Genomic DNA, 57,671 nt, shown 5'->3' with positions numbered 1-57,671 from the left:
CGACAGTATTTTCTGGACCATTTAGATTGGATCCGCAAAGGGCTGATGTTTGAGCCACGTGGACATGATATGATGTCGGGCTCGATGCTTTTTCCACCCCATGATCCTGCCAATGATGTCGCGGTTTTATTTATCGAAACAAGTGGTTGCCTGCCCATGTGCGGTCACGGCACCATCGGAACTGTTACCATTGCGATCGAAGAAGGATTGATTATACCAAAAATTCCCGGCCAACTGAGAATCGAAGCACCTGCCGGATTGGTAAGGGTGAGCTATGTGAAAGAAGGCAAAAAAGTCAAATCCGTCAAGCTGACCAACATCGCTTCCTACCTTGCCGCCACAGACATTGAGGTAGATTGTGATGACTTGGGTACACTCAAGGTAGATGTGGCTTATGGGGGAAATTTCTATGCCATCGTCGATCCACAGGAAAATTTCTCAGGAATCCAAAATTACCGTGCCGAGCAACTCATCATGTGGAGCCGGGAAATCCGCAAAAAAATCAACGCTTCCCACCAATTTGTCCATCCCGAGCATCCTTCTATCCGGGGACTTTCGCATTTGCTTTGGACAGGCGAACCTATAGATCCCACTTCTACCGCCAGAAATGCGGTTTTCTACGGAGACAAAGCCATCGACCGCTCACCCTGCGGAACAGGCACTTCGGCTAGGATGGCACAGTGGCATGCCAAAGGTTTGTTGAAAAAAGGGGATGAATTTATCCATGAGAGCTTTATCGGATCCAAGTTTACAGGCAGGATAGAAGAGGAGACCACCGTCGGGGGATTCTCGGCCATCGTTCCAAGTATCGAAGGTTGGGCAGTGGTGACAGGCTACAATACCATATTCCTCGACGACGAAGATCCTTACGTGCATGGATTTCAGGTAATTTGAAAGAAGCGAGAGGCGAGAAATGAGATGCGAGAAACGAGAAGCGAGAAACGAGAGGCGAGAAATAAGTATTAAACATTGTACAAAGTACCAAGTATCAGAAACAGAAAAGCCCATCTTTACAATTTTGAAATTTTCCATCCCGATAGCCATTAGGATTTCAATTCTCTCCTAACCTTACCCGAATCCAGTCTCATGTCTCAAGTCTCCCATCTCACATCTAAAAAATGAAACCAACCATCATCATCGGCGGCGGGATCGTCGGATTGTTTACTGGGTATTTCCTTCAAAAATCAGGAACTGAAGTCATCATCATCGACAAAGGTGACATGCAGGTCAACTGCTCCACCGGCAATGCCGGGATGATCGTGCCGAGTCACATCATTCCCTTAGCCGCTCCGGGCATGATCAGCAAGGGGATTTCCTGGATGTTTTCTTCTAAAAGCCCGTTTTATGTACACCCCAGATTTGACCGTAAACTGTTACAATGGTCTTGGCTTTTTTACAAATCTGCCAACAAATCCCATGTCGAGAAGAGTATCCCCTACCTGAAAAACCTCAGCTTGATGAGCAAGGCTTTGTATCAGCAGTTTAATGCTGAGCATTTGGATTCGAACTTGGGTTTGGTAGAAAAGGGTTTGATGATGATCTACCAAACTGCTGAGGTAGAAAAAGAAGAGATTGAATATGCACATTTGGCGCAGAAACATGGTTTGGCGGCAGAAATCCTCAGTAGGGATGATATCCGGAATATCGAGCCCAACCTTGAGGTAAAAGCCCGTGGTGCGGTTTTGTTTCCAGGAGATGCCCACCTTTCTCCTGCTGCTTTGTATGGCTTTTTGAAAAAACATTTGGAAGAAAATGGTGTGCAGTTCAAAAACCAAGTGACAGTCACCGGATTTGAAACAAAATCCGATAAAGTCATCGGCGTATTGACTTCGGAGGAAAAAATCGAAGGGGATAATTTTGTGCTTTGTGGAGGCGCTTGGTCTTCCGAATTGGCTAAGATGTTGGATTTTTCACTTCCCATGATGGGCGGAAAAGGATACAGTTTTATTCAGGAAAACAAGCCTGAGATCAAGCAGGCAAGTATTTTGACAGAAATGAAAGTTGCCGTCAGTCCTTATGGAAATCAGATCCGATTTGGTGGCACGATGGAAATCGCCGGTACGGACGAGTCCATCAACATCAACCGCGTCAAAGGAATCTTCGAATCCATCAACCGGTATTATCCGGATTTCCAATCCAAATTTCCCGAAACCGATCAGATATGGAAGGGCTTGAGACCCTGTTCACCCGATGGTTTGCCTTATATAGGTTTTGCGCCGAATTGGAAGAATGTCCTTGTCGGCAGCGGCCATTCCATGATGGGAATCAGTTTGGCACCTGCAACGGGAAAGATCCTCGCAGAACTCCATGCCCAAAAATCCCCAAGTATGGAATTGGCAGGGTTTAAGGTGGATAGATTTTGACTCTCGACCTCAGAATGGGGCGAATCTGTTGTACAGGTTAGCCAATTTCATACACACACGAACCCAAAATAAAAGGCTTCTCCGACAAGAATATTTGGAGAATGAAGTAGTTTTACGAGATCACAGGGCTACGCCCCTTGCGTTCATATCCCATATCAATTTGCTACGAAGATTTGAGGGCTACGCCCTAGAATCGGGATAACTGCTCTTCAATCTTCATATTTGATTATTATCCCCATTTATTTCTTATCAAATATTTCAGATAGATAATGGGGGCGTAGCCCTCTGATCTTCGTAATAAGAAACAACAACAACGGACCCAAGAGGGGCGTAGCCCTGAAATATTAAAAACCTGTGGCAAATAAGCATGAATAATAGATCTCAGGGCTACGCCCCTTGCGTTCATACCAATCAAATTGCTACGAAGATTTAAGGGCTACGCCCTTGACAACAATAGAGATTCTGCTCTTCAATCTTCACATTTACTAATTATCCCAATGGATTTCAAATCAAGAACATTTCAGATTGACAATTGGGGCGTAGCCCTCTAATCTTCGTAATAAAAAACATCAACAACAGACCCCAGAGGGGCGTAGCCCTCTGATCTTCGTAATAAACAACATCAACAACGGACCCAAGAGGGGCGTAGCCCTGAAATCTTAAAAACCTATGGCAAAGACGAAATAACGATAGATCTCAGGGCTACGCCCCTTTCGTTTTTGATTCACACATTTTTCTACGAAGATTGCAGGGCTACGCCCCTACTGTATTTCCCTTGATAAATTTTTGCTACGAAGATGGCAGGGCAACGCCCCACCTTAAAGTGCGAAAAAAAAGATAAGAAGCAGATAACCTCATAACCTATTTCTCAAAAACCTGATCTTCCTCATCGATAATAATCCTGATAAACCGGATGATATGGTCTATTTCCTCCCATGAAAAACCAAGATTTCCTTGGGAGTGGGCTAAGGCATCGCGCAACTGACCGATTTCATTCATCATCTTGACAAAGCGGTCTCTGCTATACTCCGGATCAAATTTTTTGAATCGTTGGTTTTTGGAAAAGATAGAACCCAAGTCGCCGAACTGTAAACATTGCACCAAATCAATTTCTTCTTTCCGTCCTTTTTTCCACTCATAAAGTGATCGGGCACTGTTGAGCCGGTTTTCGGAAATGCTTTGTTCCCAATGCGGCAGCTGTTTGCGGATCAGTTCCTTCAGGTGTGTTTCTAAAAGGCTGATCAAGCCAAAAAAACCTAATCTTAGGGGAATCTTGTCCAGGTCGGTTCGGGTGACGATGTGGGCGACCCTTCCATCTTCTTCTATAAAATACCGCCTTTTGCCTATCAGCATTCTGAAGGCAATCAAAAGGGGAGTTTCCGATGGCATGATGTCTTCCTCAGGGATGGGAATAGGAAGTTCGTCACCGATATCGAATTTCATCAAAACCCCATCTACGTCTACCACGGCAGATTGAAAATTCCGTTTTTCCATTTCCTCCCTGTAATTACCTTGGTCAAAAATCATCAGGTTTTCTGCAATGGTCATAACATTGATCTGTTCCTCAAAAAGTAAACGGAGTCTATCGATTGATTTCATAAGATGGGTATATGTGGCTGTGAAATTATAAAAATAGCTTATATATTGACCTGATCATTTGGTAACAAAATTAATATTATTATGTCAGCAATGGAATTGGGAATCGGCAGTCAAGTCAGACATCCAAAGTTTGGGAAGGGTGTAGTCGTGGAGGCAGATGCCTCATTTTACAAGATTTATTTTAACTTTATCGCGGAGGTCAAAACCATCGCAAGGGACTTTCAGCATTTTGAACTGATCGAAAAGAAAGAAGCAGATCCGATTGCGTTCAGCCTTGCGGATATCGAAAGGGCGGTAGAAAACGCCATCAAAAAAATCCCGCCTGCGGAAGCTTTGCCAAAAGTCAGCATGGCACAAAAGTGGCTCAAAGGCAACATGATTCTCAATCCCTATAATCCCGAAATGAGCAACAAGGAAGTACCGATTGCCACATTTTTTCACAAGATCGTCATGGTCAGGGAGCGGCTCCGCGTCCTCGAGCAAAATATCAATAACCACGAGAAACTCGACGATCAGGACAGGATCGCCTTGCAGCAGTACATCACGAGAGCCTATGGTTCACTGACCACTTTCAATGTTCTTTTTGCCGACAAAGACGATTTTTTCAAAGGGTCGGGGAAGGAGGATTGATTTAATTTGAAAGTGTCAAGGTTAAAAAGTTTCAAAGTTAGGGAAAAGGGTAAGAGGTAAGAAGAAGGTACGAAGTTGGAAGTCAGGAAGTCTGAAGTAGCTGTCGGAAGGGGGGCCCTCTTCACTATGTTCCAGGTGACGCCGAGCGAAAACTGTCTTTGAAAGGAAAACAAAAAATCCCTGCAAGATCAAAGTCTCACAGGGATTTATTACTGGAATTGAAAAAAACCTAGTGGTCGCCGCTCTCTGAGGCGAGGGCTACTTTATCAGGAGATCTCCAAAGTGCCGACAGTAGCAATTCCCTCATGAAGAAAAACTCTTTTGGGACTTTATCATAAGCTTTTTCGAACAACTCACTGTGGCCAAGCAATTCGGTTTTCCAAAGCTCAGGTTCAATCATCATGATCTTGTCAAAATCCTCCTTGCTGAAATCATGCATGCCTTCCCAGTCCATGTCTTTGTATCTTGGTCTCCAGCCTATCGGACATTCTACAGCTGAAATCTTTCCTTTGCATCGTCCGATGATCCACTTCAGCACTCGCATATTGTCACCGAATCCCGGCCAACTGAAGTTACCCTCGTCGTCTTTTCTAAACCAATTGACCCCGAAGATCCTTGGAGCGTTTTGCAGGTCTCTGCCAAATTGCAGCCAATGGTTAAAATAATCCCCCATGTGGTAGCCCATAAATGGCAACATAGCAAATGGATCTCTTCTGACTTTTCCTACTTCGCCAAAAGCTGCTGCGGTAGTCTCTGACCCCATAGTAGCGGCCATGTACACACCAAAATTCCAGTTGAAAGCCTGATATACCAAAGGAATTGTGGTACTTCTTCTTCCTCCAAACACAAAGGCAGTGATGGGAACGCCCTCGGCATTGTTCCACTCAGGATCTATCGCAGGGTTTTGGTTTGCCGGAGCTGTAAACCTTGAATTGGGATGGGCAGCAGGTTTTCCACTTGCTTTGTCAAAAGGTTTTCCATGCCAATCGGTTAGTCCTTCAGGCACTTCTTTGGTCATTCCTTCCCACCATACATCTCCGTCTGCAGTTACAGCTACATTGGTAAAGATTGTATTTGCCCGTATGCTTTCCATGGCATTGGGATTGGTCTTGTAGTTGGTGCCGGGGGCTACGCCAAAATATCCCGCCTCGGGATTGATGGCGTGAAGCCTGCCGTTGTCTCCTTTGTGAACCCATGCAATGTCATCTCCGATGGTAGTGATGCGCCAACCTTCCAATTCCTTTGGGGGAATCATCATGGCAAAGTTTGTCTTGCCACAAGCGCTTGGAAATGCCGCGGCGATATAACTTTTTTCCTTTTGTGGGCTTTCCACTCCGAGAATCAGCATGTGCTCGGCAAGCCATCCTTCTTCCCTACCCATGGTGGATGCGATCCGCAGAGCAAAGCATTTTTTACCCAAAAGAGCATTTCCGCCATAGCCGCTTCCGTAGGAGATGATCAATCTTTCTTCAGGGAAATGAGAAATATATTTGACAGCAGGATTACAGGGCCATTTGACATCTTTCTTTCCTGCTTCCAATGGGGCCCCAAGGGTATGGATACATTTTACAAAGTTTTCATCGATGTATTTCAAGATCGGAGCTCCCATCCGTGTCATGATCTTCATATTGACCACTACGTATTCACTGTCAGTTATCTGAATCCCATATCTCGAAAGGTGCGAACCCACAGGACCCATGCAAAAAGGAATCACATACATCGTCCTGCCTTTCATACTGCTGGCAGTGAGACCGTTTAAAATTTCCTTCATTTCTGTCGGATTCATCCAGTTATTGGTCGGTCCGGCATCTTCTTTTCTTCTGCTGCAGATAAAAGTTTTGTCTTCTACCCTAGCCACATCGCTTGGATCAGAAAAACAGGCAAAACTATTGGGTCTCTTCTCAGGATTGAGCTTGATGAAGGTTCCTTTGTCTACCATTTTTTGGCAAAGTGTATCATACTCGTGTTCAGAACCATCGCACCAATGGACGTTTTCAGGCTCAAAGTGGCTTGTCATCGAATCCACCCAGTCCTTTAATTCAGTTTTGATTTGTGTCAGCATAGTTTCTTGATTTTAGCAGATTGTTTTTTTAAGTTAAAATTTGGGGTTAAAAGTTAATTGCAAGTTTTTTTTGCTGTAAAAACCCATGAATTCAATCCAAAAAGCATATTCTTTCTTTGTTCAGAATTTTATATTTTTTGATTAAATTTTACCTGATTTTCACAACCCTAAATTATTCATTTCTGGGCGAAAAATAGCCTAAAGTCCGGTGATTAAAATTCTACCAAAATATGATAGTTATCATTTTCAGGTAATTATGAAAAGTATTCCCGAATTGATTCCATCGGGATTGTTTCGTATTCTTGGAGTTATTGGGGATAGTTGGCTGATTACTGGAGACAGGCCACAGACCTTCATGTGAAATTTGAGACATTGCCCATTCCATTAAAGTCGAATTTAAAACTCATAATCAGTAAAATCATGGGTAAACTTTCATTTGTACTCGCACTGGCATTCTATATTGGACTGCTGTTTCTGAATTATCCCAAGCCCAATTTGGGAGGAGACAGTGCCATGGGTTATGCGCTGGGGTTAGCTTTTCTGGGATTTGGCTTCGCCTTGAGCAGTATTGGTCTGTTTGTTGGATTGGCAAGCGTTGGGGTTTTTGGAAATTTCGTTCAGGATCCTTTTTGGAGAAATCTTTTGGCAGTAATACTCTGCATCGCATTTGGTATTACTGTGTTTTTTTCAGCCGCACTAAAATGGGACAATATCACTGAGGCAGTGAGTTTTTCCCCTTGGCTAGCCAACATGAATTCCCTGATTTGGTTTCCTTTGTTGATTTTCATTCCCTCGTTTCTGGTGCTTTTTTTGGGGAAAGAGCCAAGTTTTGCACCCGTCAGAATCTTTTTCTCCATAGGATTTTTGTTCAGTCTTGTCTTTACGATCGGCATGTTGGTTGATTGGCTTGTCTATCAAAGTAAGCAGCAAAAAGAAATGATTTCCCAAATCCAGACACGGGACAAAGAGCAATATGATACTTTCATGCGGGAAATAGCAGACTTGGATTCTACCCAAAGTATCCTTGGGATTTTGCCGCTCACCGGAAGGTATCACGAGGCGGAGATAAGGGAGGCGGCAGTGGCAAAAATCAAATCAAGACCTGATTGGGAAAGTGAATTGATCGGGATTCTGGTGTCTGAATTCAATTACCAATATGCTTATGATTTTTTGGATGGCAACTCGGTGGACCATCCGGCATTATTTACCGAGCCGGTCCGACTCAGCATCCTGCAGATGGCAGCGGATATCAGGATGGCCATCCCCAATGCGGACAACCTGCAGGATTGGACATTTGATCATTTTGGGATCGAAAGGTTACTCCGTGTGGTTGATGGGCAGCTTGCCGGACAGGGAATGGATTTCTATCCTGCCATCCTCGAAGTCAGAAAAGCCTTGGACACCTCACCTCCGGAGCAATACAAAGGAGTTAAGTATTCTGTGACACCTGTTTTGGATAAATGGTTGAAAGATAATTTGCAGTAAGCAGTTAATGCAGTTTTGAAATAGTGGCTTTGTATTAGAGTGTTCAGTATTCAGTATTCAGTTTGCAGTTTGCAGAATCTGAAATCCATTGCGCTATTATGTGAAAAGCCTTAAAGGCCAATAAAAGTTATGTAAACAAAACAATATCAACCAATTTGGATTTAGCAAATGATCCAAGTAATGTGGTTATTTATAAAATTCTTGGATAAAGCTTGAATTTCCGGCTACATCGGTCTTCGGTCTTCCGTCCCGATAGCGGGATCCGTCCCGACTGAAGAAGAATATTGGGTCACTGGCAAAGAAGCGGATATCCTATAATTTTTAATATTCCCTCCACCCAAAAACCCCCAAATCAAACCCCGCCTTCTTTCCAAGGATTTTAGCTGCAATGCCTTCTCCGAGTCCGGCGGAATGCTTGAACCCATGACCGCTGCAAGCCGATGCCACCAAGACCTCCGGAAAATCAGGTAATTCATCCACCACAAAATACGAATCTGAAGTGACAGTGTAGATACAGACTTTGGATTGGACTACCTTTTTTTCTATGTGGTAAAATCGGTTGGCGATTTTATTTTGGATAAAATCACTTTGTTCTGCCTCTGAAACATCCCTCAAAATCGTGTCGGGATGGTTCCTTTCCAAAAATGATTCCGAGGCGACTTTGATCGTAGCGCCATCCAAAGAAGGGAAACCGTAGATAAAATCCTCCGGACCGGCTCCAAATCCCCACATGAATACCGGAGTTTTTCCCAATTCAAAAGCTTCTCCATTTTTGGGAATCCAATGCAGGATCTGTCTGCAAATTTTGAATTGGGTCTTGACGAAAGAGGGGAGGAAATCCTTCACCCACGGACCTGCGCTGATGACTGCACGGGCAGCTTCGAATGTCCCTTGGTTGGTTTGGATCTGCACCCCGCCACCCGGTAAGGGAGATATACCCAAAACTTTTGTATGGGTTTTGATGACTGCGCCGTTTTGTTCTGCCAGTTGGAGTTGGGTAGATATCGCCAACTCTGGTCTGAGAAATCCTGCGCTTGGCTCGAAATAGACTTTGCCGCTCTCTTCCAAGTTGAATTCCGAAAAGCGATTTTGGAGTTCTACGGCATCAAAAACCTCATAGGGAATGTTTTCTTCTTGGGCGAATGTCACTGTCCTTTCGAAAAAACCTTCCGAGCCATGCTTCGCCCAACTTTGGATTCCGGAATCAAAAAGCAAACCTCCTGTGGTCGTCATGATGGAAGTCCCGGTTTGGGATTCAAGATCTTTCCAAATTTCATGGGACCTTTTTACAATTGGCACAAAATCCATTCCTTCGCCCACTGCAAGTCTGGTAATCCTCGTTTCCCCATGTGAAGAACCCATGGTATGTGGAGGTGAAAACTGGTCAATACCAAGAATCCTTTTACCTGATTTGCTCAATTGCCAAAGGGTCGAGGAGCCCAAAGCTCCCAAGCCGATCACCGCCACATCGTAGGTATTTCTTTCCATTGGGGTTTGGATGGATTTCTATTTGTCAAAAAATGGAGGTCTCTTTTGCTGCCAGTCGGTTTTTTCCTGATAGGCTTTTCCCAGCATGATCAATTTTTCTTCGTCAAAAAGATTGGCGAGAAAAGTAATGGAAGTCGGGCTGCCGTTTTCAGCAAAACCGTTTGGCATACAAAGGGCAGGATGTCCGGTCAGGTTGGTGATCTGAAGTTGATTTCCTGCAAAAGAGGGTGTCACGATCACATCATATTCCTGAAACAAGGCGTGCATCTCTTCGATCAAAATGCTTCGGTACCTGTTGGCCTGAATGTATTCGACTGCAGGGATAAACCTTGCTGCCCGAAAAAGATTTGGCCAAGCATTCCGGTTTTGAGCGACAAGTTGGTCATCGAGATTCAGCCTAGTAAGGTCATCAAAAGCTGCGGCACCTTCCACATATAGCGATATCAGCATGCTGCTCGGATCGACAGAAGTATTGAGTTCGACAGGATGAAGTTCCAATCCCATCGCCCTGAGGTCTTCCAATACTTTTTGGTCTTTGTCAATGTTGGCCCTTGTTCCTTCGAAGAAAGAAGCAAAATACCCGATCTTAAGTTCTTTGATGGACTTTTTGGTATTGTATTGAAAGGCAGCCGCGATGGTACTTTTGTCTTTGGAGTCAAATCCGTTGATGACCGAAAGCACGATACCGTTGTCCAATGCAGACCTAGAGATAGGACCGATTTTGTCCATGCTCCAACTCAGCGCCATGGCTCCGTGACGGCTTACCCTTCCAAAGGTAGGTCTCAATCCCGTCACGCCATTCCTTGTAGAAGGGGAGACGATGCTACCGAGTGTTTCGGTTCCGATCGCAAAAGGCACTAATCCCGCACTTACCGCGGAGGCAGAACCCGCTGATGAACCGCTCGAACCTTTCTTCATGTTCCAGGGATTTTTGGTTACGCCTCCATACCACACATCTCCCATAGCCAAGGCGCCCAAGGTAAATTTACCCACCAAGACAGCGCCTGCTTCATTGAGTTTTTCTACCACCGTGGCAGTTTGATCGATCGTCTGATCCTTGTAGGGCATGGCGCCCCAAGTGGTTTTGGTACCTTTTACTGCCAACAAATCCTTGATGCCATAAGGAATACCATGCAGCGGGCCACGGTAGATTCCTTTTGCAAGCTCGGCATCCATGGCTTTGGCTTTTTGCATGCCTTCAGTTTCCATCAGGGTGATGAGGCACTGAAGCGTATCAGAATAAGTTTTGATCCTATCGAGGTAGATTTTGGTCAATCTTTCCGAGGTCAGTTTTTTGCTTTTGATCAAAGAGGAAAGTTCGGCCACAGACATGTAAGCGATATCGGCTTCCTTATTGGGCAAACTGACATTGGCAGGTATGCCCCAATCACTAATTTCCTGAATTTGGTTTGGTACAAAACCATGGGGAAGGGGATTGAAGCCAATGGCCGGAGCCACGTTATTGGTGATCGGCTGCTTGCGCATGGTCTCGTAACTCGACCTGTAATTGGTGAGGTTGCGGTTCATGCTGTCCCTTTCAGCCGAAGAAAATTCAAGTCCGATCAGAACTTCGGCGTTGGCAATGTTTTCGGGAGTGATGTCCGCCATCATTTTGCCACCGACAAATCCGGCAGACAGGAGAAGTATTCCCCCTACAATTAAACCTATCTGGTTCTTATTTATACTTCTCTTCATGTAGATTTACGTTTTGGAAAAAACCTATCCGAGTGGATAAATGTTATTTTCGAGGAATATAGCCAATTTAGATTATGGACAAAAACAGCATTACACCAAGTTTCCCAATGCCGCTGCGGGGACTGCTATTGCTTACAGGAATGTACACCTTTGCCTGGTCGGCTTTCTTCCGATACTTCGGGGAAGACTTTTTGAAATGGCTGTCCATGAATCCGGACTACCTTGCCGAATCGAATACCAATGTCTTTGGGATCTTTGGGATGATTCTTGGATTTCTGATTTTTATGAGTGCATTTTACCCGATCAGTTGGCAATATTTAATTTTAGGGGGGATCATCGGGCACTTGGCTCTTTTGCTTTGGGTTCTTGTAGCCTTTATCCCTGATTTGGGATGGAATAAAAGGACTGTGTTTCAAATCGGTTTCAATCAAATTATATGGATAGTTCTGCTCACAATTATATTTTTGCGATCCATCAAGGTGAAGAAATATTTGAAAACCATAGATAGTTGACCCAATGTCTTTATTATTTTTTGGTTCATTCAAAAGTTATCAAATGAAAATCCGTAGTACACAAACGGAAACCCAAAATAATGGGAACTACTGAAAAGGAGTTACTTATGAATGCAAAAATGCAATGTGAGTAAAAAAAATCAGGAGCCAAGCAATTTCTCCATTAGAAATTTACCTGACTCCTGATCCCCCAAATTCCCTTCAAAAAAGCTTTGATTACCTCTCAGCTTTGAATCTGAAGTGCTGACTGTTTTAAATAAGAATAATCAAAAGGATGATAATGATAATCAAAGCCCCTGTGGAAATGTAAAGTCCGCTTCCATTGAGGGCTTTGGCTTCTTCTTCGAGGCTTTTCAGTTCCGCTTTGATTTCAGCTTTTTCGGCTTTCTCAAGATTGGATAATTTCATATCCCGGATTTCAAGAACCCGCGCTTCTATTTCCTCAAGTTTTACCTGCTCTTCAGCAGTCAATACTTTGGGTTCTTTTTTGTCTTTGCTTTCAGCAAAAGTAGGGGTGGTGGAAAACAGGAGCAGCGCAGCGGCTGAAGTCATCAAAATATTCGTTTTTTTCATATAGGGGTAAATTGATTTTTTATTTTAAACTGCCGATCATGTCCTCCGGCTTCACCCATTCGTCAAATTGCTCATTGGTCAACAAACCCAAATCCAAAGCCGCTTCTCTCAGGCTAGTGCCTTCTTTATGGGCTTTCTTGGCGATGGCAGCAGCGTTTTCATAACCGATATAAGGATTTAACGCCGTCACCAACATCAGGGAATTCTCTAAATGTCTCTTGATAAATGCTGTGTTTGGCTCAATGCCGATGGCGCAGTTGTCATTGAAGGACACACAGGCATCTCCGATCAACCTGGCGGATTGGAGGAAGTTGGCAATCATCATCGGTTTGAAGACATTCAGTTCAAAATGTCCGTTGGATCCGCCGATGGATATTGCCACGTCATTTCCCATCACCTGTGCCGCGACCATGGTGATTGCTTCCACTTGGGTTGGATTGACTTTGCCCGGCATGATGGATGAACCGGGTTCATTCTCAGGGATCAGGATTTCACCGATTCCTGATCTTGGACCAGATGAAAGCATCCTGATGTCGTTGGCAATTTTCATCAGACTCACAGCCAATTGCTTCAAGGCTCCATGTGTTTCCACGATGCCGTCATGGGCCGCAAGTGCTTCAAATTTATTGGGTGCAGTGACCATCGGCTGACCGGAGAATTGGGCGATTTTTTCAGCTACCAATTCAGAATAACCTGCGGGAGTATTCAATCCGGTTCCTACTGCAGTTCCGCCAAGGGCGAGTTCTGACAAGTGAGGCAAGGTATTTCTCAGAGCTTTCAGTCCGTGTTCAAGTTGGGCGACATAGCCCGAAAACTCCTGACCCAAAGTAAGCGGCGTGGCATCCATAAAGTGTGTCCTGCCGATTTTGACTACACCCATAAATTCCTCGGATTTTGCTTTCAGCGTATTTTTGAGTAGTTCAACTCCGGGAATGGTTGTTTCCATTACCATTTTGTAAGCCGCGATATGCATCGCTGTAGGAAATGTATCGTTGGATGACTGTGATTTGTTCACATCGTCGTTGGGGTGAATTTTCTTTTTGGCATCTTCCAATGAACCTCCCAGAAGCACATGTGCCCTGTAGGCGATTACTTCGTTGGCGTTCATGTTGGACTGTGTGCCTGAACCTGTTTGCCAGATCACCAGTGGAAACTGATCGTCATGTTGTCCTGTCAATATCTCATCGCAGACTTTGGCAATGATGTCAGCTTTGTCCTGTGTCAATACGCCGAGCTCGGCATTGGTAATGGCAGCGGATTTTTTGAGGATCGCAAAGGCCCTGATGATTTCGATCGGCATGCGGTTTCTTTCTCCGCCGATTTTGAAATTGTTGATGGATCTTTGGGTTTGTGCTCCCCAATATTTGTCAGCAGGAACCTCCACAGGCCCCATCGTATCTTTTTCTATCCTGATGCTCATATTATTTTACGTGGTTATTTTTCAGTCTGCTAAAATACTACCTGTGTGGAAGAATACATAAAGAATGGGGGAATTAATCCTTCAAATTAAGGTTAAGAATTTCATGAAAAATACCCTTCGAAATGCTGATTTTTCTTTTGAAATAATTCCAGACAAATAAATAATTGCCCACACAGGCAAGGAAACAGAATGCCGCGTAAGCTGGCTTATGAGAAATAAATCCAAAGAATACTGTCAAAGCTAATGTCACTACGGTCCAAAACCCCAAGAAAAACGTGGAACTAGGGAACAGCTTGTATTGCAGAAAAAGGATGCAGCCTTTTGGAGTACCTTCTATTTTTCCCAAAATCAAAGGTAAAAAACTGTCAGGATTATCTATGGCCAAGGAAAGTCTGAATGCATCCTTGCCCACTTGCCCATTGAACTTAAAACCTTTTTGAAGTCTTTGTTCATAATCCAAAAAGTTGATGTCATGGGTTACTTTTTTCAATCTTACTTCCACTTCCTTTTTGGACAAGGCGGAGACTAGGACTTCGCTATGATTGGGAAATGGATTCATTGCAACCTAACTCAAGTCAATACAAATAGTTAGATGTAACGCTGAGGATTTTATGGATTTAATAATTGAACCGTTGAAAGGGTAGGTTCACTTCTAGCTGCTATGCAGGAAATCTCCACATTTACATTTTTGGGAAGCTTACTGACTTCTACTGTTTCCCTTGCAGGAGGATTTGATTTGAAATATTGGCCGTAAGCTTCATTGATGGTGCCAAACTCACCCATATCTCTGATGAAAATCGTGCATTTGACCACGTCAGCAAAAGTGAAACCTCCTGCTCTCAAAACCGCATCCATGTTTTTCATTACAGCATGAGTCTCTTCGGTAATGTTTTCGTTGATCAATTCGCCGGTCACTGGATCCAAGGCAATCTGACCTGACAGATAGAGTGTATTTCCTATTTTAATGGCTTGGCTATATGGCCCTATTGGCGCAGGGGCATCACTTGAAAAGATTATTTCTTTGGACATGGGTTATCTATTTTTGTGCAAAATACAGATTCAGATACTACCACCGAAATCAAATCGGTTTTTTTCAAAAAGGAAACATGGTATTTTTGAAGATTGTAAGAAACCTATTCCTGAGAACTTGGTTAAACGAACACGACTTTATTTCATTGATTTTCAAAAAATGGATAACACTAACTATAGCTTTTCAGAAGCATTTGCTCGGGAAATGGACGAAAAAGATCCATTGAAAAGCTTCCGTTCCCGATTTTATTTTCCAAAAGTTGGTGGTCGTGAGGCGATTTATTTTTGTGGTAATTCCCTTGGGTTACAACCCAAAACCACCAAAGAATATATCCAAAAAGAATTGGACAATTGGGCTGAAATGGCAGTAGATGGACATTTTCATGGAGAAGATGCCTGGTACCATGTCCGCAAAAAATCCAAACCCGCTTTGGCAGAAATTGTCGGTGCCCATGAACATGAGGTAGTAGCCATGAATAACCTGAGCTCAAACCTTCATTTTTTGATGGTTTCATTTTACCAACCTTCCAAAGATCGCTTCAAAATCATCACCGAAGCAGGTGCTTTTCCATCTGACATGTACATGCTAGAGACGCAGGTCAAGTTTCATTTTCTTGATCCAAAGGATGCAATTATTGAATTAGAACCAAGGGAAGGAGAATATACCCTACGGACAGAAGATATCCTGAAAGTCATCTCTGACCATAAAGACCAATTGGCTTTGGTCATGATGTCGGGATTGCAATATTATACGGGGCAGGTTTTTGACATGGAAGCAATCACTGCTGCAGGTCATGCTGCCGGAGCAAAAGTGGGATTTGACCTGGCCCATGCTGCAGGAAATATCCCACTACATCTTCATGAATGGGGAGTAGATTTTGCCACTTGGTGCAGTTACAAATACATGAATTCAGGGCCTGGGAATATCTCAGGGATTTTTGTCCATGAGCGCCATGCCGAGAGTCCAGATTTGCCGAGGTTTGCAGGCTGGTGGGGACATGATGAAGGAGAGCGGTTTAAGATGGAAAAGGGCTTTAAACCCATGTTCGGTGCTGACGGTTGGCAACTAGCCAATTCCAATGTGCTTGCTTTGGCGGCACATCAGGCATCCTTGGATATTTTTCAGGAAGCAGGCATGGGACAACTCAGGGCAAAAAGTGAACTATTGACAGGGTATTTGGAGTTTTTGATTGGACAGATCAACAGAGATCGTGCTGTAATTGAAATAATTACGCCAAAAAACAAAAATGAAAGGGGCTGTCAATTATCTTTGTTGGTCAAAAAAGGAGGAAAAGCAGTCTTTGATGAGCTGTATCAAAATGCCATCGTCGGAGATTGGAGACATCCAAACGTCATAAGAATCGCACCCACACCATTATATAACAGCTATCTGGATGTTTTTAGGTTTGCAAAAATCTTAGAACAATCCCTTCACAAATTAGCTTAACCAAGCGGATAGTATCTCTCAAACCATGAAAAAAAATGAAATCAGCATCCTTGGTTCCGGTCTTATCGGATCATTGTTGAGTATATATTTAAAGAGAAGGGGTCTTGATGTAAATGTTTACGAGAAAAGACCTGACAACCGAAAAGGGCAATACCAGGAAGAAGGAAGATCCATCAACATGGCCTTGAGCGATAGGGGTTGGAATGCCTTGGAAAAAGCCGGGTTAAAAGAAAAAGTACTTCCTTTGACCATTCCAATGTATGGAAGAAAAATCCATGATGAACATGGCAAGACAAGTTTTATTCCATACGGAAAAGAAGGTCAGGCGATATACTCCATATCCCGTGGCAGATTTACCCATCTGTTGATAGATGAAGCGGAAAAATTAGGGGTAAAGCATAATTTCGGACATAGGATCGAGGAGGTAGATCTTAGGTCCAATGAACTGTTGGTAGCTGATCCTGAAGGGAACAAAGAAAAAATATCCTCCAATGTAATTATAGGATCCGATGGTGCCTATTCAGCTTTGAGAAATGCCATGTTGAAGCAAGTCCGATTTGACTTCAAGCAGGAATATATCACCCACGGGTACAAGGAATTGAGCATCCCGGCAACCGCTGAAGGTGAATTTGCCATGGATCCCAATGCCCTCCATATCTGGCCAAGAGGAAGTTTTATGCTGATAGCACTTCCCAATCCGGATAAATCATTTACCTGCACACTTTTTCTGCCGTTCGAAGGGGAAAGGGTGAGTTTTGAGAATATCAGGGACGAGAAGGATGTAGCAGGTATTTTTGAGACTTACTTTGATGATGCTTACCAAATAATGCCAAAATTGAAGGAGCAATATTTCAATAACCCAACTTCTGCATTGATCAATATTGAATGCTATCCTTGGATGCTCAAAAGTGCCCTACTTATTGGGGATGCCTCCCATGCCATGGTTCCCTTTTATGGACAGGGTATGAATTGCGGTTTTGAGGATTGTTTCATTTTGGATGAATTGATCGAAAAATTTGGAACCAATGCTTGGGAACTGGTTTTTGCCAAATTCCAAAAAAAGAGAAAGAAAGATACAGATGCCATTTGTCAACTCGCCTTGGAGAATTTCGAAGAAATGAAAAATTCGGTGGCAGATCCAAAATTTCAGATTAGAAAAAAAATAGAAGCCAAGTTGCATAGCCTTTATCCCAAAGATTGGGTTCCTCTCTATACGATGGTCACTTTCTCTAACATGCCGTATTCAGAAGCATTCGCTCAGGGAAAATTGCAGGAAAAAATCATGGATAAAGTAATGTCAAGCCCATTGATTTCCCAAAACTGGGACAAATTGGACTATGAAGACATCCTTTACCAAATGGACAAAGCGAAAGCTGTATAAATGTAAAGCCCATGGTAAAAATACCATGGGCTTTTTTTATCCCTATTTTTTAGTCCATTTGATGGAGCATCCAATGGCTTTTGTCGATTCGACAGCCACTTTTTTACCATTTATGACGGCATCCAAGGCATCTTCTACATATTTTTCCGTCACCGCAGAAGCATCCTGGTAATTATTGTCGATAGCACCGATATACTTCACATTGTATGCTCCACCTTCTTTGTGTAAGAGATAGACATGTGGAGTTTTAGTTCCTCCATAAGCTTTGATCACCTCCTGACTTTGGTCATATAGGTATGGAAAAGGAAATTTCTTGTCTTTTGACCTTTCCTGCATTTTTTTGAAGCTATCTCCGGGACTTATTTTTTCATCATTGGAATTAATGGCTATTACCGGATATCCTTTAGACGAATAGTCATTATGCAAGTCTATCATCCTGTCCTGATAGGCCACTACGTAAGGACAGGTATTGCATGAAAATATCACGATTGCACCTTTTGCGCCTTCCAATCCACTGAGTGAAACCATACTGCCATCGACACTTTTAAGGTTGAAATCTGAGGCTTTATCCCCAACCTGATAACCCCCACCATGTGCCTTGATTTCAATGGAAAATACCATCAAAATCAAAAGACCGATTGATAATAAGATTGACTTTTTCATACCGAATTATTTTTGTTGTTTGATGAGTTGTTTCAATTCTTCTTCACTGACTTCACCTTCGTGGAAACTCCTGCTTCCGTCAGGTTTTATAAATAAGGTGGCAGGAATAGCTCCCGACCAATCCCTATCAACTTTTCCTATCCATTTATTAAAATTGACTTCATCTAATAAATAGACCGGAGCCTTGATTTTTCGTTTTGAAATAAAATTGGTGACTCGCTCAGGATTTCTTCCATCATCCATAGATATGAAAAACAATTCCAAATCGGGATCCTGACTTTTGACTGATTCGAAATAAGGCATTTCCTTGATGCAAGGTGCACACCATGTCGCCCAAAAATTAAATATTCTTAATTTTTCAGAGGGGTTGTTGATCGTAGATTCAAACTCATCGAAGTCAATAACTTTAAAATTCTGCACAGCCCTTTGTTCAATATAACTATCAGCCTGAGGGTAGATTAAATAAAGCCAAAAGAAGGTAAGGTAGCACAAGACCATGATTAATTGAATTTTACGTGTTAAAATTGAACTTTATTAAGATTAAAATTTACTAAATTTGTTATAAAATTTCCTAATAAGAAAATAGTATTTCATATGTCTTTTTTGCGTTTGTAATTTTGCTGATCTAAAGAAGGCATTTAAAAGTATACCTACATCAAAAAATTAACGAGCAGACAGATTTTTGGTTTGCCCGTTTATCAAAATCTTCGAAATCAGCGCTTAAGGACATATCGAATAAAGCAAGTCTTTTTTATCCACAATTTTCAATACTTTTCCACACAGCCTAAAAAAAGACGTATAACCTATTGATATTCAGTATTTTAAACCTATTCACTTTTATATGATTTTGTGGATAATTCTCTGTAAATGAGAAAATTACAAAAATGAGTTGTTTTTTGAAGTGGGTAAATCAATACAATATTATGATAAAAAGGGTCAATCTATTCTTGGTTTTGTCTAATCAATTTCTTCCTGTAGGCATGAAAAATCCTGGCTTTAGAGATAAATCCAAGGTATTTTCCTGATTCGATTACAGGTAGGTTCCAAGCACCTGATTTTTCGAACTTTTTCATAACAATTTGCATATTTTCGTTACTGTTTATCACTTCAGGAGGAGAATGCATCAGTTGCTTGACTTTCAGTGTTTTCTGGCTTTCGGGGTCAAACATGAGCTCTCTGATGTCGTCCAAAGTAACAATCCCATTCAGAATTCCCTCATCATCCACTACAGGGAAAATATTCCTTCTCGAAAGCTTGACCAGATCACAGAGGTCACCAAGGCTCGACTCTGGAGCAACGGGAAGTAGGTCGGTTTCCATTATTTTTCTGATATCCATGAGGTCAAGTACTTCCTCATCTTTGGTGGAGGGAAGAAATGTTCCCTTGGCGATGAGCTGTTTTTTGTAGAGAGAATCTTTGTCAAAATAGGTGGTGGTGACAAAAGAAATCGATGAAACCAGCATCAGGGGAATCAGAAGCTCGTATCCTCCGGTCAGTTCTGCGATCAAAAATATGGCTGAAAGTGGGGCATGCTGCACCCCACTCATGACGGCACACATCCCTACCAATGTAAATGATGCCAAGGGAAGAGTTATTGGCAGGTTAAATAGATTGACAGTATAGGCAAACAAAAATCCAGCTATTCCTCCTACAAAAAGCGAAGGGGCAAATATGCCTCCACTCCCTCCAATACCAATGGTAATGGCAGACGCAATTGGCTTGATCAATAAGATCATGGATAGAAAAAGAATGATAAAATAGGGATTATCTATTTCTGAAAAGAATGGACTTTTGGAAAGGATGTTATTTGGTTCACCCGAGACCAAATGATTGAGCGTATCATATCCCTCACCATATATCGGAGGGAAAATAAACAGTATTATCCCCAAAAAGGCACCGCCATAGAGAAGTTTTAGGAATGGCTCGTCAAATTTATCCAAAAATCCTTCGGTACCCAGAATGGTTCGATTGAAATAAAGAGAAACTATTCCGGTAAAGACCGCCAATCCGAAATAGTAGGGAACATGTGAGGCCACAAATTCTTCTGAAATTGAAAAATCAAACATACTTTCGCTGCCTTGCAAGAGAATGGAGGTCAGCGCTCCGGTGACTGAGGCAATCAGTAATGGGATGAAGCTACCGATGCTGACTTCCATCAAGATTACTTCTATGGCGAAAATCACTGCCCCGATAGGTGCACCAAAGATGGCCGAGATGGCACCAGCAGCACCACACCCGATCAGCAATGTTCTTTTTTTGGCATTGAGGTGCATCAAAACACCAACATTGGAACCAATCGCCGACCCTGTCATCACAATTGGAGCTTCCAATCCTACAGAACCCCCAAATCCTACTGTCAATGCCGAAGTGATCACCCGGCTGTACATTTTTATTTTTGGAATCAAACTGCTTTTCTTGGATATGCTTAGCAGGATATCCGCAATGCCATGCCCTCCTTTGTCTTTGAGCACATAATGTCCAATGAAGTAAGCAAGTGAAATACCTATTATCGGATAGACGATGTAGAAAAAATTGGCGTATTCTTCATAAAAGCTATTCGTCAGGAATTCCTGAATGGCATGAACTGAACCCTTTAAAATCACAGCAGCGAAGCCTGAAAAAATGCCAATAAGACCGCTTACTATCAGGACAAAGTTTTTTGTACTCAGATGGCGAAGCCTCCAAATCAAAAAACGTGTGATTAAATCGGTTTTGGCCAAAGCTACCTTTTGATTATTTTAAATATACCTAAATCAGAATTATGTACGCACCTAGTCTTTGACCAATTCCTGATCAAAAGCGAGGATAATATCCAGAATCAATTCCACCGCACCAACATAAAACAGGGGCTGAATCCGCTCAAATGTATCTGTTTCTTTATGGTAATCTTCGTGATCTTCGACTCCAAAGTAAAGGAATGGGATTCCATTTTTATGAAATTGTGAATGGTCAGAGGCGTAGGTCCAATCACCGGGTTGGTCCGGAACATCATGACCAAATACTAATTTGGGAAAACGACCCGCAGCAACCCTTTCAGCAGTGGGTTTCAATTGAGGATAATGGTACGTTCCTACAGCATAGATTTCGCCGTCAACATTTCGGCTGATCATGTCCATATTGATATTAAGGACTGTCTGTCCAATGGGGAAAGGGAAATCATCCACCAATTTTTTTGCTCCCTGATGGCCCATTTCCTCTGCGTCCAAGGCCACAAAAAGCATGGAATGGTTTGGGCGGTTATTGGAAAAGTATTCAGCCAATGCCAAGACACCACCTGTTCCCGAGGCATTGTCATCAGCGCCGTTGAAAATCATTTCTCCATTCGTGCCGATATGGTCATAATGAGCCATGACTACAATCAATTTTTCGGTTTCCTTCCCACCGATAAAACCAACAATGTTTGCTGCTTTCTCATAAAGTCTGCCCTCTCTTTGGTTATGGAAATCAAAGTATTGGGTAAAATCCGGGTATTGAGTTCTGAGTTTCAATTCCCAATATCTCTCCTGAATGAATTTTCTTGCTTTAATACTTCCTTCCGAAAGGGGTTTTCTTCCCCCAAGTTCATCAGATGAAAGGTATTCAATGTCGTTGAGCAATTTGTTTTGGTCGATTTTTTGTGCTCTCAATCCCAAAGGGGCGATAAGAAAAAATAGCATGAAAAATTTCAATAAATTAATCATATGTCTTTTTAAATTGGTCCGTTATGTATATTCGTAAAAATAGTAAGATATAATCGCTCGAATCTTAACGCTTATGAAATATCTTTTTGCCCTGCTGATGGTTTTGGCTTTTCAAATACCAGGTACGGCACAAAATGCCCTTCCGGAGACTTTTTTGGATGGAAAATCCGTGGTTCTTATTTCAAATTCTCCCCAATCTAGACCCTCTATGACTTGGGAGGGCTTAGCACTGGAAATCCATACCGCTTTGGTTTCTGCTGGTGGTGATCCCGTAGCATATTACGAACTTGAGAATGTGGCTATTTCGGAAGAGGTACAGGCTGGTTTTGCAACGATGTTTGCCAAAAGAATGATTTCCTCAGTTGTAATCCTTACCCGAAAAGCCAACGGAAGTTTGGTTTTGAATATTGGATCCTTTACAAATAATAAGAATATGATCCCTACCAATGGCATGTGGAGTATGGAGGTAAATGGGATTGAATCACTCCAAGTATCACTGATTGCTATGGGACAAAATACCAAATCCAAAAACCTGATGGTATTGGAAGTGCCGGAATTTCCATCGGGAGCCAATGCCACCGCATCTGCTGCTCAAAGATACTTTAACAGAAACCCGCTCAACTTGGATGTATTCAAATTGGGTATCCCACTTTCGGGTTCTGCAGGAGAAAGTGGGTATTTAAATACATTCCGTTATGATCTCTTGGGAAAATCTGAGGAAAGAATTCTAGCGGAGCAAAATGCCGAGAAAAATGGTTTGGAAGCTATTTTTACACAGCTGTATCCACATCAGGTAGAGTTTCTCACAAGCCCAAAGTCTGATGCGGATCTCATAAAGGAACGAGTTCAGTTTGTGCTTATGCGGGTGGAAGCAAGAGAAGCTGACCTGATGAAGAATATGGGATTGGCCACTGATGGTCTAAATGATGGGGATAGAATTGTGGTGAAATATTATATCCGGTTTTTGGTGCGTAATGAGTTGTATATCGGTCCGGTTTGGGACGCAGATCCTGACTGGAAAACATCACTGGAAAATTTCCTGACTAACCTAAAAATAAAATGAGCCCCCAAAAGGGCTCTTAAAAATTATAGTTGACTGTTTCGGTGACCAAACACTTCCTGCTATTATCAATTGTGCCTGACGTTATTTTTCCAAAAGGTTTCAGGTCTTCGTCTTATTCTTTTTTCTTAATATCAATATATAACAACTTCTATTCAAGCCTCCAATTGTATTGGCTTAATTATGAAACACTTAACCAAATTTAAATCCTATGGTTTTTAAAAACAAATTGAAAAAATCTATCAGGCATGTAGATAATTCTAATACAGGTCTTCTTTTAGAAATGGTATCAAAGCCAGGATAACTGCCTGTTGGTAATAATTTTTCCTATTAAGTGCTCCTTTGGTCAAAATACCGACAGCACCGTCTTTTTCTTTGGAATTTTCCTGTTTGAAAAACTCATCGTCAGCTGTACCTAATTCCATGCCTCCATCAACAAGGTCGGCAATAGCTTTTGGCAGGAAAAACAAAGAAGTCTTCGCTTTACCGATTTTACCATTTTTATTCATAATCACTACCCAAGCAAACGCTGCTAGTTCTCCTTGAAATTTTTCAACACCTCCTTCTATACCAACCCAGAAGTCAGCTTCAGGAAATACTATTTTTGAATTTTTGGCACGGTTAAAAGCTCCCTTATAAGTTTGTTCGTCTCCGATCGGCTGTGCATCTACATCCGAGCTGACATTCAGCCCTTCCACAAGGTAGGTTCCTTCAAAGACCTGATGGAATCCTCCATCTGTGCAACTGATTTTTACAGGGTTTCTACTGCCGACTATTACTAAATTTTGTCTTTGTTGGTCTTGGATATTCTTTCTTTTTGGAAAACTCGTTGTTCCGGTCATGGATGATCAGCAGTAAGGATTATAATAATGTGAGAGGGAGGTTTGGGATATTGTTAGGAAACATTGGTAAATACCTGATTGACGTCATCGTCTTCTTCAAGTCTTTCAATCATTTTGTTGATTTCTTCTTCATGTTCTTCGGTAAGGTCCACAGTAGTGGATGGGAACCATTGAAAATCAGCATTGATCACTTCAATATGTCTGTCTTCAAGGGCTTTTTGCATCTTTCCAAAATCTTCAAATTCGGTGTAAGCAAAAATTTCCCCTTCATTTTCGTCTATTTCTTCAAGCCCATGGTCGATCAGTTCTAATTCCAACTCTTCTATGTCCATATCTTTTTGGGCAAAACGGAAAACAGCCTTTTTGGTAAACATAAAGCTAACTGATCCAGAAGTGCCTAAAGCCCCACCGGATTTGGTGAAATAGCTTCGGATATTGGCTACGGTGCGGTTGATATTGTCTGTGGAGGTTTCGATGATGACAGCCACCCCATACGGACCATAGCCTTCATATAAAATCTCCTCATAATTTTTCTCGTCCTTGTTTGAAGCCCTTTTGATAGCAGCTTCGATCGTGTGCTTAGGCATAGAAGCGCCTTTCGCATTTTGGATTATAGTGCGGAGCTTGGTGTTGTTGCTGGGGTCAGGACCACCTGCTTTGACAGCCATGACGATTTCTTTTCCAAGGCGTGTAAAGACCTTGGACATCTGACTCCAACGTTTAAATTTTCTTTCTTTTCGGAATTCAAATGCTCTTCCCATTACTCATCTATTTTAAAAGGTGGGTAAAATTAATAAATCTTTTGAAATGGCCTAAAAACAAAGAAATCCATTGCTAACAAATCTTCTTCGAGCGGTAATCATAATTCAAAATTTAATAGATTTACCAGCATTAAATAGAACTTTTATCATGAACGTTTCAGAAGCCCTTCCGATTCCCAATATTCCTCTTCCAAAACATAAAAGAATCTTAATTGTAGGAGCCGGTTTTGCCGGTTTGAAAATTGCGCAAAAGCTTGCCCATACCGATTATCAAGTGGTTTTGATGGATAAAAACAATTACCACCAATTCCAACCTTTGCTCTATCAGGTGGCGACAGCTGCACTTTCACCTAGTGCTGTTTCGTTTCCTTTAAGAAGGATTTTCCACAAAATCGACAATGTGATTTTTAGGATGGCCGTAGTCAGAGAAATTGACAAGCATAATAAAATCATTCATACCAATCTTGGGACAATTCAATATGACATATTAATCTTGTCCCAAGGTGCCACCACCAATTATTTCGGAAACCAAAACATCCAAAAATTCTGTGCGCCGATGAAGTCCACTTCCGAAGCATTGTATATCCGGAATAAAATCATTTCTAATTACGAGCGAGCTGTCAATATCGCAGATTTTGAGGAGCGCAAACCCATCATGAATGTGGTGATTGTGGGAGGGGGTGCCACCGGTGTGGAGCTGGCAGGATCTATTGCGGAGTTGAGAAACAAAGTACTTCCCAAAGATTATCCACAGCTCAGTTTCCAAAATATGAGGGTAATATTGATCGAGGCAAGCGGTTCGCTGTTGAACGGGCTGTTACCAAAATCCCGTGAAAAAGCCCTTGAGTACGTCCGGGGATTGGGAGTCGAAGTTCTTCTCAATACCATGGTGGAAGATTACGATGGATTTATTGTCAAATTGAAAGGACAGGAATCTATCAAGACTCTGACCTTGCTTTGGGCTGCCGGGATCAAGGCCAACTCACTCATCGGTGTGGAAGATGACCAAAAAGCACCTAACGGGAGGTTATTGGTTGATGAATTCAATAAACTAGTCCGCGAGGAGTCCATTTTTGTTGTCGGTGACCAATGTGTCCAAAGGGATGCAAAATATCCAAACGGGCACCCTCAGGTAGCGCAGGTAGCGATCCAACAAGCGGCTAACCTTTCCAAAAATCTCAAGAATGAATTGAAGCAAAAGCCTTGGCAACCTTTTAGGTACAAAGACCTTGGATCTATGGCGACCATAGGTAAGAAAATGGCTGTAGTGGACCTTCCATTTGTAAGTTTTCATGGCTCCTTTGCCTGGCTCGTATGGCTTTTCGTCCATTTGATGGCCATTTTGGGAGTAAAAAACAAACTCATGGTTTTCCTCACCTGGTCTTGGAAATACCTATCCTTTGACCCAAGTCTGCGGCTTTTGATCCGTCCGAGGTACGTAAAAGATTTCAAAAGACAATGGATGCTCGAGGAGAAAGATTATGAGGATTGATAAATAATTACTGTTTATGTACGCTTCTCTGCGAATAACTCAACTTTCTACAACAATTGGGTAGGAAGACCGAAGTCGGAAGACCGATGTAACGAACATTTCTGAGTCTTGCCTTGAATTATTTTGGATTTCCAATTCACTGATATCATAGCGTACATATAAATAATTATATTCAGTATTCAATATGCCAAACTTTATGAGAAATGCTATTTTACTTACCATAATCCTTATTGCGGTAGTTGTATTCAATCCTGCGTTGGGACAAGCAAACAAAAAAAGAATTCAGCCAGGAAGAATGTATAATGCACAAGACACACTTTTTGCGCCAAGTTATGGCTTTACTTCCTACGTTCCTGCCGGCTGGATCGGAACCTTACCCCGCGAAAGTGAGGTTTTTTTATTGACAACCGGAAGCAACGGATTTGGTGAAATCTTTGTCTTCGGCAGAGCTGCTACGGATTTGAATCAACTTTCTGAACTTTGGAAACAGGGGGTGGATGTGACAGAGACATTGAGGTTAAAAGCAATTGACCCAAAAATTTCAGGCCAAATCTTACAGTCCGAAGTTGTGGCTGATGGGAATTTTGTCGGCAACAAATCAAGGGCTTTTGCCGCTACCAAATGTGGCAATCAAGGAACCTGCATTACTGTTTTGGCCGTAGCTACAGAAGGTTCTTATGAGTCTATTGCAGGTGCTGCTTTGGAATTCTTAGAAAAAGGAACATTTGAGGTGCCCTCATTTCCGTCTCCTTATGAGAATTTTGATTGGCAAAAATTCCTTGCAAATAAACTGATGATCACCTATGATGAAGTATTGGGAGGCGCCAGGCAAACACAAATCAACCTTTGTGAGAATGGTACTTTTTCTGCCAATGTCAAAAAAAAGGGAATCATGCGGAAAACCAATCCTGAATACAAAAACAGGATGTCAGGTAATTGGACAGTAATGGGAGAAGGACCTGAAGCTATTTTAAATTTGACATTCACCAAAAAGGGGTTGAGTCCTCTGACTGTTCCACTGACTCTGCGGGATGAGGGACTCTATGTCGGCGATGAGCGATATTACGCAAGTGAGGCAACCGAATGTAATAGGTGATCAAACGAAATTGGTAAGGTATTTTTGGGAAATTGACATTTTCGGGAAATCATATTTTCCCTACCCTATTAATGATATGAGCGAGATAGGAATCCGGAATTCCGGATTCTTTGCCTCCTTTCAAGATGACTTTCCAATACGCTTCCTTTGGGAATATGCCTTCCCGCGTTTTAGTAGAGATAAAAACCAAAGCGTTGAGTCGACCTTTTTTTGTGAATATTTCTTTTTCCACAAAATCATATCCCGGCTCTGAAGTCAGGAAATAACTCAGGTCTTCTTTTTTAATCTCGAAGACAAGCCCGTACACCGATTCATTTTCCCTAGACACAATGTTAGCCCGAGCGGATCCATCAGGATTGGGAAAATTGAATCGAAAGCCAAAATGAGGGAGTACGCCCACCCCGATAAGGATTGGTTTTGTTTGGAGCCTTCCTTGCAAGGTACTTACATCCAAGTTGCTCGCATATCCGAAATAATAGAAACTTTCCATATCCAAATTTAAGATTTGTTAACAGTTTTTTCATAAAATCTGATTAAACCATCATACCTGCATCCAGTCTAATATTCAAATTCAAAGCATAGAAACACAAATGGTTTGTCCGGGAAACCAAAATTTCTTAAAAAATCTTTGAATAAACTTACTTAAATAAAAAGGAAATATGAAAAAGCTATTAATGATTGCCGCAATATTCACCATGACATTTGCAGGTGCATTTGCACAAAGAGGACATGGGGGTTCAAAATCCGGTCAACAAAAAGAGTCAATGACTCCAGAACAAAGGGCTGAGAAAATGACCACTAAGATGACGGATGAATTGAGCCTTTCTGAAGATCAAAAACAAAAGATCTATGACATCAATCTCGAAAATGCCCAGAAAAGACAGGCACAAAGGGAAGCAATGCAAGAAGAGCACAAAGCCAAAAGAGCAGCGATGCAGGCCCAAAACCAAGTTCAAAATGAGCAGATAGTGGCTGTTTTAACTCCTGATCAAAAAACCAAATGGGAGGAAGTCAAAAAAGAAAACCGAAAGGAAATTAGAGAACGTAGTGGAAGCGGAAGAGGTCACCGAGGAGGTAAAGGTTCTTCGGGAGGAAGAGGAGGCTCTGCTACCAATTAAAAAAAATTAGATTGATTGGGTTTATTTGTAACAAAAAAGCAGGCCATTGGTCTGCTTTTTTTGGTTTATTCAATGTCTACTTGCGGAAATAAGTGATTGGACCGGCGCAAAGTTCATTGGGTGCGCATTTATAATCAAGCACCAATTGTGACTTCCTTTCTTTTAGGTCTATGGTGTATTCTCTTTCTATGTTCCAGTCCGATCCGATAAGGTTATCCAATGCAGTATACCATTCCGTACTCCCTTCAGGAAGCGTCAAAAATTGGTCCCCTTTAAGAGTCAAAACATTTCCTATTAATCGGTATGTTCCGTTTGTGATTGAATTATACCCAAGGTCCATGTTGTTATCTTGCTGTCTGGCAGTACTTCTGTTTTCAAAGGTTCCATCTTCCTTAAATTCGTAAGTATCGACATAAAACAATTCGGACTCTGCCTGATACCTACTCAATTCCCAAGTTCCATGAAGATTTTCCTGACTAAAATCTTTGTCATCAATATTACAAGATAGCGTGATGCAAAGGAGGGTAGCTAGGGCAAGTGAAGAATATATTTTCATGGTTTCTACAAGTTATGGTTTTTTTAAGGACGTAACCGAGTATTAGGATGTCCTGATTGAAGTTTTATGTTTTTGAAATATTCAAAAAGAAAGGTTTATAAGATTGTTTTATCGGTTTTTACTCAAAAAATTATCTATGAAACAAAACAAAAAGAGCAGGCCACCGACCTGCTCTTTCTTATTAGATTGCTAAAAATCATAACAATCACAAACTAAACTTATTATCACACTTACTCTTATATTAGGCTTATTGCTTCATTAGATTCAATTGTGGATATGTTTTTCAACTTCGTAATATCCTTCATCTTTTCTAGGTAATACAGAATTGCCTTGCAGATACCTGTCGACTCTGACGGCGGCTTCCCGCCCTTCCGATATTGCCCAAACAACAAGAGATTGACCTCTTCTCATGTCCCCGGCTAGGAATACTTTTTTATTTGTGCTTTGATATTCTTTTGATATTGGTAGTGTATTGTCCATAGTCTGTACTCCGAATGCTTCAAGCAGTCCATTTTGTGCAGGCCCCGCATACCCAATGGCGATAAAGGCAAGGTCACAAGGGACTGTCCTTGTCGACCCCGGAATCTCCACAAACTGCATTCTACCGTTATGTTCTTTCCACTCCAGATTTACTAACACCAACCCGGTGACTTCCCCTTTGTCATTTCCGACAAATTCCTTTGTTAACACCGAGAATACTCTATCCGCGCCTTCTTCGTGAGAACTTGAGTTCTTCAAGGTCATCGGCCATTCCGGCCAAGGATTCAGTACAGTTCTTTGTTTTGGAGGTTTGGGTAGCAATTCCAATTGCGTAATGCTCGCGGCACCGTGTCTGTTGGAGGTACCGATACAGTCACTTCCGGTATCTCCACCACCAATGACCAAAACATGTTTTCCTTCTGCAGAAATTGGATTTGAAGCCACCTCACCGGCGACTACCTGATTCTGTATGCCGAGAAATTCCATTGCAAAATGGACTCCTTTTAGGTTTGATCCTTTGATTTTAAGTTCACGCGGCTGCTGAGCCCCAGTGGAAAGTACCACTGCATCAAAATTCCGCAGTATATTTTCGGCTTTAATATTGAAACCAACTTCGGTATTTGTACTGAAAATGACCCCTTCCTTTTGCATGATTTCAACCCGTCGGTCGATTACCCATTTCTCGAGTTTGAAATCAGGTATGCCATACCGTAACAATCCCCCCACTTTTTTATCTTTTTCAAAAAGAGTGACTTCATGTCCCACCTGATTTAGCTGGTCCGCTGCTGCCAATCCCGCAGGTCCCGAACCGATCACTGCGACTTTGAAACCAGTCCTTCTTGTTGGCATTTTTGGCTTAACAAAGCCAAGTTCATAGGCTTTTTCTGCGATGTTTTTCTCGATCAGTTCGATTGCCACAGGATCTTTATTGATCCCAAGAACACAAGAACCCTCACAGGGAGCCGGGCAGATTCTTCCTGTGAATTCCGGAAAATTGTTTGTACTTCTTAATATCTGAAAAGCCTCTTCCCATTCGTTTCTATATACAGCATCATTAAAATCCGGAATAATATTTCCCAAAGGGCATCCCTGATGACAGAACGGAACTCCGCAATCCATGCACCTAGCAGCTTGGTGGTTGAGTTTTGCACCATCAAAGGGCTTATAGATTTCTTTATAATCGTGTATTCTTTCCTCCGGATTTCTGGTTTCCGGAAGTTCTCTTTTGAATAATATAAATCCCTCTTTAGCTCCCATCTTACACCAATGTTGTTGATTTTTCCACTGCTTTTTTTCTCAATACTTCTTTGTAATCTCGCGGGATCACTTTGATAAAACGTTCCCTGTATTCATCCCAATTACTTAGGTATTCCGTGGCCAATTGGCTGTTTGTAAATGAAATGTGTTTATGCAACTGTTCTTTGATGGTTACAAAATCGTCCTCGTTTAGGGAATCGAGATCGACCATTTCCTGATTGATCAGATGGATATAATCTTTGAGGACATAAGCAATACCGCCACTCATACCTGCGCCAAAGTTCCTTCCGATTTCCCCAAGGTTAATTACAAGACCGCCGGTCATATATTCACATCCATGGTCTCCGATCCCTTCGATCACGGCTTGGACCCCGGAGTTTCTCACACAGAATCTTTCTCCACCTTTTCCATTGATATAGGCCTCACCTGAGGTGGCGCCGTAAAATGCCACGTTGCCTATAATGATGTTTTCATGTGCTACAAAACTGGCATTTCGGCTAGGATAAATGATCAATTTGCCGCCCGAAAGCCCTTTTCCAAAGTAATCGTTGGATTCACCTTCAAGTTCAAAAGTGACTCCTCTTGCAAGGAAACCTCCAAAGGTCTGTCCTGCAGATCCTGAGAAATTGAAATGAATGGTGTCTTCGGGTAATCCTGGACTTCCATATATTTTGGAAATCTCATTGGACAGCATCGCGCCGACAGTCCTGTCTGTATTGTTGATTTTGAATGTACCGATTACGGGGCTTGCCTGCTCCAAGGCAGGGATTGCCGCTTGGATCAGCTGTCGGTCCAATACGTTTTTCAAGTCAAATTCCTGATCGATCTGCTTGTGGATGCCGACATGGTCAGGGACTTCTACTTTGTGAAATATTGGGCTCAAATCTATTTTGTCCCACTTCCAATGGTTCATATGGCCTGTTGCTTTCAGCACATCACCTTGTCCGACCATTTCGCAGATAGTATGAAATCCAAGTGAAGCCATTATTTCCCTTAAGTCTTGCGCCAAAAACATAAAGTAATTGACAACGTGGTCGGGATCTCCTGTAAAGAGCTTCCTCAATTCAGGATCTTGTGTGGCAACACCAACAGGGCAAGTATTTAGATGGCATTTTCGCATCATGATACAGCCTTCCACGACTAATGCTCCGGTAGAAATCCCCCATTCTTCTGCACCGAGTAAGGTGGCGATGGCAATATCCCTTCCGGTTCGTAATTGTCCATCGGTCTGCAATACAACACGGCTTCGCAAATTATTTTTGACAAGCGTCTGATGTGCTTCTGATAATCCAAGTTCCCAAGGCAATCCCGCATGTCTGATCGAACTCAATGGCGAAGCTCCTGTGCCACCATCTGCGCCTGAGATCAAAATCACGTCAGACATGGCTTTTGCCACACCCGCTGCAACAGTTCCAACACCAGCTTGGGAAACAAGCTTGACATTGATCCTCGCTTTTCTGTTTGCATTCTTCAAGTCATAGATCAGCTGGGCTAAGTCCTCAATAGAATAAATATCGTGGTGAGGTGGTGGGGAAATCAACCCAACTCCGGGAGTTGAGTGCCTTACCCTTCCGATCCATTCATCTACTTTGTGGCCAGGAAGCTGTCCGCCTTCTCCAGGCTTGGCACCTTGAGCCATTTTGATCTGCAGCTCGGCAGCATTGGTGAGGTAGTTGCTCGTCACCCCAAATCTTCCTGAGGCAACCTGTTTGATAGCAGATCTTTCCCAATCCCCATTTTCTTTCTTTTCAAAACGGATTTCGTCTTCTCCTCCTTCACCGCTATTGCTTTTGGCACCAATCCTGTTCATGGCAATAGCCAATGTGGAATGCGCTTCATGGGAAATAGATCCGAATGACATTGCACCAGTTGCAAATCTTTTTAGAATTGATTCAACCGGCTCAACTTCATCAATGGGAATGGAGATTCTTTTCTTAAATTCAAATAAACCCCTCAGCGTCAAAGCATCTTTTGTTTGCTCGTTGATCTTCTGGGCGAATTTCTTGTACATCCCATAATCATTGAGTTTGGTCGACTTCTGAAGTAAGTGGATGGTTTCAGGATTGAACATGTGTTTCTCACCCCTTCTTTTCCACTGATACACACCTCCTGTTTCCAAAATTGGACTCTCAGTTTGATAGGCAGCATGGTGTCGGATGAGCACCTCTTCTGCCAATTCATCAAATGAAATCCCTGAAATCCTACTTACAGTTCCTTTGAAACACCTGTCAATGACTTCAGGTCCAAGACCTATGGCTTCAAAAATCTGCGAGCCCTGATAGGACTGTAGCGTACTGATTCCCATTTTGGAGAGTACCTTCAGAAGCCCGCTTCCCACCGCTTTTTGGAAGTTGTAGAAAAGTTGATTTTGTGGGATGTCTTTAGCAAAAGCACCTTTTTCATTCAAGTGGATCAATGATTCCAAAGCCAAATAAGGGTTGATGGCCGAAGCACCATAACCGATCACTGTTGCGAAATGGTGGGTTTCCCGGATATCTCCAGCTTCTACTACAAGACCTGCACGGGTTCTTAGTTTCTTTTTGACCAAGTGATGATGAACCGCTCCAATAGCTAGAAGGGTCGGAATTGGAGCCTTCGATTCGGTGCTTTTTCTATCTGAAATAATAATGATATTCTTTCCGGCATAAATCGCTCCTTCAGCTTCTTTGCAGAGATGGTTGAGGGCCTCAAGTAACCTTCCCGGCTGATGATCTGTTTCAAAATGACCGTAAAGCGTGACTGTTCTATATCCCTGATCTTCGAGATGCTTGATTTTTTCCAAATCCTCATTGAGCAATACTGGCTGAGAAATGTGGATTTGTCTTGTGTGACGGGGACTTTCAGCCAAGATATTATGGCTTTCTCCGATTCTGGTAAACAATGACATGACTAATCTTTCCCTGATCGGATCGATCGGTGGGTTACTGACTTGGGCAAATAATTGTTTGAAGTAATTAGAAATATGCTGACTCTGTTTGGAAAGTACCGCTAAAGGCGTATCTGCCCCCATCGAACCGACTGCCTCATAACCGGCCTCGCCCATCGGTGAAAGGATTACTTTCAATTCCTCCGAGGTGTAACCAAATACGGTTTGGCGTTTTTTTATTTCTTCTGTGGTATAAGGATGCTCCAATATAACCGGGTCAGGCATTGATCTTAGTTTGAGACGCTCTTCCCTTACCCAAGCCTCATAGGGTTTGTTGTCGCAGACAGAAGATTTGATCTCATCATCAAAGGAGATTTTTCCTTTTTCCAGATCTGCCCAAAGCATTCTTCCCGGACTGATTCTTCCTTTTTCTTTGATGGTAGCCTCCCTAATCGGTAATGCCCCAGCTTCGGAGGATAAAATCAACCTGTCGTCATTGGTTATGAAATAACGTAAAGGTCTCAGTCCGTTTCTATCCAAAGTCGCACCAAGCGATTTGCCATCTGTGAACAACAAGGCGGCCGGTCCATCCCAAGGCTCCATTAGGGAAGCATGAAATTTATAGAATGCCTTACGGTCTTTGTCCATCATCTGATTGTCCTGCCATGCCTCAGGCACCATCATCATCATCACATGTGGAAGTGTCCTACCGCTCAGTGTCAGCAACTCCACCATGGCATCGAGATTTGCACTATCGGAGTTTTTCTTGTTGGTGATGGGCATGAGCTTTGATAGCTCGTCATCTGAAAAGTGGATTGAGCGCATCAAAGTCTCTTTGGACTTCATTTTATTGAGATTTCCGCGGATGGTGTTGATCTCACCATTATGGGAAAGGTATCTGAATGGCTGTGCCAATCTCCAATTTGGGAAAGTATTGGTAGAGAATCTAGAATGGACGATGGCCAATCCTGAAGTAATATTTTTATTTTGGAGATCTTTGTAAAACGGAAGCACCTGATCGGTTCTTAGCTGACCTTTATATATCAAGGTAAATGCTGAGAAGCTCGCAAAATAAAAAGCCGAATTGACTCCGGGAATTGCAAGGTTTATTGTTTTTGAGGAATAATTTCTTAAAACATAAAGTTTTCTTTCGAGCTCGAGGCCACACAGTCCGTTTTTGTGCGTAACAAAAACCATCTCAATATTGGGCATCACATCTAAAGCCCCTGAACCGGGAACAGTTTCATCCACCGGGACATTTCGATATCCAATCAGGTTAAAACCCAGTTCTTCTATGATTTGGTTAAGCTGTTCTTTCGATTTTTTATAGAGCTGTTTATTTTTGGGAAAAAAAGTCATTCCAACCCCATAGCTTCCTTTTTCCGGCAATTGAAATCCTGCCCTTGTTGTTACTTCTTTGAGAAAAGAATGAGGAATTTGAATTAAAATGCCTGCGCCATCACCCGTCTTTGGATCACTGCCCCTTCCTCCTCTATGTTCCATATTGCTGAGCATATTGAGTGCATCGCTGATGGTCTCATGGCTTTTGAGGCCTTTGATGTTCACGACAGCACCAATACCGCAGGAATCATGTTCGAATTCCTCATGATAAAGTCCATTATTCATTATAATCGGGGTTAATAGGTTTCAAGAATTTGTTGCGAATATTACAAAAAAAATTGTGTTTTTTAAAATACAAGCAATGAAACAGCCTTATAAATACATAGTTTGTACCTAAATAGAGATATGTTTACACTTTATAAAAATTATTATGTGGTGATTTTTTAAACCTACTTTAAGAATAAAAACCGAATAAACTCAAATTTTACATTGTATTTGAGCCAAATATTTGAAATTAAAGAAGAAAATTACAAATTTTGGATTAAGTCAAAAAAAGGAAAATTTATTTAAATTTTTTATATCGTAAAAAGTAAAAGTGAATCCATGAAAAGTTATCAGAGATTCAATTTAAAGAATAAAAATAATGTTTTCGGAAATAGTAAAGAATAATATTCTATGAATGATAGTCCTTAATCTAGATTATGTCCGCCATTTTCCTTCTCGGTGCCTAGAATCCTGACCTTTACCTTTTTGATCTTTTTGGTGTCAACAGCCAGAATAGTAAACTCAAAATTATTGAAAGTTATTTTCGTTCCATTTTTTGGAAAGCTTGAATTAATTTCAAGCAACATTCCGCCTAATGATTCACTTTCTCCCTTGACCTCGTCAAACATTTGCTGATCCAGCTCCAGCTTTTTGCAGAAGTCATTCAAAGAAATTTTACCTTCAAATATAAAAGTCGTAGGATCTAATTCTTTGAAGTAATAGTCTTCAATGTCGTCAAATTCATCATTGATCTCCCCAATGATTTCTTCAATCAGGTCTTCCAAGGTCACCAATCCTGATGTTCCCCCATATTCATCAACCACGATGGCCATATGAACCCTTTTCTTTTGAAAATCCTTGAGAAGTGTGTCCACCTTTTTATTTTCCGGGACGAAAAAACCTTTCCGGATCATTGCGTGCCATTCAAAATTTTCATCCTGATCGATATGTGGCAGCAGGTCTTTTATATATAAAATCCCTTCTACATTGTCTATGGTTTCTCTGAAAACAGGAATTCGTGAATATCCGCTCTTGTTGATTTTATCCAACAGTTCATGGAAATCCATGTCGATTTCAATGGCAGTAATATCCATCCTTGATTGCATTACCTGCTTGACTGAGAGTGTACCAAAGTTTACAATTCCTTTGAGAATGTCCTTTTCCTCATCAGAAGTATCTTCTGTGGTGATTTCCAATGCCTGATGGAGTTCATCGACTGACAGGGAATACCCCTTTTTGACGATCCTTTTTTCAACCACTGTACTGATCGCCATCAAAAATGCGGACAAGGGTCGCATCACTATAGAAAAAAAGTATATTATGGGAGCCATCATGAGCGAAAACTCAAGTTTCGCTTTTGTAGCGTAGACTTTTGGAACAATTTCACCAAAGAAAACTATGGCAAAAGTGACCCCTATGGTCTGTACCAAAATGACCAATATTCCCGTGGCATTGAGCCCAAAAAACTTCCAGGTTATAAAAGTCGTGAGCGTAACTATTCCTATGTTGATAAGATTATTTAAAATCAGGATGGTACTGAGAAGATTTTTTGGTGATTCGACGAGCAAAATGACCTTGGTCGCTCTTGAATCTGCTTTTTCGTCAAAGGAGGCAATATCATCAGAATTCAAGGAAAAAAAAGCTACTTCCGAGCCGGAAATCAAGCCTGAGGCAATCAAAAGCAAAATAAAAATCAGCGAGTTAAACAATATGTAACTGGCTGAAACCTCAACAATTTCAGCCAGTAAAATAAGACTCGGGTATGGGTCTTCCATTAATTCCAGAATATGATCGACACAAAATTAATCAAATACTCAGGAAATTTTCAACTTTTTGATTTAGAAGGGCAAATCATCATCTTCCATTGGTGGTTCACTTACAGTAGAAGGTCTATTAGCTGGTTGATTTGTATTGTAATTTGATGGCGTAGATGACTGCCCTGAACCTTCAGGTTTACCTCCCAGCATGGTAAAACTTAATACTCGGATTTTAGTCCTTTTTCTGTTTTGACCTTGGTCATCCTGCCAAGTATCTGTTTTTATTTTCCCCTCTACAAAAAGTTGCATGCCTTTTTTCAGGTATTGCTCCGCGATTCGGGCTTGTCCATCCCAAAGCTCCAAATCATGCCATTCCGTATTTTCAACACGGTTTCCTGATTTATCCTTATATGTTTCTTTTGTAGCGAGACTAACATGAGCCACTACTTTATCCCCCTCCAAATGCTTCACTTCAGGATCTGCCCCTAAATTGCCTACTAAAATGACTTTGTTTACTCCGGCCATATTTTTGTTTGTTTATATTGTTGACGAAAACTTTGTCTTTAATTTAATAATTATTTCTGATCCTCCAAAAATTTAACAATTAATCTAGGTTTTCCCAACTCATCCAGTTTTTCTGAGCTTACCAACTGGAATCCATTGGAATTTGTCCATTCTTGAAGATTATTTCTATTTTCTTTTGGGACAATCAGAGTTGTAAAGTTGGCGAAAATTCTTTGATGGGTAAGGATGTGTTTGTACCACTTCTCAGATTCCATGACAGTATTTGTCTTAAAATCTTTCGATTCTTCGATATAAACCCTTTCGTCACTTGTTTCAGACGCCTCGGATAATTCCTGCATCGGAAAATCATGAAGTCCTTGCCAAATATCCCCTTCACCTCTGCGCTTTACGACTACCTCCCCATCACATACGATATAGGAATATCTAAAGTATCTTTCTTTGATCTTCAGCTTTTTGATTTTGACAGGTAGCGAATCCACCAAATCATTCTTGAAAGCAACGCATCCTAATCTCATCGGGCAATTGGCACAATCAGGATTTTTTGGAACGCACTGCAACGCGCCGAATTCCATGATGGCTTGGTTGAATTCTGCCGGTCTGTCTTTTGGAATGAGGGTGTTGGCCAAGGCTTCGAATTCCTTTTTTCCCATATTCCCAGCTATGTCTGTAGCAATACCAAAGTATCTCGCCAAAGCCCTAAAGACATTGCCATCTACGACCGCGACAGCTTCATCAAAGGCAAAAGAAGCGATGGCAGCTGCTGTGTATGTGCCAACACCTTTGAGCTGAATCAGGGCTTGATAATTGTCAGGAAAGATCCCGTCATGGTGATCCCTGATGAATTTTGCACAAAAGTGTAGGTTTCTAGCACGGCTATAATAACCAAGTCCCTGCCAAAGTCTCATGACTGTTTCTTCCGATGCATTGGCCAAATCTTCTAAATGTGGGAAGTTTTCCAAAAATTTTTCAAAATAAGGAAGTCCTTGCGCCACTCTTGTTTGCTGTAGAATGATTTCTGACAGCCAAATGATATATGGGTTATTAGTGCTTCTCCATGGCAAATCACGCTTATTATGGGGGTACCACTCTAATAAAGTATGGACAAACGGATCGGAATTCAAAATCAACGCAGTTAAGGTGTTAAGACAATGTTAAACATTTCAATCTAATTTTGGGCTTTTTGTTTTTATATTGGATTGCTTCCTTTAAATTTGCAGTCCCAAAAATAGTTGGTTAATAGGTCGTTAAGCTTATTTGATAATAAATTAAATCCATTAAACAGTGACTAAAGCAGAAGTAATCACCAAGATTTCGGACAAAACCGGTATTCAAAAAGACGATGTAACTCAAACAATTGAGGCATTCTTCAAAGTGGTAAAAGATTCCATGGCAGATGGAGATAATATTTATGTAAGAGGCTTTGGCAGCTTTGTGAATAAAAAGAGAGCTAAAAAAATTGCTCGAAATATCTCTAAAAACACTGCGATCGTGATCGAAGAGCACTATGTGCCATCTTTCAAACCTTCTAAGGTGTTCATTGAAAAAATCAAGAACAGTAAAAAAATCAAAGAACTAGCACCTCAGGATTAATCCTGAGTGCTTTTTTCCTTATGAAAAAATCCCAAATCCTAGTTTTAATCCTTGGGGTATCAATGATTGCTGTTCTTTATTCTCTTCCCCGGATTGTGGTAGACAATGAAGAGGGCAACACTGAAATCACAGATGATAAGACCTCCTCTCGAGACTCTGGTGTTGAAATCCATGATTCACCTATGGACGCGGGGGACAGAAGTATTCTAAAGGAATTATTAACTGATCTGGAAACAGAAGACGATAAGGGAAAAGTCTCAAAATTGTCAGACGAAATTGCTTCGCTTTACATCAAAGCAGGAAAGTTTGACAGTGCTGCCTATATATTTGATTTGGTTGCAGTAAAACTTGAAACTTCCGAAAGTTGGGAAAAAGCAGGGGCTGCATATTATGAAGCCTACACTTTTGCCTTAGATCAAGAAAAAGTTTCGCTTCTTGCTGAAAAAACCCGTACTTACCTCGGTAAAGTTTTGGAAAAAGATCCAAAACGTCTTGACCTGAAAACAAAAATGGCCATGACATACGTCTCTTCCGCCAACCCTATGCAGGGAATCACCATGCTAAGGGAGGTGTTGGAGGAAGACCCGACCAACGAGGATGGACTCTTCAACATGGGTGTCTTGTCAATGCAGTCAGGGCAGTACAAAAGAGCTGGAGAAAGATTTGAAGAATTGGTAAAACACCACCCTAACAATGTGGAGGGTCAGTTTTACCTTGGCGTAAGCTACTTCGAATCCAAGCAAAATAACAAAGCAAAACAGCAATTCGAGTTGGTTGAAAGCATGAGCAAAGACCCTATGGTTTTGGCGAGTGTGGAAAGTTACCTTGAAAGGTTATAAATAATTGTTCACTATAAATCCTTAAAACTATGCCTTGCGGTAAAAAAAGAAAGAGACATAAAATCGCTACGCACAAGCGTAAAAAAAGACTTAGAAAAAACAGACATAAGAAGAAGTAATACACTTCTTCTTTTTAAGTTTTTACACTAAACGTTCATTTACATTTTAAAAACAGACACGATTGAGCACAGAATTATTAATCGATTCTGCTCAAAACGGTAGTCGTATTGCCCTTCTCAAGGACAAAAACCTGGTAGAAATCCACTCAGAAGGTGGTGAAAACCAATTTAAGGTCGGCGATATTTATTTGGGTACAGTGCGTAAAATTGTCAATGGGCTCAATGCAGCCTTTATAGACGTCGGATATGAAAAGGATGCTTTCCTGCATTATCAGGATTTGGGTCCCCAGATTTCCAGTCTTAACAAGTTTACAAAAGTCGTACGCAACAATAACTATTCTAGCCTCAACCTGAAAGGCTTTGAGAAAGAACCTGATATAGAAAAACTTGGGAAAATTTCCAATGTATTGACTAAAGGAAATCAGGTTTTGGTGCAGGTGGTCAAAGAGCCCATCTCCACCAAAGGACCGAGACTATCGTGTGAGCTCTCCATCGCAGGTCGCTATTTGGTATTAGTCCCATTTTCTGATACAGTCAACGTATCCAAAAAGATACGCAGTGCCGAAGAAAGAAAAAGGCTGGTACGCTTAATAACCTCTATCAAGCCAGCCAATTTTGGTGTCATCATCAGAACAGTTGCTGAAAGTCAGTCAGTTTTAGAACTTGACAAAGACCTCAGAAATCTCCTGATGACATGGGAAGAAGGCATGAAAAAACTGGCTAAAGCCAAAGGACGCGACAAAGTAATTGGAGAAATGAGCATGGCTTCCTCTATCATTAGAGACCTGCTCAACGAATCATTCGATGCAATCACCGTAGAGGATGAATTGACCTATGATCAAATCAGGTCTTACATCAGATCTATTGCCCCTGAAAAGGAAAAAATTGTGAAGCTTTACAACGGTAAAGCAAAGCTCTTTGAAAGTTTTGGAATAGAAAAGCAAATCAAAAGCTTGTTTGGTCAGACGATAAGTCTTCCACAGGGCGGTTATGTCATTATCGAGCATACCGAAGCCCTCCACGTCATCGACGTCAACAGTGGAAATAAATCCAACCAAGAAAGTGATCAGGAAACAACGGCATTGAAAACCAACCTGGTTGCAGCAAAAGAAATTGCACGACAGCTTCGACTCCGTGATATGGGAGGCATCATCGTCATCGACTTCATCGACATGAAAAAGGCCGACAACAAAAAGGCCATTTACGATGCCATGAGGGAGGAGATGAAAGATGACAGGTCAAAAAACACCGTCTTGCCATTGACCAAATTTGGTCTGATGCAGATTACAAGGCAGCGCGTGAGACCCGAAGTCAACATTGTCACCAAAGAAACCTGTCCGTCTTGTAACGGTACAGGCAAGATCCAGGCCTCCATCTTGGTGGCCGATCAATTGGAAAAAGACCTCGAGCATATTGCTACTATCCAGAATGTTTCCAACATCCAGATCGGATTACACCCTTACCTCTATGCGTATTTCACGCATGGAGTCATCTCTCAGAGAGTAAGGTGGTTTTTCAAATACTTTAAGTGGGTAAAGCTGACTAAAGACTCTTCACTCCCGGTGACGGAGTACAAATTCCTGGACGACTCAGGAGAAGAAATAGAACTAACTGTAAAAAGCGAGACCGAATAGGTCCCGCTTTTTTTTTGATCTTGAATCAATGTAGTTTAGATAAGCTGTTGAGTTGCGAAAAGCTTTTCCAAAGTTGGGACAAGTCCAAGAGGATCTTAAAACAGCCATTACGAACTTTGGAAAAGTTTATAGAATCCTCAAAAAGTAAACGACATTGAATTATGAATTTTTAATTCAAAATTTCTCACCTCACCCCATAACTCAACCGCATCGTAATCGAAGCGGTTTTTTCTTTGGAAGAAGTATTGAACGTACCGCCCCAAGAATAGTCCTCAGCGGAATTTTGACCGGTGATCTGGAAAATCCCCATGTTGGCGGAGATCAGCCTGCCAAGCTTGGAACCTGAATTTTCGGCGATTCTCTCTGCCCTGACCCGTGCATCCTCCGTGGCTTTGGAGATCATTTCGATCTTGAGGCTTTCGAGTTGGGTATAATAATAGCGTGGAGGTTGGGAATAGAATTTCACTCCCTGAAGCAAGAGTTCGGTGATTTCCCTGGATATTTTTTCTACTTTTTCCACTTCAGTCGATTCTATCGAAAGACTTTGATTGAGTTGGTATCCCAAGAAAGTCTGCCCGGTAAAATTCCCGCTGCTGCTGTAGTTTTGTTGGTAAAGTGGGTTGGTGTTCACTGCTTGAAAAATGATTTTTTCCTTGGGAATTCCTTTTGAAACCAAATAATCGGTGACAGCTTTTCTGTCTTTCTCTAAATCAGAATAAGCTATTTTGATATCAAAATTGTCCCTGCTGAAATTTCCTTCCCATACTACGAGGTCGGAGGTAAAGTTCTTTTCTCCCAAACCTGTCACATCAACAGTTCCAGATTTTTTGTTTCTGTTGATCACAGCATTGCCAAGAATCGCCGCGGCAACGATGATGGCTATGGCGAATATGATTGAAGTCAGGTGTTTTCTCATGGGTTTCAAAATTGAAAGGAGTTTAAAGAAAGTAATACTTAAATTTATAAATAAAAACGGAGGATTATCAGCAAGAAGATCAATTGATTTTTGAAGATAATTCCATTAGCCATAAATCCAATCAAAATCAATTGACGCTCATTCGGTAGGTTTTGTCCATTGGTTTTTCAAGATCAATCAGGTATCCATTCACTATGGCGTATTTCAAAATACCGTCTTTGGAAAGGAAGAAATTGGGACTTCCGCCTGTACGGATTCCAAACGGTATTGAAGTGGCGTTTTTGAAAACCAAAATCGGCAATCCATGTAACTCTCGGGCTTCGGCTTCTTTTACCTTGACGGCAAGATAACCGGCTTTCAATAACTCCAAAGCTTTTTCAGGACTGATATCGGAGACTTTACCAAATGCAGTTTCGTAGATTTCCCCTTCTGTGATTTCCATCCCACTCGCATTCAACTCCTCGTAGCCATAGAAAATCGACAAATCTCCCAAGTCGTCAATTCCTCCACTCACATAAAAAGCGCCATTTGCATCTATTTCCCTTCTGCGAATGCCCAGGTCTACTGGATAAGACAATGAATCTTTTTTCATCTGAAGGTTTCTGACCATGACATCCATAAGCCTTGTGGCATTTTCGGGAATGGCATCATATTCGTCCAAAGAATAATTCACAAACGACTGATCGGCGATTTCTTCCATGGCATGCAGCATGATCATAAAATTCAATTTGCGGATATATTGCTTTTCGGGATCATTGGGGTAGCCGCCGGATTCGATCAGGATGGTACTCGTACCCCATTTTTGGAAATTATCTCCAAAAGCCCTTGGTTCAAAAGCATCGTCGTATTTGCCCACATGTGCAGGAGCGACCGCTTCCATCATCCTGTTCATCCCGACGATCACCTGCATGGCTTTCATCCGAACATCATTGATCTCTGTCTCAAAATTGTAGGCCGGTGCCAAAACCGATATGGTCGCAGGCGTGGCAACTTCGCCCGATGTGTAGTAAGTCTGCTGGTCGTGCAGGTTAAACCCAAATGCCGGTGAAAATGTGTCTCTCGCATTTTTCAAGATGACTGCTTCGGGTGAGGCTAGTTTTGCGGCATCTCTATTGAGGTCAATATCCAACGCATTTCTCCTCATCCAATTATCCATGCCGTCGGGATTGACGATGGGAATAAAACGGATGGTCAGCTTTTCCAATAACTTGTTTCTCAACTCATCCATGCCATCATTTTCTCCTTCAAAAAAATTGAAGATGTCAAATAAGGCCATCGTCGCCGTGCTTTCATTACCGTGCATCTGCGACCAAAGCATGACTTTGGTTTCGCCTCTGCCAATGGTCATCTGGTAGATTTCCTTTCCTTCTACAGATTTTCCGATTTCTTCCACTGCGAATCTACCCTTTCGGTCTTTGACCAAATGGATCACATCCGCATGCTTAAACCGGCGTTCGGTGATGCTTTTTTCCTGGTATTTCTCATAGGCAAGATCCAATTCGGTTATATCAACAGGCGTCGATACTGTTTCTGATTCTTTTGGCTGGCAAGAAATACTGAAATACAAAATCAAGGAAAAAGCAAACAGTGAAATGGATTTTTGAAGGATATGCATGGTCGGCTGGGGATTGAAATTATTCGTCTAAGTTATGAACTTAGCCAAAAAAATAAATTTACTTTTGCCCATATTCCAAAATAAACCGAAATGAAGCTCTTTTTCTTTGTCCGCGACCTAGTTCTCAAACATACTTTTACCATCGCCCACCAAAGCCGTGATGTGCAGGATACGATCATTGTCAGATTGGAAGACGGGGATTTTTATGGTTTGGGTGAGACGACGACCAATCCATTTTATGGGATGACGGCGGAAAATATCTGCAGCAAACTCGAAGAAAGCAGGAGCATTTTAGAAAATGGGAATTGGTCTTCTCCAGAAGAACTTTGGGACATGGGCAAAGTTGTTTTCAAAGACAATCCTTTCGCCCAATGTGCATTGGATTTGGCCGCATGGGATATTTTTACCAAGAAAAAAGGAAAGAAACTTTACGACTATTTGGGCTTGGACCCTCATGATATTCCCTTGACCAATTTCACGATCGGCATTGATTCCCAAGAAAAAATGGTAGCCAAGATGAAGGAAGTCGATTGGCCACTGTATAAGATCAAACTGGGTACAGGTAATGACCTTGAAATCATCCGTGAACTGAGGAAGCATACTACTTCAAAATTCAGGATTGACGCCAACTGTGCATGGACAGTACAGCAGGCGATTGATTATTCAGAAGAACTTGCCCAACTCGGAGTAGAATTTATGGAGCAGCCTTTGGCAAAAGACGACCTTGAGGGAATGAAGGAAGTTTTCAAATATTCCAAACTGCCTGTGATGGCGGACGAAAGCTGCATCGTCGAATCAGACGTCAAAAAATGCCATGGACTTTTTCACGGGATCAATGTGAAGTTGGTAAAGGCAGGAGGAATCACGCCGGCATTGAGGATGATCCGTGAGGCAAAGTCATTGGGGATGAAAACGATGGTCGGCTGTATGACCGAATCATCGATTGGCATCACTGCCATCGCCCATATTGCCCCGCTGTTGGATTATGTGGACATGGACGGGGCAATGTTGCTCACAGAGGACATTGCCAAAGGCGTGGTCATTACTCCCAATAGCGTGACTTTTCCCGCAGGAAATGGAATCGGAGCGGAATTGGTATAAAGGAAAAATGAATCATTTGACAGAAAGCCTGACATAAGCCAATTCATCATCCAAGTTGAGGAAAAGGTAAATTTTCCCATCCTTCACAAATTGAGGATTGGGAAACTTAAATCCCAAATCCGTAATTTCTTTTTCACCCAAGAGCTTCAAATCAGGACTCAAAATACTAACAAAACTCTTCGTCTTTATTTCCTCGTCAGCAATTTTTGGCAAACCAATATAAGTAAACCGGTAGAATAACTTATTTTCGTCGTCCCAAACTAGCCTAGTGAAATTCACTTCCTCTTGGATACTCCTTGACACATCTCTCATTTCTTCCATGGAAGTCACCTCGTTTTTATACGTTCCGGTTTTTTCATTTGCAGTAATGAGATTGTTGTAGCTCTTTAGCTGAAGAGAATCAGTTTTTGGATCAAGGATATAAACAGAATTTAATGCGTTGGTGTAAAAAAGCAGTTTGCCCTGCCAATGTTGCAAACTTATATTGGGATGAGACATGGACATGCTATTGCCTTCATCATTGGTCCAAGCAATCCTAAATTTGTCAAGTTTTTCAAATTCCGGCAAATCATAAACTTTCTGGGTCTTGCTTTCAAGGTTCAGTTCGAGGACATCTGTTTCAAGCTTTTTGAAATTCATGAAGCTGCAATAAATCTTTTTTCTGTCATTCGAAAATCCCATGAAGTTGATGGATCCTTTTTCCTCCAAGCCTTCTGTCATCCATGGTTCGTCCAGTTTCATCCTTTCCACAACCTTACCTTCCAAATCTGTTATGATGATGACATTGTCCCAACTTATAAAAGCAAATTGGGTATCTCCAAACATTCTCATCAGATAAGAATTTTGACCAACTCCATCCGGGCCGTCTTTTTCAAAAGGCAGTTTTTTTAACAAACGAAATTCAGTCAAATCAACATATTCCACTTGGGAAGATTTAAAATCCCAATTATAAAGCACGCCTAAATCGCTGGAATGCGCATGACCAAAGCCATTGGTAGCTGCCATCAAAATCTCACCCCCAGAATCTACGACTACCGTATCGGCCTCAATGCTGATGTCTGCATAGCTTTCACCCGAATTTGTCTCTTTGTTTCCACATGAGTAAACCAGTAAAACTGAAAAAGCGAAGATAATTTTTTTCATAACAGTGATAATTGAATGTCAACTTTAATCCCTTAGCCAAAGAGAAAGCTTAGGCCGGTGATTCTTAAACTATTCGTGAAAAATAAACGTAAAAAATGATTTTTGCCAAAAATTAAAGTAAGAATTTATAGGTTTTTTAGTTGATTTACTTCTCCGAGCTTCTGACTTCCAACCTCCTCTCACCAAAAAATCTCTCCCCCAGGGCGATATTTCAAGGATCGGTTTTTTTACTATCTATCCAAGATCTAACAATGAAGGAGAAGTCTTGATCTTCTTCAATTTCTTTGCTGTTTATCGGTGGGTTTATAAACGATCGGGGTCATGTAGTAACAGTATGATGCTAAAAGTACACGATAGCCACAGGTATCAGAAGATTTATAGAAAAGTAGCAAAAGATCTTATTGATAATAGTGGAAAATATCCTCCAGATCGTCAGAAATCTTCATTTGCGACCTCCGCACACCAATTCTTTTTCAGTAACTGGGAATATTTACTTGAGTCTAGGCACAAATCGAATAGAATAAAGTACTGTATAGTTATCTATTTATTGCAAGTTTCAATAGAAGGTTTATACATATCCTTGTCGCAACCATGTTGCCTTGCATCCAGCCACCCTTTTATCTGTTGCCAAAAAACCCTGTTAAAATGCCTTTAAACCACCTTATTAACCCCAGAAGTTAGTATGACAATCACTTGAACTGGCAATATTATTAATTAATTTGTATCAAACAACATATTTTTAGTGGCTGAGGGTTTGAAATATGATTATTTTATTAAAAACTTAAATAATATTATTATGAAAAAAAATGTATGGCTACCTTTTTTGGCCGCAGGAGGGCTTTTCTTACTTGCTTCCTGTGACGTAGACGATAAGCCTTTCGTTGACGAGCCAACAGATCCGGCAACGGTCCAAACGGTAGAATGGACTGCTGACCATGTCCGCTTGATTTCCAGAAATGAAGGAAACACCATTCCTAGGGTGGATTTTGACGAAGGTGTGGATGTAATGCCCGGATATCATCAGTGGGATTACTGGCCTATCCTTAACTTGGATGGTTCGATTGCAAGAATTAATGGATACCGTGTCATGATCGTTTTAACGGCACCTGATACAGTGCTATCCGGTAAGCGACACGATATTGTGAGACATCGTTACGCCATTTCTAAAGATGGTGTAAACTGGGAAGATAAGGGCATGGTGTTTACAGAAGACGAAATCATAGGTTCCCGTCAATGGGCTGGAGCTGCTTATTATGATCAAGGCATGGTGTATTTCTATTATACCGCAACTGGTGAAAAGGGTGAATTAAATTCCGGTAGACTAAACAGTGGAGCTCCAGGTGATGATGCGGGAATTTCCTATGAACAAAGGATAGCTTTAGCGACAGCTCAAGTGGCTAATCAGTCTGAAACTGTTGTTTTTGATAACTATAGCCAACATAAAATTATCTTGGAGGCTGATGGTCAAATCTACCAACCTGCCACAGGTATGGATGATACAGGAACCGTATTTGCAATGAGAGATCCTTTTATATACAAGGATCCTGCGACCAACAAAATTTATATGACCTTCACAGCTCGAGAGGCTGGTGACATCACCACCTATAACGGTGCTGTAGGTTTAGCTGAAGCGGTTGGAAATGACTTGACCAAGTGGAAATTACTCCCACCTTTGGTGGTTACCAACATCAATTCTGAATTGGAAAGACCTCATTTTATCAAACATGATAATAAATACTATTTGTACTTTTCTACTCACATAGAGAAATTCTCTCCTGAGGTGATGGATAGAGTTAATTCCCCTGAAGGAATTTACGGTTTTGCCTCTGATAGTTTTCTCGGCCCATATGAGCCTCTCAACGGAAGTGCGCTTGTAGCCGGAAACCCAATAGAGGATCCTTATGCCACCTTCTCATGGCACGTGCTGCAGGACAACACTGTATTGAGTAATACCAACTATTACAATATACAGCCTGGACTGGAAGTTGGAGAATTTGGCGATTTGGGAGAAGAATGGGACAAACGACATTTTGGAGGTACACTTGCCCCAAGATTAGTGCTCTCAGTAGACGGAAACGCTGTGACCTTGAGTCATAGACTTCCCCCTTCTTTACCTTAATCTTTTTTAGAACAAATGCCGGACAAAATCCGGCATTTGTTTCTTTTCTTTCACTTCCTATCTTTTGCCTTTGGGAGACTTTGTACTAGGATCATTGTACTTAGTACATTCTCCAAAATAAATGTTCAGAAAGTGGTACAAATCGGTCAACGTTTTTTAGACATCGACAACTTGATACTTCGTACTAACCTACCTCTCTCTTCTCCCTTCTAAAACGCTTCTCCGATAAACAAATAAAACCCACTTCCTTCCTGCGTAAATGCCACGTCAAATCTGGTGTAAATGTCTTTTTTGGGGAAAAGCAAAAACCTCAATCCTCCACCTGCTGACCAGACTATTTTATTGATGGATGCCAATGAAAAGTCAGGAAAAACTGTTCCTGTACCGACAAATGCCGCAGCTCCTATCCTTTTGGAAAAACCCAAGGGTAGCGGTAAAATCCTGAATTCTGCCTGGGTTGCAATCTGATTTTTGTCCCTAAACCTTCCCAAGTAATATCCCCTCATCATGCTGTCCCCTCCCAACAAAGACAATTGGTTGAATGGGACATCACCTGAAAAAAACTGTCCGATCGCCTGCCATGCAAGGACACCGCTCTTGCCAACAGGTCTGAAAATCCTAGTATCCATCAATACGGCATCAAATCCAAAAGAACTTATGGCCGGAGAATATTTAAGATAGGCCAATTCTGCAAAATTGCCTTTCCGGACATTCAATACATTGTGTCGGTCATCATATACCAGTCCAAAACCTAGACCAATGTTGGTTGAACCTTCATAGCCTAAGGGTAGGGGGAACGTAGGGGCTTCCGGGGAAGGCTTAAACTCTACCCTTGACATACGCTGGAAATCTGCTTCAATACCAAAAAACAAATTGTGACGGAGTTGCCGAAGCACCCTTTCTTTGATCATAATCTGATTGGCATCCACTAGCGCCAAATAATCTTTTGGAGAATCAATGCCTATACCGTGGTATTTGAGTGGGAAACTTTGCAGTCTAATCTTTCCGAGAAAAAACCACTTGCTTTGATCAGAATAGATGGCATGGTCAAACCAGAGACCATATTGGTTTTCCAACGTAATGAATGTAAAACCACTGATTTCGCTGAGTCGGTTGGAAGTATCCCTATTGGCATAATACACCACAAGAGATGAAAGTCCGATTTCCCAACTTGTCTCAGGTGCATAGGCGACGGTGGGATAAATCAAAAATTGAGGTCGGCTGATGTCAGAGGTGTCATTGACGATCCCATTGACATATTTTTTGAAAAAGCTTTGAGAAAGAGCCTGTCCTGAAAAAAATACAAGTATCAATAGAATCTTTAGCTCTTTGGAAAACATAGGAATTGAACAGCAAGATTTATAAAAAGGTTTTTCATGGTTTTTAAAAAACCAAGCTAAGGGAAATTTGTGGAATTTGGATTTTCAATAATGATGAATCATATTTTAGATATTTTCCCGATTACTATTTGGTGTCGCCATCGTCAAGGTCTTCACTGACGACTTCCTAATTTCAACCTCAACCTTTATTAAACCGAATATGAAGTGACTGATGACACTCGCTTTGGCAGGAAGAATTGGTTTGAATTTTATAGAATGGTTTTGAAAAACCGCTGACAGTTTTTGTAGGCTAATTTTTCCAATTGCTCTTGAGGAAGTAGATCCGACAATTCATCCAAAAAGGAGGGATATCTGGAGGCATCCTCGACCAAAGGAAAATAAAACGGATGGCGTTTCTTGTCAGGGAAATCTTTGGTATAAAAGAAATCAGCCCCGAAACAGAGACAATCTTCCCCGCCAATTTCAATTGTGTGAAGGATATGGTCGAAGATCGTTTCGGGATTTTTGTCATCCAAAAATGCCCTCAGGAAGTTGATGCCGATGATTCCTTTCCTCCTGATTACCTCTTGGGCAAATTCATCCGTAATATTTCTCTTGTGGTTCCAAATGCTCCTCATGTTGGAATGGCTTGCGATTACAGGGATTTGAAGTTTGTTGGTATCAAGGTGCTTCAGTATTCCTGCTGCCAATAAATCAGAGGTATGCGAAAGGTCGATGGCGATTTTCCTGCCTGAGATATAATCCAAGATTTTCTTTCCATCATCTTTCAGGCCGATGCCTTCGGTATAGTTACCTCCGCCAAACCTGTTTTCGGTATGGTGGGTAAGGCTGATGTAGACGATTTTGGAAGTCAGCTTGATCAGGTTTTCCAATTGCTCATAGGCAGCTGCGATTGGTGCTTTTTCGTCTGCCAAGCTTGCGGCATTTTCCACGGCCGTGATCAGTCCGATTTTGCTTGTCATATCCATGCTTTCCAAAAAATCTTTGTCCACCTGTGAAACATCCTTTGCGTGATCCCTGAGCATCATGCTGTATTTTTCCGCTTGGCCTGTAGCGGATTCCATGCTACCTGCCGCGACATCCGTGTAGATGGCACAAACCTGCATTTTGACATGTCCTTTTTTCAACAAAGGTAGCGCACAGGCAATGTCGCTGGATTTGTCAGGAGCTGCATTTGGGATTTTGGCGAGGTAAGAAAGGATGTCGCAATGGGTATCAATGACGGGAAGATTCATAAATCAAAAGGATTGAACCTCAAAGTAAGGCATAAAATGAGAGTTTTTTTATACTTTTAAAATTCATTCAAGTTGAAAAACTATACTGACTGATCGGAGTTCTTCCCTTTTGAACAACCAATCTGATTCTCCGATTTGTTGGTTATTGTTCTAAAAATTAAAATGAATGTCAACTTCAGGAATAGTATCTACTAATATCTTTTAATATCCAATAATATCTGGTTGAGAAAAAATTGAAGGTTCCATCTAGATAGCCAAAGGACTCTACATACCTAAAAAAAATATAAAAATGCCAATTTCAAAGCCTATCAATTTTCAAAAGTGGATCGAAGAAAACCGTCACCTGCTCAAGCCGCCTATCGGAAATCAGGTCATCTATCAGGGCAATGATGACTTTATCGTCATGGTAGTCGGTGGACCCAATTCTAGAAGAGATTTCCACTATGATGAGGGAGAGGAATTTTTTTACCAGATCGAAGGCGATATCACGCTGAAAGTCGTTGATGAAGGCGTGGTAAAAGATGTGCAGATCAGGGAAGGTGAAATGTTCCTCCTTCCGGCTCGGATGCCACATTCACCGAGAAGACCGGCCAATACAATCGGGTTGGTTTTTGAGCGGTACCGCAGAGCGGGCGAAAAAGATGGGTTTATCTGGCACTGCGAAAACTGCGGCAACAAGCTCTATGAGGAATATACCGAAATCACCGACATCGTCAACCAATTGCCTCCGATTATGGAGCGGTTTTGGAGCAATCCCGAGCATACCACCTGCAAGAAATGTGGGACGGTGATGCAAAAATGAGCTTGAGAAATTAACCCTGTTTTATCAGATTTCGGAATTTTGATTTGAAAACAGTTTTTTAGATAATTCTGTATATGGACAAAGTCCCTGTCTCGCCGACAGGCAGGCCTTTAGGGACATAATCTGGGTAAAAAAATCGATCAATCAAATGGCTATTGTGCCTTTAGGTACAATATATATTTCGTACCTAAAGGCACGTAAATCCATTAAAACCAAACTCTTCTACCCATATACTGTCCCTAAAGGGACACCAACTTCAATGTATTTTACCCAGTATTGCTTTACTTCAATTAATGGATTATTGAATCCCAACTTAAATTTAAAAAGTTTCGCCGATAGCAAAATAGAATCCCCTCGATCCATTTTGTCCAAAAGCCATATCTACAGCCAAATTCAACCTTCCGGTTTTATTCAACATCACCCTTGCACCAAATCCTCCGGCTGGTTTTGTTGCTTCAAACAAATTGAGCTTGGGTGCGTCAATGTCAAAAACCTGAAGTGCATTTCTGGAAGTGGTGGTGATACTGCCAAATAATACCCCGCCGATCAATCCATTTCTTGTAACAGGAAACCGATATTCTCCCTCTGCCGATACCCAACTTGGTCCCCTAAACCTTCCTGCGACATATCCCCGACCCATCCTATTCCTCATGTCACTTGCATTGAAAGGCAAGTGCATATAGGGAACTTCGCCCGACAGGATGAAATGACCGATTCCCCAAAATCCAAGAATGTGCCGTGGTCTATTTGACGACAAGGTTTTGAAGAGACGAGTTTCAAGATACAACTGGTCAAAATTTGTACTTGAAGCAAGAAACCTGGAATTGACCCGGTAGGAAACCTGCAAAAATTTTCCCGAATAGGTATTGACAGTATGGTCACGGCTATCGAGCACAAAGTTGACGCTTGTGCCGGAGGTTGTATATCCTGTGGGGTCGATCCCGTATAACCATGAATACCCGTAATGACTCGTAATGACCGGTGCGGGAGCTTCTAAATCAAGCAGAAGGTCTCTGATATTGATGTGGGCATCGAGGTGGTAACCAATCCCTGCATACATTTTTTTGCCTATGGATCTCAAAGCCGTGTAATGAAATCTGAGTTGATTGAATTCCAAAGGTTGAGAACCTTCAATCCCACTAGTCACAAATTCTCCAATATTCCAGGCATCCTTTATCGGCTGGTTGTTGTCGCTTCCTAATCCATAAGTATTTTCGGTAAACTTGGCATATTTGATATCGACGAGCATTTCCCATTTGTTTTCATTGGTCATGATCGTTCCCCGGATATTGGCGATGACCTGGTTTTTGGTGGTGAGTGAAACAGAACTTGTGATGTTGGAAACATTGGTGGTCTTAGGATCGCCTAAGTACATAGCACCTGTGAATCCTACTCCGTAAAAGAATCCCAATAATGGATTGGACCCAATTGTCGGCACCAAAAAATACATCAGTTTTCCCTTTTCCGGAATGCCTGATGCAGCATCCTTTGCGGCTTTATTTCTCCTGATGACTTGGATCAGATCCGTGGAGTCCACATAATTCAACACGTTGGGTTGGGTCCGGTTGACTTGGGCTAAAACATGATTATTGTTGACTATACATCCCAAAAGCATCACAGCACCTAACAGAAAAGTTAAACGGGTTTTGAATTTGACTGTACACATTGCCTCCTAGGTTATAGAGTAAAGTTAATGACAAGAATTTCAGAAAAATGAACATTGCCGTCTAGAATTATTGACGGAAAACCGGAATTTGTTTAAAAGACATTGGTCTATTTAATGCTTCTTGATAGCAAAGTTTTCTTCTACTTTATTAATTGAAAATAAAAATCCCTCAAAAAGTCAGTTCACCCGATTCATTGTCTTTGTATAAAATCAAGCTTTTTGGGCTTTTTTCCAGATAAAAATTGATGATGTTTTGCTGGCTTTCAAAATTGGAAATCAGGACCTCATTTTTGATTTCTACTTTCTTTGGAAGAGGGACATTCGCAGCTTCCAAATAAAACCAAGCTGCCTCTTCCTCGATTTCATATCCCAAATAGGTCATGCTTACTTTTTGACCATTGACCTTGATTTCGTTTTTCTCCAAGAGATACACTTTTGCCATATCCTCCAAGTCAGCTTTACTTTTTGGATTCAGAAAATCCACTTTGGTGTTGAATTTTTCACCCAAGGCTATTTCCAAATCATCCCAAAATATCTTTTGGGCGATTTCGAGACTTTGGTTCGTAGGATTGTAGCGGATTTCGGTCAAACTGATGTAGAAAGGATGAAATAAAGCCTTCCATCCCAAAAAGAAGATGAAAATGTAATTGAATTGCATTTGGGTCACCATATTTTATTTTCTTTGCAAATTAGACAGAAATCAAATAGCCTTGTGCGCCTATAGGGCACAAATATCTATAAACGCAAATGGGACAGTTTCAGCTGTATTTTCAATTAGGGATTCAACATATTCTAGACATAAAAGGATTTGACCATATCCTCTTTGTGGTGGCGCTTTGTGCGATCTACGTAACGAGGGATTGGAAAAAAATCCTGATTTTGGTTACCGCCTTCACCATCGGTCATTCGATTACTTTGGCTTTGGCTACTTTGAAATTGGTAAGGGTCAATTCGGATTGGATCGAATTTCTGATTCCGGTAACCATTGCTGTAACTGCCGTGAGCAATATTTTCAGCCCAAAACCAAGTTCGGGCAGAGGCATTCAGATCAATTATGTCTTTGCTCTTTTCTTTGGCTTGATCCACGGATTGGGTTTCTCTAATTACCTCAGGTCACTGTTGGGTAAAGAAGCATCGATTTTCCAACCACTTCTCGCTTTTAACCTTGGTCTGGAAGTAGGACAATTAGTCATCGTGACGATCACCGTGGTAGTTGCCGGATTGCTGGTAGGCCTCGTTGGCGTGAACAGAAAAGACTGGGCGCTGGTTATCTCTTCTATCGTATTAGGGATGGCCGTCATGATGATGATCGATACCAAGTTTTGGTAGCCAAAATAAAATTTGCCTTTGGTAAAAAATTGAATAAATCATTTACAAAAAAAGTATTAATTGGCGTTTGGATTAAAATTATACCGATTACAGAATTCACCCGCTTTAGAATAATTACCATAATATGAAAAGAATCTTATCAGCAGCAATTATTGGCTTTAGCTTATTGCTATCATTGCCGGCTTTGGCACAATGGTCAGAGCAAAACCATGCAGAGCGTTTTGAGCAGCTTGGACCCATGCTTCGCAGTCCCAATGTGTACCGCACTGCATCCGGTGCTCCCGGACACCAATATTGGCAGCAAAAAGCTGATCACGAAATCCAAGTGGAACTGAATGACGAAAACCAATCCATCAAAGGCTGGCAGAAAGTCACCTATTACAACAATTCCCCTGATCCGCTCAAATACCTTTGGATCCAACTCGACCAAAACGAAAGGGCGAAAGATTCCAATACGCCGAAAATCGCAGAAAGCAGTATCAATTCTAGGATGAACTTACGTCAATTGGAAAGCATTCTTTGGCATAACCTGGATTTGGGTTACAAGATCCTTTCTGTAAAAGACCTTTCCGGTAAGGACATTCCGATCACGATCGTCCAGACTATGATGCGTGTGGATTTGCCACAGCCGCTGATGCCCGGTCAGAAGACAGAATTTACCATGGATTGGACTTTCAATATCCATGACAGGATGAGCTTCATCGGAGGACGTCCGGGATATGAATATTTTGAAAAAGACGGAAACTACCTCTACACCATGGCGGAATGGTTTCCAAGAATGGCTGTTTATTCTGATTTCCAAGGATGGCAACACAAGCAATTCGTCGGAAGAGGAGAATTTGCTTTGACATTTGGAGATTACAAAGTGAAGATCACCGTTCCTGCTGACCACATGGTGGGTTCTACCGGGGTTTTGCAAAATGCAGACAAAGTGCTCAGCGCTGCAGAACTTGACCGTTGGAAAACAGCACAGAAGACTTTTGACACGCCTGTTGTCATCCGTACCCAAGCTGAAGCCGAAAAATTAGAAAAAACAAAAGCCAAGGACAAAAAAACTTGGGAATTCCATGCGGAAAATGTGAGGGATTTTGCCTGGACTTCTTCCCGCAAGTTCATTTGGGATGCCATGGCTGTGAAGCAAGGCGGCAATGAAGTAATGGCCATGTCTTACTATGCCAAGGAAGCCAACCCGCTATGGGGACAGTATTCTACCAAAGTGGTAGCCCATACACTCAAATCATATTCTGCTAGAACTTTTGATTATCCATACCCTGTTGCGATCTCCGTGGAGGCAACCAACGGCATGGAATATCCGATGATCTGCTTCAACTATGGACGTCCTGATGCAGATGGTACCTATTCTGATGCAGTCAAATACGGCATGATTTCCGTGATCATCCACGAAGTGGGACACAATTACTTCCCGATGATCGTCAACTCAGACGAAAGACAGTGGTCTTGGATGGATGAGGGTTTGAATACATTTATGCAGTTCCTAGCCGAGCAGGAGTGGGACAGAGACTATCCCTCAAGAAGAGGTCCTGCGCATAAAATCGCTCCTTATATGGCTAGCGAGAAAAGCACGTTGGAGCCGATCATGACCAACTCCGAAAACATCATCCAATTTGGACCCAATGCCTACGCAAAACCTGCAACTGCATTGAACATCTTGAGAGAGACCATTATGGGCCGCGAGCTTTTTGACTTTGCTTATCAGGAATATGCGACACGTTGGATGTTCAAGCACCCGACTCCGGATGATTTCTTCAGAACAATGGAAGATGCTTCAGGAGTGGATCTGGATTGGTTTTGGAGAGGTTGGTTCTATGGTACCGAGCCGGTTGATATTTCTCTGGAAACAGTAAACTGGTACAAACTCGATAACAGAACTCCTACAGAGAAAAAGGCAGACCAAAAGAAAGCCTTTGACAAAGAGGAAACTTATGTCAGCAAAGAGTACAACCAAAAGGACATTCCCCAAACTGTGGTGGAAGCGGATCCAAGTACCAAGGACTTTTACAATTCCTACAATCCGTTTTCTGTAACGCCAGAGGATGACAAGGCTTACAAAGACTTTATGGCAAGCCTCAATCCCAAGGAAAAAGAGTTGGTCAACTCAGGAATGAATTTCTATGAAATGAAATTCAAGAATGTGGGTGGATTGGTGATGCCTTTGATCATCCAATTCAACTATGCAGACGGAACTTCCGAGGTCGAAAGAATCCCTGCTGAAATCTGGAGATTGAATGAATCTGAGGTAAGCAAAGTATTTGCCAAGAAAAAAGAGGTAAAAAGCATTGTCCTCGATCCATACCGCGAGACTGCTGACATCGACGAATCCAACAATGCCTGGCCAAGACAGTATGCACCAAGCAGGTTTGAGATGTTCAAGGGAGGAGGAAGAGTGAGGGGTGCTTCGGCAGGTGACAATCCTATGAAGAAAGCAGCTGGAGCGAAGAAGTGATCAGTTTGCAGTTATCAGTCTCAGTAGGCAGTATCAGTTCTCAGTGGGCAGTTATCAGTCTCAGTAGGCAGTATCAGTTTTCATTAGGCGATAAGTTTTCAGTGATCAGTTTTCAGTCTCAGTAATCAGTGGTTAGTCTTTAGAAGAGGATTCAATCTTGAATTAGAAAAGAGATTTGATAAAAATGAAAAGGGAAGCAGGTATTCAATCTGCTTCCTTTTTTTTACTTTAAAAACAGGTGATGTTCCATTTCCAATAGAGGTGGTTATCTTATTTATATTTTATCATTGTCGTCTAATTTTATTGTCTTTTCCTCG

The 57,671-nt window shown here is 41.7% G+C and carries 47 protein-coding genes (1 of these 47 running past the window's edge); 19 read left to right on the top strand and 28 right to left on the bottom strand.

Annotation, left to right across the window (positions count from 1 at the left end):
- A protein-coding gene (locus tag M3O96_RS13400; RefSeq protein WP_249721197.1) for a 4-hydroxyproline epimerase crosses the window boundary here: on the top strand, nt 1–894 show its 3' portion. It extends 105 nt beyond the left edge of the window; the window shows 894 of its 999 coding nt (coding positions 106–999); its start codon lies off the left edge, out of view; its stop codon occupies nt 892–894.
- Between the two features lie 224 nt (nt 895–1,118).
- Nucleotides 1,119–2,363 (top strand): NAD(P)/FAD-dependent oxidoreductase, encoded by a 1,245-nt coding sequence (locus M3O96_RS13395; RefSeq protein ID WP_249721196.1) that lies wholly within the window; start codon nt 1,119–1,121, stop codon nt 2,361–2,363.
- 861 nt (nt 2,364–3,224) lie between these two features.
- Here M3O96_RS13395 and M3O96_RS13390 read toward each other — a convergent pair.
- On the bottom strand, nt 3,225–3,962 hold the full coding sequence (locus M3O96_RS13390; protein ID WP_249721194.1) for a CBS domain-containing protein: 738 nt from the start codon (nt 3,960–3,962) through the stop codon (nt 3,225–3,227).
- An 81-nt stretch (nt 3,963–4,043) separates the two neighbouring features.
- On the opposite strand from M3O96_RS13390, the gene M3O96_RS13385 reads away from it, so the two are divergent.
- On the top strand, nt 4,044–4,592 hold the full coding sequence (locus tag M3O96_RS13385; RefSeq protein WP_249721192.1) for a DUF8685 domain-containing protein: 549 nt from the start codon (nt 4,044–4,046) through the stop codon (nt 4,590–4,592).
- A 229-nt stretch (nt 4,593–4,821) separates the two neighbouring features.
- Here M3O96_RS13385 and M3O96_RS13380 read toward each other — a convergent pair whose 3' ends face one another.
- Nucleotides 4,822–6,654: a phosphoenolpyruvate carboxykinase (GTP) gene (locus M3O96_RS13380; RefSeq protein WP_249721190.1), complete on the bottom strand. Its 1,833-nt coding sequence runs from the start codon at nt 6,652–6,654 to the stop codon at nt 4,822–4,824.
- A gap of 420 nt (nt 6,655–7,074) precedes the next feature.
- Between M3O96_RS13380 and M3O96_RS13375 the strand changes: the two genes are divergently transcribed.
- A complete protein-coding gene (locus M3O96_RS13375; protein WP_249721187.1) occupies nt 7,075–8,139 on the top strand; it encodes a YidH family protein in 1,065 nt (354 codons plus the stop codon).
- Nucleotides 8,140–8,460: 321 nt separating this feature from the next.
- Here M3O96_RS13375 and solA read toward each other — a convergent pair whose 3' ends face one another.
- The gene (solA, locus tag M3O96_RS13370; protein WP_249721184.1) at nt 8,461–9,627 is read right to left on the bottom strand and encodes an N-methyl-L-tryptophan oxidase; all 1,167 of its coding nucleotides are present in this window, start codon (nt 9,625–9,627) and stop codon (nt 8,461–8,463) included.
- Nucleotides 9,628–9,645: 18 nt separating this feature from the next.
- Entirely contained in the window at nt 9,646–11,322 is a 1,677-nt protein-coding gene (locus M3O96_RS13365; RefSeq protein ID WP_249721181.1) for an amidase, read from the bottom strand.
- A gap of 74 nt (nt 11,323–11,396) precedes the next feature.
- On the opposite strand from M3O96_RS13365, the gene M3O96_RS13360 reads away from it, so the two are divergent.
- Nucleotides 11,397–11,834: a hypothetical protein gene (locus M3O96_RS13360; RefSeq protein ID WP_249721179.1), complete on the top strand. Its 438-nt coding sequence runs from the start codon at nt 11,397–11,399 to the stop codon at nt 11,832–11,834.
- Nucleotides 11,835–12,086: 252 nt separating this feature from the next.
- Here the strand turns inward: M3O96_RS13360 and M3O96_RS13355 are convergent, their stop codons facing one another.
- From M3O96_RS13355 to M3O96_RS13340, 4 genes are all read right to left on the bottom strand, one after another.
- Nucleotides 12,087–12,407, bottom strand: coding sequence for a hypothetical protein (locus M3O96_RS13355; RefSeq protein WP_249721177.1), 321 nt, complete (start codon nt 12,405–12,407; stop codon nt 12,087–12,089).
- A gap of 19 nt (nt 12,408–12,426) precedes the next feature.
- Nucleotides 12,427–13,827 (bottom strand): class II fumarate hydratase, encoded by a 1,401-nt coding sequence (gene fumC, locus M3O96_RS13350; protein ID WP_249721174.1) that lies wholly within the window; start codon nt 13,825–13,827, stop codon nt 12,427–12,429.
- Nucleotides 13,828–13,900: 73 nt separating this feature from the next.
- The gene (locus tag M3O96_RS13345) at nt 13,901–14,386 is read right to left on the bottom strand and encodes a hypothetical protein (protein WP_249721172.1); all 486 of its coding nucleotides are present in this window, start codon (nt 14,384–14,386) and stop codon (nt 13,901–13,903) included.
- 50 nt (nt 14,387–14,436) lie between these two features.
- Nucleotides 14,437–14,856: a RidA family protein gene (locus M3O96_RS13340; protein WP_249721169.1), complete on the bottom strand. Its 420-nt coding sequence runs from the start codon at nt 14,854–14,856 to the stop codon at nt 14,437–14,439.
- Between the two features lie 160 nt (nt 14,857–15,016).
- Between M3O96_RS13340 and kynU the strand changes: the two genes are divergently transcribed.
- Together kynU and M3O96_RS13330 are read left to right on the top strand one after the other, a co-directional pair.
- A complete protein-coding gene (kynU, locus tag M3O96_RS13335; RefSeq protein WP_249721166.1) occupies nt 15,017–16,303 on the top strand; it encodes a kynureninase in 1,287 nt (428 codons plus the stop codon).
- A 25-nt stretch (nt 16,304–16,328) separates the two neighbouring features.
- Nucleotides 16,329–17,684 (top strand): FAD-dependent oxidoreductase, encoded by a 1,356-nt coding sequence (locus M3O96_RS13330; RefSeq protein WP_249721165.1) that lies wholly within the window; start codon nt 16,329–16,331, stop codon nt 17,682–17,684.
- Between the two features lie 42 nt (nt 17,685–17,726).
- Here M3O96_RS13330 and M3O96_RS13325 read toward each other — a convergent pair whose 3' ends face one another.
- The 4 genes from M3O96_RS13325 to M3O96_RS13310 all read right to left on the bottom strand — a co-directional run bounded on the left by M3O96_RS13325 (nt 17,727) and on the right by M3O96_RS13310 (nt 22,003).
- Complete coding sequence (locus M3O96_RS13325) at nt 17,727–18,347, bottom strand: thioredoxin family protein (RefSeq protein WP_249721164.1); 621 nt, start codon at nt 18,345–18,347, stop codon at nt 17,727–17,729.
- Between the two features lie 6 nt (nt 18,348–18,353).
- The gene (locus M3O96_RS13320) at nt 18,354–18,845 is read right to left on the bottom strand and encodes a TlpA family protein disulfide reductase (protein ID WP_249721163.1); all 492 of its coding nucleotides are present in this window, start codon (nt 18,843–18,845) and stop codon (nt 18,354–18,356) included.
- 443 nt (nt 18,846–19,288) lie between these two features.
- Complete coding sequence (locus tag M3O96_RS13315) at nt 19,289–21,037, bottom strand: chloride channel protein (protein WP_249721162.1); 1,749 nt, start codon at nt 21,035–21,037, stop codon at nt 19,289–19,291.
- Nucleotides 21,038–21,118: 81 nt separating this feature from the next.
- Nucleotides 21,119–22,003 carry a M28 family peptidase gene (locus M3O96_RS13310; RefSeq protein WP_249721161.1) on the bottom strand — a complete coding sequence of 295 codons (885 nt, stop codon included), beginning with the start codon at nt 22,001–22,003 and terminating at the stop codon, nt 21,119–21,121.
- A gap of 97 nt (nt 22,004–22,100) precedes the next feature.
- Between M3O96_RS13310 and M3O96_RS13305 the strand changes: the two genes are divergently transcribed.
- Nucleotides 22,101–23,090 (top strand): NTPase, encoded by a 990-nt coding sequence (locus M3O96_RS13305; protein ID WP_249721158.1) that lies wholly within the window; start codon nt 22,101–22,103, stop codon nt 23,088–23,090.
- 257 nt (nt 23,091–23,347) lie between these two features.
- On the opposite strand, the gene yjjX is transcribed toward M3O96_RS13305, so the two are convergent.
- Together yjjX and M3O96_RS13295 are read right to left on the bottom strand one after the other, a co-directional pair.
- Nucleotides 23,348–23,929, bottom strand: coding sequence for an inosine/xanthosine triphosphatase (yjjX, locus tag M3O96_RS13300; RefSeq protein ID WP_249721156.1), 582 nt, complete (start codon nt 23,927–23,929; stop codon nt 23,348–23,350).
- Between the two features lie 53 nt (nt 23,930–23,982).
- Complete coding sequence (locus M3O96_RS13295) at nt 23,983–24,690, bottom strand: YebC/PmpR family DNA-binding transcriptional regulator (RefSeq protein ID WP_249721154.1); 708 nt, start codon at nt 24,688–24,690, stop codon at nt 23,983–23,985.
- Nucleotides 24,691–24,838: 148 nt separating this feature from the next.
- On the opposite strand from M3O96_RS13295, the gene M3O96_RS13290 reads away from it, so the two are divergent.
- On the top strand, nt 24,839–26,182 hold the full coding sequence (locus M3O96_RS13290) for an NAD(P)/FAD-dependent oxidoreductase (RefSeq protein ID WP_249721152.1): 1,344 nt from the start codon (nt 24,839–24,841) through the stop codon (nt 26,180–26,182).
- Nucleotides 26,183–26,378: 196 nt separating this feature from the next.
- Nucleotides 26,379–27,278: a hypothetical protein gene (locus M3O96_RS13285; protein WP_249721149.1), complete on the top strand. Its 900-nt coding sequence runs from the start codon at nt 26,379–26,381 to the stop codon at nt 27,276–27,278.
- Between the two features lie 49 nt (nt 27,279–27,327).
- Here the strand turns inward: M3O96_RS13285 and M3O96_RS13280 are convergent, their stop codons facing one another.
- Nucleotides 27,328–27,768, bottom strand: coding sequence for a gamma-glutamylcyclotransferase family protein (locus M3O96_RS13280; RefSeq protein ID WP_249721147.1), 441 nt, complete (start codon nt 27,766–27,768; stop codon nt 27,328–27,330).
- Between the two features lie 169 nt (nt 27,769–27,937).
- Here M3O96_RS13280 and M3O96_RS13275 point away from each other — a divergent pair, with 169 nt between their 5' ends.
- Nucleotides 27,938–28,396, top strand: a complete 459-nt coding sequence (locus tag M3O96_RS13275) for a DUF4890 domain-containing protein (protein ID WP_249721146.1) — start codon at nt 27,938–27,940, stop codon at nt 28,394–28,396.
- 76 nt (nt 28,397–28,472) lie between these two features.
- Here the strand turns inward: M3O96_RS13275 and M3O96_RS13270 are convergent, their stop codons facing one another.
- The 6 genes from M3O96_RS13270 to mutY form a co-directional block, all read right to left on the bottom strand.
- Nucleotides 28,473–28,952, bottom strand: coding sequence for a lipocalin-like domain-containing protein (locus M3O96_RS13270; protein ID WP_249721145.1), 480 nt, complete (start codon nt 28,950–28,952; stop codon nt 28,473–28,475).
- Nucleotides 28,953–29,216: 264 nt separating this feature from the next.
- A complete protein-coding gene (locus M3O96_RS13265; RefSeq protein WP_249721144.1) occupies nt 29,217–30,689 on the bottom strand; it encodes a glutamate synthase subunit beta in 1,473 nt (490 codons plus the stop codon).
- Nucleotide 30,690: 1 nt separating this feature from the next.
- Nucleotides 30,691–35,181: a glutamate synthase large subunit gene (gene gltB, locus M3O96_RS13260; RefSeq protein WP_249721143.1), complete on the bottom strand. Its 4,491-nt coding sequence runs from the start codon at nt 35,179–35,181 to the stop codon at nt 30,691–30,693.
- A 404-nt stretch (nt 35,182–35,585) separates the two neighbouring features.
- Nucleotides 35,586–36,935 carry a gliding motility-associated protein GldE gene (gldE, locus tag M3O96_RS13255; protein ID WP_249721142.1) on the bottom strand — a complete coding sequence of 450 codons (1,350 nt, stop codon included), beginning with the start codon at nt 36,933–36,935 and terminating at the stop codon, nt 35,586–35,588.
- Between the two features lie 63 nt (nt 36,936–36,998).
- Entirely contained in the window at nt 36,999–37,442 is a 444-nt protein-coding gene (locus M3O96_RS13250; RefSeq protein ID WP_249721139.1) for a single-stranded DNA-binding protein, read from the bottom strand.
- A gap of 50 nt (nt 37,443–37,492) precedes the next feature.
- Nucleotides 37,493–38,563 carry an A/G-specific adenine glycosylase gene (mutY, locus tag M3O96_RS13245; protein ID WP_249721137.1) on the bottom strand — a complete coding sequence of 357 codons (1,071 nt, stop codon included), beginning with the start codon at nt 38,561–38,563 and terminating at the stop codon, nt 37,493–37,495.
- A gap of 160 nt (nt 38,564–38,723) precedes the next feature.
- Here mutY and M3O96_RS13240 point away from each other — a divergent pair, with 160 nt between their 5' ends.
- The 3 genes from M3O96_RS13240 to M3O96_RS13230 all read left to right on the top strand — a co-directional run bounded on the left by M3O96_RS13240 (nt 38,724) and on the right by M3O96_RS13230 (nt 41,624).
- Entirely contained in the window at nt 38,724–39,032 is a 309-nt protein-coding gene (locus M3O96_RS13240; RefSeq protein WP_249721135.1) for an HU family DNA-binding protein, read from the top strand.
- Between the two features lie 20 nt (nt 39,033–39,052).
- Nucleotides 39,053–39,871 (top strand): tetratricopeptide repeat protein, encoded by an 819-nt coding sequence (locus M3O96_RS13235; RefSeq protein ID WP_249721133.1) that lies wholly within the window; start codon nt 39,053–39,055, stop codon nt 39,869–39,871.
- A gap of 181 nt (nt 39,872–40,052) precedes the next feature.
- Nucleotides 40,053–41,624, top strand: coding sequence for an Rne/Rng family ribonuclease (locus M3O96_RS13230; protein WP_249721130.1), 1,572 nt, complete (start codon nt 40,053–40,055; stop codon nt 41,622–41,624).
- 184 nt (nt 41,625–41,808) lie between these two features.
- Here the strand turns inward: M3O96_RS13230 and M3O96_RS13225 are convergent, their stop codons facing one another.
- Complete coding sequence (locus M3O96_RS13225) at nt 41,809–42,540, bottom strand: SIMPL domain-containing protein (protein WP_249721128.1); 732 nt, start codon at nt 42,538–42,540, stop codon at nt 41,809–41,811.
- A 127-nt stretch (nt 42,541–42,667) separates the two neighbouring features.
- Nucleotides 42,668–44,155 (bottom strand): M14 family zinc carboxypeptidase, encoded by a 1,488-nt coding sequence (locus tag M3O96_RS13220; protein ID WP_249721125.1) that lies wholly within the window; start codon nt 44,153–44,155, stop codon nt 42,668–42,670.
- A gap of 90 nt (nt 44,156–44,245) precedes the next feature.
- Between M3O96_RS13220 and M3O96_RS13215 the strand changes: the two genes are divergently transcribed.
- The gene (locus M3O96_RS13215) at nt 44,246–45,256 is read left to right on the top strand and encodes a dipeptide epimerase (RefSeq protein WP_249721123.1); all 1,011 of its coding nucleotides are present in this window, start codon (nt 44,246–44,248) and stop codon (nt 45,254–45,256) included.
- Between the two features lie 12 nt (nt 45,257–45,268).
- Here the strand turns inward: M3O96_RS13215 and M3O96_RS13210 are convergent, their stop codons facing one another.
- Entirely contained in the window at nt 45,269–46,399 is a 1,131-nt protein-coding gene (locus M3O96_RS13210; protein ID WP_249721121.1) for a DUF4221 family protein, read from the bottom strand.
- A gap of 796 nt (nt 46,400–47,195) precedes the next feature.
- On the opposite strand from M3O96_RS13210, the gene M3O96_RS13205 reads away from it, so the two are divergent.
- Complete coding sequence (locus M3O96_RS13205; protein WP_249721119.1) at nt 47,196–48,518, top strand: glycoside hydrolase family 68 protein; 1,323 nt, start codon at nt 47,196–47,198, stop codon at nt 48,516–48,518.
- 209 nt (nt 48,519–48,727) lie between these two features.
- On the opposite strand, the gene M3O96_RS13200 is transcribed toward M3O96_RS13205, so the two are convergent.
- Together M3O96_RS13200 and M3O96_RS13195 are read right to left on the bottom strand one after the other, a co-directional pair.
- Nucleotides 48,728–49,858 (bottom strand): BamA/TamA family outer membrane protein, encoded by a 1,131-nt coding sequence (locus tag M3O96_RS13200; protein ID WP_249721116.1) that lies wholly within the window; start codon nt 49,856–49,858, stop codon nt 48,728–48,730.
- A gap of 248 nt (nt 49,859–50,106) precedes the next feature.
- Nucleotides 50,107–51,093, bottom strand: a complete 987-nt coding sequence (locus M3O96_RS13195; protein WP_249721114.1) for a dipeptidase — start codon at nt 51,091–51,093, stop codon at nt 50,107–50,109.
- Between the two features lie 289 nt (nt 51,094–51,382).
- On the opposite strand from M3O96_RS13195, the gene M3O96_RS13190 reads away from it, so the two are divergent.
- Complete coding sequence (locus tag M3O96_RS13190; RefSeq protein WP_249721112.1) at nt 51,383–51,895, top strand: 3-hydroxyanthranilate 3,4-dioxygenase; 513 nt, start codon at nt 51,383–51,385, stop codon at nt 51,893–51,895.
- 319 nt (nt 51,896–52,214) lie between these two features.
- On the opposite strand, the gene M3O96_RS13185 is transcribed toward M3O96_RS13190, so the two are convergent.
- Entirely contained in the window at nt 52,215–53,561 is a 1,347-nt protein-coding gene (locus M3O96_RS13185; RefSeq protein WP_249721110.1) for a BamA/TamA family outer membrane protein, read from the bottom strand.
- Between the two features lie 169 nt (nt 53,562–53,730).
- Nucleotides 53,731–54,219: a DUF6702 family protein gene (locus tag M3O96_RS13180; protein WP_249721109.1), complete on the bottom strand. Its 489-nt coding sequence runs from the start codon at nt 54,217–54,219 to the stop codon at nt 53,731–53,733.
- An 89-nt stretch (nt 54,220–54,308) separates the two neighbouring features.
- Here M3O96_RS13180 and M3O96_RS13175 point away from each other — a divergent pair, with 89 nt between their 5' ends.
- Together M3O96_RS13175 and M3O96_RS13170 are read left to right on the top strand one after the other, a co-directional pair.
- On the top strand, nt 54,309–54,890 hold the full coding sequence (locus M3O96_RS13175; protein WP_249721108.1) for a HupE/UreJ family protein: 582 nt from the start codon (nt 54,309–54,311) through the stop codon (nt 54,888–54,890).
- 124 nt (nt 54,891–55,014) lie between these two features.
- Nucleotides 55,015–57,354, top strand: coding sequence for a M1 family metallopeptidase (locus tag M3O96_RS13170; protein ID WP_249721107.1), 2,340 nt, complete (start codon nt 55,015–55,017; stop codon nt 57,352–57,354).
- The last annotated feature ends 317 nt before the right edge of the window (nt 57,355–57,671 follow it).

This window comes from Aquiflexum sp. TKW24L (assembly GCF_023502205.1).
Taxonomy (GTDB): domain Bacteria; phylum Bacteroidota; class Bacteroidia; order Cytophagales; family Cyclobacteriaceae; genus Cognataquiflexum.
Note: the sequence above shows the minus strand (reverse complement) of the source record. Positions and strands in the feature narration are given on the sequence as shown.

Coding starts and splice junctions, on each gene's coding strand:
- M3O96_RS13200 (WP_249721116.1), bottom strand. CDS start 49,858: ATGTTTTCCAAAGAGCTAAAGATTCTATTGATACTTGTATTTTTTTCA.
- M3O96_RS13310 (WP_249721161.1), bottom strand. CDS start 22,003: ATGCTATTTTTTCTTATCGCCCCTTTGGGATTGAGAGCACAAAAAATC.
- M3O96_RS13390 (WP_249721194.1), bottom strand. CDS start 3,962: ATGAAATCAATCGATAGACTCCGTTTACTTTTTGAGGAACAGATCAAT.
- M3O96_RS13305 (WP_249721158.1), top strand. CDS start 22,101: ATGAAATATCTTTTTGCCCTGCTGATGGTTTTGGCTTTTCAAATACCA.
- M3O96_RS13170 (WP_249721107.1), top strand. CDS start 55,015: ATGAAAAGAATCTTATCAGCAGCAATTATTGGCTTTAGCTTATTGCTA.
- M3O96_RS13325 (WP_249721164.1), bottom strand. CDS start 18,347: ATGAAAAAGTCAATCTTATTATCAATCGGTCTTTTGATTTTGATGGTA.
- M3O96_RS13215 (WP_249721123.1), top strand. CDS start 44,246: ATGAAGCTCTTTTTCTTTGTCCGCGACCTAGTTCTCAAACATACTTTT.
- yjjX (WP_249721156.1), bottom strand. CDS start 23,929: ATGACCGGAACAACGAGTTTTCCAAAAAGAAAGAATATCCAAGACCAA.
- M3O96_RS13330 (WP_249721165.1), top strand. CDS start 16,329: ATGAAAAAAAATGAAATCAGCATCCTTGGTTCCGGTCTTATCGGATCA.
- M3O96_RS13210 (WP_249721121.1), bottom strand. CDS start 46,399: ATGAAAAAAATTATCTTCGCTTTTTCAGTTTTACTGGTTTACTCATGT.
- gldE (WP_249721142.1), bottom strand. CDS start 36,935: ATGGAAGACCCATACCCGAGTCTTATTTTACTGGCTGAAATTGTTGAG.
- M3O96_RS13175 (WP_249721108.1), top strand. CDS start 54,309: ATGGGACAGTTTCAGCTGTATTTTCAATTAGGGATTCAACATATTCTA.
- M3O96_RS13275 (WP_249721146.1), top strand. CDS start 27,938: ATGAAAAAGCTATTAATGATTGCCGCAATATTCACCATGACATTTGCA.
- M3O96_RS13250 (WP_249721139.1), bottom strand. CDS start 37,442: ATGGCCGGAGTAAACAAAGTCATTTTAGTAGGCAATTTAGGGGCAGAT.
- M3O96_RS13395 (WP_249721196.1), top strand. CDS start 1,119: ATGAAACCAACCATCATCATCGGCGGCGGGATCGTCGGATTGTTTACT.
- M3O96_RS13180 (WP_249721109.1), bottom strand. CDS start 54,219: ATGCAATTCAATTACATTTTCATCTTCTTTTTGGGATGGAAGGCTTTA.
- fumC (WP_249721174.1), bottom strand. CDS start 13,827: ATGAGCATCAGGATAGAAAAAGATACGATGGGGCCTGTGGAGGTTCCT.
- M3O96_RS13385 (WP_249721192.1), top strand. CDS start 4,044: ATGTCAGCAATGGAATTGGGAATCGGCAGTCAAGTCAGACATCCAAAG.
- M3O96_RS13345 (WP_249721172.1), bottom strand. CDS start 14,386: ATGAATCCATTTCCCAATCATAGCGAAGTCCTAGTCTCCGCCTTGTCC.
- solA (WP_249721184.1), bottom strand. CDS start 9,627: ATGGAAAGAAATACCTACGATGTGGCGGTGATCGGCTTGGGAGCTTTG.
- M3O96_RS13320 (WP_249721163.1), bottom strand. CDS start 18,845: ATGGTCTTGTGCTACCTTACCTTCTTTTGGCTTTATTTAATCTACCCT.
- M3O96_RS13365 (WP_249721181.1), bottom strand. CDS start 11,322: ATGAAGAGAAGTATAAATAAGAACCAGATAGGTTTAATTGTAGGGGGA.
- M3O96_RS13375 (WP_249721187.1), top strand. CDS start 7,075: ATGGGTAAACTTTCATTTGTACTCGCACTGGCATTCTATATTGGACTG.
- M3O96_RS13265 (WP_249721144.1), bottom strand. CDS start 30,689: ATGGGAGCTAAAGAGGGATTTATATTATTCAAAAGAGAACTTCCGGAA.
- M3O96_RS13285 (WP_249721149.1), top strand. CDS start 26,379: ATGAGAAATGCTATTTTACTTACCATAATCCTTATTGCGGTAGTTGTA.
- M3O96_RS13290 (WP_249721152.1), top strand. CDS start 24,839: ATGAACGTTTCAGAAGCCCTTCCGATTCCCAATATTCCTCTTCCAAAA.
- M3O96_RS13270 (WP_249721145.1), bottom strand. CDS start 28,952: ATGAAAATATATTCTTCACTTGCCCTAGCTACCCTCCTTTGCATCACG.
- M3O96_RS13280 (WP_249721147.1), bottom strand. CDS start 27,768: ATGGAAAGTTTCTATTATTTCGGATATGCGAGCAACTTGGATGTAAGT.
- M3O96_RS13235 (WP_249721133.1), top strand. CDS start 39,053: ATGAAAAAATCCCAAATCCTAGTTTTAATCCTTGGGGTATCAATGATT.
- M3O96_RS13220 (WP_249721125.1), bottom strand. CDS start 44,155: ATGCATATCCTTCAAAAATCCATTTCACTGTTTGCTTTTTCCTTGATT.
- M3O96_RS13185 (WP_249721110.1), bottom strand. CDS start 53,561: ATGTGTACAGTCAAATTCAAAACCCGTTTAACTTTTCTGTTAGGTGCT.
- M3O96_RS13360 (WP_249721179.1), top strand. CDS start 11,397: ATGGACAAAAACAGCATTACACCAAGTTTCCCAATGCCGCTGCGGGGA.
- M3O96_RS13225 (WP_249721128.1), bottom strand. CDS start 42,540: ATGAGAAAACACCTGACTTCAATCATATTCGCCATAGCCATCATCGTT.
- M3O96_RS13355 (WP_249721177.1), bottom strand. CDS start 12,407: ATGAAAAAAACGAATATTTTGATGACTTCAGCCGCTGCGCTGCTCCTG.
- M3O96_RS13205 (WP_249721119.1), top strand. CDS start 47,196: ATGAAAAAAAATGTATGGCTACCTTTTTTGGCCGCAGGAGGGCTTTTC.
- gltB (WP_249721143.1), bottom strand. CDS start 35,181: ATGAATAATGGACTTTATCATGAGGAATTCGAACATGATTCCTGCGGT.
- M3O96_RS13195 (WP_249721114.1), bottom strand. CDS start 51,093: ATGAATCTTCCCGTCATTGATACCCATTGCGACATCCTTTCTTACCTC.
- M3O96_RS13340 (WP_249721169.1), bottom strand. CDS start 14,856: ATGTCCAAAGAAATAATCTTTTCAAGTGATGCCCCTGCGCCAATAGGG.
- kynU (WP_249721166.1), top strand. CDS start 15,017: ATGGATAACACTAACTATAGCTTTTCAGAAGCATTTGCTCGGGAAATG.
- M3O96_RS13190 (WP_249721112.1), top strand. CDS start 51,383: ATGCCAATTTCAAAGCCTATCAATTTTCAAAAGTGGATCGAAGAAAAC.
- M3O96_RS13380 (WP_249721190.1), bottom strand. CDS start 6,654: ATGCTGACACAAATCAAAACTGAATTAAAGGACTGGGTGGATTCGATG.
- M3O96_RS13295 (WP_249721154.1), bottom strand. CDS start 24,690: ATGGGAAGAGCATTTGAATTCCGAAAAGAAAGAAAATTTAAACGTTGG.